Below are 57,671 nucleotides of genomic sequence, written 5' to 3'. Positions count from 1 at the left end.
CCGGTGGCCAAGACAGATGCCCTCGCCGACGCCCTGAGCGGCAACACCGACGACCCGAGCACGACCCTGAACGACGTGCCGCCGGGTCGGTACTACGTCTCCGTGCTGCCCTACGCCGGCTACAGCATCGGCGGTGCGCCGGTGGACCTGACGGCGGGGGATGCCACCGTCGAGGTGGCCGTCCAGGCCAACCCGATCCCGACGGCGCAGATCGCGGTGTTCCTGTTCCAGGACAACTGGCCCGTGAACGGCGCGCCGGACCTGCCGGAAGAGGACAACCCGGGCGCCGACGGCGAAATGATCGACTGGAGCCGCTTCAACATCAAGCTGGAGGAGCCGGCGGGCCGCTACGGCATCGCCGGCGGTCAGGTGATCGCAGACGCCTTCAACAACCCCGTCGGCACCACCTACATCGACGGCTGCGAGGATCCCTACGACCCGTCCTGTATCGATACCCTCGGCGACGGCACCATCACGGCGGACGCGGACACGGGCACCGTGCTCATCAAGAACCTGGCGCCCGGCAAGTACGGCATCGTCGTGGACCCGCCTGCGGACGAGGGCTGGCAGCAGACCTCCACCATCGAGGGCACCAAGACCATCGACGCCTGGGTCAAGGCCAACGAGCCGCCCTTCTTCGTCGAGTTCGGCTTCCCGGGGCCGCACGTGTTCATGGGCTTCACCAAGCCCATCGACAACCTGCCCGAAGGCGGCACCGCCACCATCTCGGGCCTGATCACGGACATGCACATGTCCCGGCCGCCCACTTTCCAGTTCTTCAGCGGCCGGCCCTTCCCGAGCTGCTGGGTGGCGCTGAACGAGGGGGGTGCGGTGCTGGGCGAGGCCTACTACGCGGCCCCGTGCGCCCCGGACAGCACCTTCGAGATCGCAGGCGTCCCGGACGGCTCCTACAGCCTGACCATCTGGGATTCCAACCTGGACGTGGTCATCGCCCAGCAGCCCATCACGGTGGCGGGCGGCGCCTGCAACGGCGGGGACTGCGATCTGGGCGAGGTGGCCGTGTTCAACTGGTTCACGCGCCTCAACACGGCGATGTTCCTGGACACCAATCAGAACGGCTTCCGGGACGACAACGAGCTGCCGGCGCCGTCCGAGAGGGGTCCGATCCAGCTCCGCTGGCGCGATGGCACCATCTACCAGGCCTTCGGCACCGACACGGAGGGCCTTGCGCCCTTCGACGAGGTCTTCCCGTTCTTCCACTGGCTGGTGGCAGAGGTGGGCTTCACCCGCGACAAGATCACCGGTGCGACCTTCGTCGTCGATGCCGGCGGTGAGGTGGACACGTCCACCGATGAGTTCCCCGGCTTCGGCGAGCTGACCCCGCAGCCGCAGCTCTGCACCGAGGCGCAGTCCACGGACCCGGATGATCCGGACTTCGGCTGCACTCTGGGCGAGCCCCTCATCAACCCCAACACCGGTGACAACCTGTCACGCACCGTCACCGGCCCGGTGCTCACCCAGGCCTTCCAGGGCTTCCTCGGGCAGACCAGCGTGATGCAGTTCGGCACGGCGCCCTACCTGCAATTCCTGCCGGGCTTCCCACCGGCCTTGGTCGGTGAGAACGGCGGCATCTCCGGCATGGTGCTCTACGCCACCACCCGCGCCGAGGACGACCCGGAGCTGGCCGTGGCCGAGGAATGGGAGCCCGGTGTGCCGCGGGTGCAGGTGGCCCTGTACGCCGACGGCGATATCGACAACCTCGACTTCCCTTTCGTGGCCTTCCCGGGCGGCGAGATCGACATCGACTGGGACGGCGACGGCCTTTATGACCCGAACGACGGCGTCATCGACGACGTGAACATGAACGGCGAGATCGACCTTGCCGATGTGGACAACTATCCCCTGGGCAACTTCCCGGGCGCCGAGGACATCGACCGTAACGGCAACGGCAGCTTCGACTACGGCGATGCCATCAACGTCACCTGGACCGATAGCTGGGACGACAGCCTGCCCACCGGCTGCCAGGGCCTGAACAGTGTCCCGGACGTGTCCGTCATCGACCCGCCGGTGACCGACGACCGCTGCTTCGACGGCCTGCGCAACTTCAATCAGGTGCGTCCCGGCGTGTTCGACGGCGGCTGGGCCTTCGACCGCTACGACCTTGCCGCCCTGGACCTGGCAGGCCGCTCCGCGCTGGCGGACAAGCTGGAAGCCTTCTACGCAGACCGCATCGTGTCCGCCGCCACGCTGCCCGATGCCTGGATGATCCCCGGCGAGTACATCGTCGAGGCGGCAACGCCCCCCGGCTACAAGGCCCTGCGCGAGCACCACAAGAACGTGGACTTCGGGGATGAGTACACCACCTCGCTCCAGGCGCCTCCGCCGGTGTGCGTGGGCGACGCGGAGGTGGTTCCGCCGTACCTGGCCATAGCCACTAAGGACGGCAGCGGCGCCGAGGACCAGCTCATCGCCGGCATCGACCCGGCCGAGGTAGAGGCACCCTTCGCCGGCGAGGCGCGCGACATGTGCGATCGCAAGCTGGTGCAGCTGTCCAACGGCCAGAACGCCGCCGCGGACTTCTTCGTCATGACGGACGTGCCCATCGCGGGCAACGTGTCCGGCATGATCCTCAATGACCTCGCCAACGAGTTCAATCCGAACTCCCCGGCCTTCGGCGAGAAGTATGCGCCGCCCTTCGTGCCCGTCGGCTTCTACGACTGGAACGGCGACGAAGTGAATCGGATCTACGCGGACCAGTACGGCCGATTCAACGCCCTGCTGCCCTCCACCTGGACGGCCAATCTGCCGCAGCCCTCGGGCATGTCGCCGAACATGATCGTCTCCTGCATGAACGATGCGGGGCCGATCCCGAACCCCGAGTTCGCGACCAACCCGGATGCGCCGGAGTTCATCCTGGACCCCTTCTACGATCCGCGCTTCAGCCAGTTCTGCTACACCTTCCAGTACATGCCAGGGGCGATTACCTATCTGGATACCCCGGTGGAGTCCATCGCCGCTTTCGCCAACCCGGCGGAGTTCCCGGTGGATTGCGAGCGGCCTGACCGCACGCCCATGGTGAGCCAGGTGGAGCGCGCCAACGTCAGCGGCGGCGGCGGACCCTTCGTGGTGGGCGCTGGCACCGTGAGCGAGCCGCAGCAGATCGTCATCCGGTCCCTCGGCCGGGAGTATCTGGTGCCGAATCCGGAATGGGACGGTGTCACCCAGTCCGAGCGTTTCATCACGCGCAACTACAACTTCGGCGGTCGCGGCAATCCCGGCACCGTCGAGCTGGAGGATGCCGACGGCAACCGCACCGCGCTCAACATCCTCGATTGGCGGCCGACGCGGATTCGCGCCGAGGTCCCCGTGGAGCAGACGCCCGGCGACTATCAGGTGGTGGTCACCCGTGTGGGTGGCGTGCCCGAGCCCGTGGAATCGCCCATCGGTGTCACCCTCACCGTCGGCATCTGCCTGTCGGGCGGCGACGTCGAAGATCTGCCGGCCACCTGTGAGGGGACCGAGTACGGCGTGCGGCCGAATGCCGATTTCCTGGATGAGTACGCAGAGGAGCTCGGCGACTTCCTGGAAGAGCTGGCGAGTGAGCTCGACGAGGACGAGATCGACTGGGGAGACATCCAGGAGCTTTATGAAGACCTCTTCGAAGAGGTGGCCGGGATCATCGAAGAGGATCTCGACCTGGACGACCTCTACGCCATCCACAGCGTGGGTGAAGGCGGCGACTTCACGCTGATCCAGGATGCCATCGATGCCGCGGGCCTCGGTGACCTGATTCTGGTGGCCCCCGGCATCTACGAAGAGCTGGTCATCATGTGGAAGCCGGTCAAGCTCCAGGGTTGGGGTGCCGGGGCGGTGACGCTGAACGCCCGCCAGTCGCCGACGGAGACGCTCGCCGAATGGCGCGAGAAGATCGAGGGCCTGGTGCTCGGCGGTCTGGTGGACCTGCTGCCGGGTCAGGAGCTGCCGCTGGCGGGCTTCCCGGCGCTGGGTGCGCCCATTTTCGCCACGGAGGAGGGCGCCGGCATCTTCGTCGTCGGTCGTGACAGCTGGCCGCAGGGCTTCCGCGGCGCACCCAACCGGGGCTCGCGCATCGACGGCTTCACCATCGTCGGCGCCAGCCAGGGCGGCGCCATCACCGCCAACGGCTACACCGGTGATCTCAACATCGGCAACAACCGGCTGACGGGCAACGCCGGCTTCTTCGGCGGTGGCATCCGCATCGGGCATCCGACGCTGGTGGCCGAGATCGACAACGACCTGGTGTACCCGGATGCCTGGAACGACCGCATCCGCATCCACCACAACCACATCGCCCAGAACGGCAATACCTTCGGTGGCGCCGGCGCCGGCATCTCCCTCCACACGGGCGCAGACCGCTACCGGGTGCAGGAGAACTGGGTGTGCGGCAACTTCAGCCAGGGTGACGGTGCGGGCATCGCCCACTTCGGTCTGTCGGACCGCGGCCTGATCGAGGACAACCTGGTGCTGTTCAACGAGTCCTTCCAGCAGGCGGGTCCGGTGAACGGCTCCGGCATCTTCGTCGGCGGCAAGCCGGCCCTGCAGCCCGCGCCCAATACGGGCCTGCTGCTGAGCCCCGGCTCCGGACGGGTCACCATCGATGCCAACATCATCCGCGGCAACCTCGCGGGCGCGGGCGACGGCGGCGGCATCCACATCTCGCAGCCGAATGGCCTGGACATCGATGCGAGCCTGGACAACACCGGCCCCTGGTACGACGTGCTGGTGTACAACAACATGATCACCAACAACGTCGCGGGGCTCGCCGGCGGCGGCATCTCGGCCCAGGATGCGGTGTCGGTGACCATCCGCCACAACACCGTGGCCAACAACGACTCCACGGCCACCACGGCGCTGGCGTTCGACCCGACCCTGGACCTGAACCAGGGCGGCAACAACGTCACCACGCCGCAGCCGGCGGGTATCGCGGGTCGGTATCACAGCCTGGAGTTTGCGGCGGTGATGCAGGAAGTGACGGATGCGGTGGATCCGGAGCTGCTGATCTACTCGCTGGACGGCCCGTCCACCCTGGTCTCGAACATCGTCTACCAGAACCGCTCGTTCTACTGGACGAACTTCGATGATCCGGAGACGGCCGTTATCGAGACCGGGCTGGTGCCGGCCTCCTGCCAGGACCCCACCGACCCGCTGAATGATCCCACCTGTGACATCACCATCGTCCCGGTGGAGGAGTACACCAATGACCTCGGCGTGCTGAACGGCATCACCGAGACGCTGGACCTGTTGGATCCGCGGCGCACGCTGCTGACGGATACCTTCGACAACCAGTCGTACATCGGCAGCTTCTCCAACATCACCGGTGACCCGGCGTTCGTGAATCCGTACTTCAACGGCAGCCGCGATTCGCTGACCATCGCCGAGTTCAAGACGCTCCAGACGGCTGGTGCATTCGATGAGGGCGGCAACTTTATTCAGGTGACCTTCGGCCCGCTCAGCATCGTGGACTACACGGCGGGCGGTCGCGACCTGGCCAACCTGTTCGACTACCACATCACCAGCGCATCCGACGCCATCGACGAGGCAGGGCCGGTTTCACCGAGCCTGGCCCTCCTGCGTGTGGACTTCGACGACGAGCCCAGGCCGCAGGGTGAAGAGGCCGACATGGGCGCTGACGAGCTGCAGTAACCCGACGCGGAAAGCGCCCAACCGGTGGCCGCAATGGCCACCGGACGGGCGCACTCACCCACCAGAAAAGGGCCAGTTTCCAATGAACAGTGACTTCAAGAAGCGTGCGCTCCCGGCGGGCGTGCTCGCCGTGCTGCTCGGCGGCAGTGGTGCGGCGTCGGCCGTGGTGAATGTCCAATGCCCCGGCGATCTCAACGGCGATGCGGATTGGGACGACGTGGTGGACGGCGTCGCCGAGGTGCGGCCCGCGGACAACATCAAGTGCATGCACCTCATCGCCGGCGACAGCTTTGCGGTCATGTCCGACGGCAATCCGCTCTACACCTTCGGCTTCAAGGACATCACCGGCACACCGCCGGAGGAGGCCATTGCGGACGGCATTCTGGCGTCCGAGTGGCCGGGGAGCCTCATCGAGCTGGACGAGGGGGACGAGTTCTACTTATCACTCACCAATGTGGGCACCGTCATCCGCCCGGACCTGTTCGATCCGCACACGGTGCATTGGCATGGCTTCCCGAACGCGGCGACGGTGTTCGATGGGGTTCCGGAGGTCTCCATCGCCATCAACATGGGCGCGACGCTCACGTACTACTACAAGGTGATGGAGCCCGGTGACTACATGTACCACTGCCACGTGGAGGCCACCGAGCACATGGAGATGGGCATGCTCGCCAACCTCTATGTGCATCCGCGGCAGGACGCGACCGGCTGCACAGGCAGCATCCCCTGCCCAGTGGCCACCCGCAAGGGCGGCACCGACCCGGCCGCACCGACGGGCTATGTCTACAACGACGACGACGGCACCACGGCCTGGGACGTGGAGAAGGCGATTCAGATCTCGAGCTTCGACTCCCGCTTCCATGACGCGAGCCTGTTCGTGCAGCCGCTGCCCTTCGCGCTGCTGGACGCGGACTATCCCATGCTGAACGGCCGCGGCTATCCGGACACCGTGGTGGAAGGCGCACTGCCGGCACCGGTGGACAGCGAGGACGGCAAGGTGACGGGCACCGCGGGCACCGAGCTCACCAATGGCAAGCCGACCCAGGTGGAGGACGCGGTGGTGGAGCTCGCCCAGGGCGAGCGCCTGCTGCTGCGGCTCAATAACGTGAGCGTGGACCGCTTCTACACCCTCACCGCCCAGGGGCTGACCATGCAGGTGGTGGGCACGGGTGCCCGGCATGCCCGCGGCGTCGATGGGAAGAACATCTACCGGGAGACCGCGTCGGTCAACTTCGGCGGCGGCGAGACCAAGGACATCCTCATCGACACCGACGGTGTCGCGCCGGGGACCTATTTCCTATACGCCACGGAGCTGCACCAGTTGAGCAATCGGACCGAGCTCGACGGCGGCATGATCACCGAGATCGTCATCAACTAGGCCAACGCGCGAGACAGGGGAGACACGACATGATCAAGCATCCTGCATGGTCCGGGCGCCTGCTGGGCGTCCTGGCCGCGGGTCTCGCGCTGGTGCTGCCATGGCAGCCGGCGCAGGCCCAGCACGACATCCGCGGCATTACGGGGCCGAGCTTCAACCTCTACACCTACCCGGCCAATATCCCGCTGCCGGAGGGCACGAGCCTGTACATGTGGCTCTTCGGCGACGCCCTGGGCGGAGCCAATGCCACACACCCCGAGGGCGTCGGTTACGCCCTGCCGCAGTATCCGGGGCCGACACTGGTGGTGGACGAGGGTGATGAGGTCACGATCACGGTGACCAATTACGGCATTCCGCACCCGGTGTCGCTGCTGGTGACCGGCCATGAGGTCACCGCGCTCGGAGGCTCAGAGGGGGTCTTCACCCGGCAGGCGGGCCTCTATGAGACCGTCACCTACAGCTTCACCGCCGAGCAGCCCGGCACCTACGTCTACCACAGCGCGGGTGCCCCGAATCCGGGCCTGCACGTGGAGATGGGCCTGCTCGGCGTGCTCATCGTCCGGCCGGACGATTTCGACACGAGCCGCACGGCGTACGGCGCCGGCACCGAGACGGACTACGACCAGGAATTCTTGTACCTGCTGACCGAAGTGGATCCGGACATCCACTTCGAGATGGAGCGCGGGCATTACACCCATTTCACCAATGCGGACCGCTTCGCGAAGATCTGGTTCGTCAACGGCCGTGTGTTCCCGGACCTGTTTGAGGACGACTACAGCCCGATCTATCCGTTTCAGCCGTACTCCGCACTCGCCAAAGCGCATCCGCGCGACCGGGTGCTGGTGCGCAATGTCAACCCGGGCCAGGACAGCCATCCCTTCCACTACCACGGCGAGAATCTGACCTACATCGCCCGCGACGGCCGCATGCTGTCCTCGGACGGCACGACGGCCAACCTCGGTCGCTCGGACAACACCATCAACTCGCCGCCGAAGCAGGCCATCGATGCCATCTGGACCTGGACCGGTAAGGACCTCGGCTGGGACATCTATGGCCACGACACTGAGCACACCTGCAAGGACGATGACAATGACGGCTGGGCGGACGACGACGCGGACTATCCCGGCGAGTGGTGCGCGGACCATGGCAAGCCCTTCCCGGTGTCCCTGCCGGGCCCGGGCGAGCTCGCCTTCGGTGCCTGGTACAGCGGCAGTCCTTTCCTGGGTGATGCCGGTGACCTGCCCCCGGGCGAGGGCGGTCTGAACCCCTTCGCCGGCTATTTCTTCGTCTGGCACTCCCACGCCGAGAAGGAGCTGACCACCTTCGACATTTTCCCTGGCGGCACCCTCAGCGCAGTGGTCGTGCTGCCTCCCGACGTCGACATCGAGTAGCGGGAGGGCACACCCATGCAAAGGACCAAGATCATGACACCGAACCTGAAGTGCGCACTCGCCGCCCTGGTGCTCGGCACGGCGGCGGGCCCCGCCGCCGCGGTGGACTACTACCTGTGCGCGGAGCAGACCAGCAAGACCCTGCCCGACGGCAGCAGCGTGCCCATGTGGGCCTACGCGCTGGACGACAACGCCGATCTGAGCGACGGCTGCGGCAACGCTCCCACAGTGCCCGGTCCACGGCTCGTTGTGCCCGCAGGCGACACGACCTTGACCGTCTATGTGCAGAACAATCTGCCGCAGCCGACCTCGCTGGTGATTCCAGGGCTGCCCATGCCCGTCTCCGGCGGTGACGGCCCCACCTGGAACGACGGCAGCACCGGCCCGCGCACCGCGGCGGAGCAGCGGGTGCGCTCCTTCGGCGCCGAGGCCGCGGCCGGCGGCAGCGAGTCCTACAGCTTCGACGTCAACCGCCCCGGCAGCTTCGTCTACCACAGCGGCACCCACCCACAGAAGCAGGTCTACATGGGCCTCTACGGCCCCGCGACGCAGGACGCTGCGGCGGGTGAGGTGTATCCGGGCGTCGGCTACGACAACGAGGTGGTGCTGTTCTACAGCGACATCGATCCGGCGCACAACGCGGCGGTGGCGGCAGGCGAGACCGACTACACGCCGATCCACTACGACGGCCGCTGGTTCCTGGTGAACGGCGAGCCCTACGTGGAGGGCGAAACGCCGGACATCGACGCCGGTGCGGTGGGCGAGCGCACGCTCCTGCGCTTCTTCAGCGCCACCAGCGAGACCCATGTGCCTGTGCTTCAGGGCCTGTACATGCAGGTGCATGCCGAGGACGCGCTGCAGTACGGCTGGGAGGACACCACCGCGGGCACCTCGGGCACGGCGCCGCGGGAGCAGTACTCGGTGATGCTGCCGCCGCTGAAGACCAAGGACGCCATCATCGTGCCCGCGTCCGAGGGTCGGTTCGCCGTCTATGACGGCAACGGCTACATGACCAATCCGAGCGACCCGGACGACACCAGCGTCGGCGATACCCTGGGCGGCATGCTGCGCTTTTTGAGCGTTGCCGATGCGCCGGTGATCTTGGACACCGACGGTGACGGCGTGGCGGATGACCTGGACAACTGCCCGCTGACGCCCAACGCGGATCAGGCGGACGGTGACGAGGACGGCGTGGGTGATGTCTGCGACAACTGCCCGGAGACGGCCAATGCCGACCAGGCGGATGCGGACGGTGACGGCGTCGGTGATGTCTGCGACAACTGCCCGAATACCCCGAACCCGGACCAGGCGGATGCAGACAGCGACGGCGTTGGCGATGCCTGCGACAACTGCATGAGCACCGCGAACCCAGGCCAGGAGGACACGGACAGCGACGGCGTCGGCGATGCCTGCGACAACTGCCCGACCACGGCCAACGCCGACCAGGCGGATGCAGACAGTGACGGCGTCGGTGATGTCTGTGACAACTGCCCGACCACGGCCAATGCCGACCAGGCGGATGCCGACGGTGACGGTGTCGGTGATGTCTGCGACAACTGCCCGAGCGTGGCCAATCCCGGACAGGAAGATGCGGACGGCGACGGCATCGGCGATGCCTGCGAGGTGGCCACACAGCTCAACGTCACCATCGGCGATCTGACCACGGCCTACGATGTGCTGTCCTATGGCGGTACCCAGGACAACGCCGGCGTGGTGCCGGTGATCACTGACGGCGGCGACACCCTGAGCCTCACCGGCAACGCCTGGAAGCAGGTGCAGCTCGCCACACCCTACCAGGTCACCTCGCAAACGGTGCTGGAGCTCACCTTCGCAAGCCCGGTGGAGGGGGAGATCCAAGGCATCGGCTTCGACACGGACAGCATCATCAGCGCCAACCGGACCTTCCAGGTCTATGGCACCCAGAACTGGGGCATCCTGCCGGATGCGAACTTTGCCGAGTATCCGGGCAGCGGCACCGTCACCTACCAGATCCCGGTGGGTGAGTACTACACCGGCAGCTTCGGGCGGCTGTTCTTCGCCAACGACGACGACGGCGACGGCACCGGCGTGAGCGTGTTCGGCAGCATCCGGATCTTCGAGGCGCCGCCTGAGACGCTCAGCGTCACCGTGGACGGCGAGCAGCTGGACCTGATCGTCGAGCCCTATGACCTGCAACAGGACCTGGGTCCGGCGACTGTGACGGTGGACGGCGCGACCCTCACCATGGTGGGGAATGCCTGGAAGAAGGTCGATCTCGCGTGCACGGTGGGCGACGGCACGACGCTGTCCTTCGACTTCGCGAGCGGCACCCAGGGGGAGATCCACGGCATCGGCCTGGACACGGACGACGCCATCACCAGCAACCGGACCTTCCAGGTCTATGGCACCCAGGTCTGGGGGATCCTGCCGGACGCGAACTTCACGGTCTACAGCGGCTCCGGGACCGTGAGCTACACGATCCCGTTGGACGACTATCCGGGCTTGAGCGGAGGGTCGTTCACCCGCCTGTTCTTCGCCATGGACGACGACCAGGTGCCGCAGAACGGGGAGAGCGTGTTCAGCAACATCGTTCTTGAGGACTGTGCGCCTTAGGGAAACGGCGACCGGGGCAGGGAAGCCTTACGGCCCGAAGGGATCGGGCCGGCTGCTGCGACGGCCATGGGGCCGTCGCTTGGGGACCGGAACTGCTGAGCGCTCAAGGAGCCTCTTCCATGATTGTGTATGCCATCAACTCGCGGGCCGCCGTCGGCGGCCTGCTGCTCATGACCCTGGCCGCGGCAGGCGGCATCCATGCGGCGGAAGCCGGGGGTGCCGCGCCCCTTGCCGAACCGGTCGCCGACCCGGCCGCAGCGCAGCCGCTGACCCGGGAACAGATCCAGTCCGCCATGGCCGCCGCCCAGGCGCAGCGGGAAACGCACCTGAAGCCCGACCCGGCGGCGCCCAACGCCGCGCTGGCCGAGCGCTGGGGTGTGGGGGTCATCGGTCTCTCGCGCACCGCCGGCGGCTACATGCTGGACTTCCGCTTCCGCGTAGTGGATGCCGAGAAGGCGCTGCCGCTCTTCGACCATCGCATCAAGCCCTACGTCGTCGCCGAGAAGAGCGGCATCAATCTGCCCGTGCCAGTGGGCAACAAGGTGGGCGCGCTGCGTCCCACCAACCGCGGGCGCAACATCACCGCGGACCGCATCTACTACATGGTCTTCGCCAACCCCGACACGCACCTCGAGTACGGCGACAAGGTGTCGGTGGTCATCGGAGACTTCCGGGTCGACCATCTGACGGTGCACTGAGGCACGGATCATGGCCCGCAGCAGCAGTATGCGCACCCTGACCCTGCTGGGTGCCCTGGTTTGTGCCCTGGCCCTCGCGACGCTGGCCACGGCCTGGGCGGCGCCGCCGGCGACATCCGGCAAGGCGGCCGCGGTCATGACCTCGGACCTGGAGGCGAGGCTTCAGAGCGTCGACGCTGCGGCCACCGTGCCCGTGATCGTGGAGCTCGCCGACGGCGTGGACCTCAAGCAGTTCTCGCGCGATCTGAACCGCCTGCTGAAGCAGCGGTACCCGGACCCAAAGGCGCGCAAGGCGGCACGCAAGGCGCTGAAGCGCAGCGAGCTGCGCAAGGCGTTGCGTGACGCAGCCCGGGAGAACCGTCTCACTGTCGCGGATTACCTCGCCGACAATGACGTCGATGCCGAGGTCAAGGACCTGTGGATCATCAACGCCGTCGCGACGAGCCTGCCGGCGGATCTGGTGCCGGGGCTTGCCCGGCTGCCCGGCATCCAATCCGTCAAGCTGGACGCCGTCATCCAGGGCCCGGGCGACGGCATAGCACCCACGGCCCCCAACTTCTGGAATCTGGACAACATCGGTGCCTCCGCGCTCTGGGCGCAGGGCCACACCGGGCTCGGCCAGGTGGTCGCCACCATGGACACGGGCGCGGATGCCACGCATCCGGACCTGGGTCCGCGCTGGCGCGGCGGCGACAACAGCTGGTTCGACAGCAGCGGCGCCTACACCAGCCCGGGCGATGCGCACGGGCACGGCACCCAGGTGTTGGGACTCATGGTGGGCGGTGCCGCCGGCGGCTACCAGGTGGGTGTGGCCCCGGATGCGCAGTGGATCGCCGCCCGCATCTTCGACAATGCCAACCAGGCCACCCTGAGCGGCATCCATGCGGCCTTCCAATGGCTGCTGGACCCGGACGGCGACCCCGCCACGGACGACGCGCCGGACGTGGTTAACGGCTCCTGGGCCCTCGGCAGCAACGTGGGCGAGTGCGTGCAGGAGTTCGCGCAGGACATCGCGGTGCTGAAGGCCGCCGAGATTGCCTTGGTTTTTGCGGGCGGCAACTATGGCCCGGACAGCGGGACCAGCGTGAGTCCCGGCAATGATCCGGCCACGGTGGCCGTGGGCTCCTTGGACGCGTATGACAACATCGATCTGCTCAGCAGCCGCGGACCCGGCGCCTGCGGCGGCGGGATCTATCCGCGCCTGGTGGCCCCCGGCGAGTCGGTGCTCACCACCGACCGGATGCCGGGCTTCTACACCATCGTCTCCGGCACCTCCTTCGCCGCGCCCCATGTGGCCGGCGGTATGGCCCTGCTGATGGGGGCCTTCCCGGACGCCACGATCTCGCAGATCGAGGAGGCCCTGGTGGCCACCGCCGTGGATCTGGAGTCGCCCGGGCCGGACAACACGGCCGGCCACGGGCGCATCGATCTGGTGGCCGCCCACGACTACCTGGAGGCGGCCCTCGGCGGCGGTGGCGGCGGCGGCGAGCCTGGGGCGCTTGCGTTGGAGAGCGATGCCTACAGCATCGCGGAGTCCGTGGCGGAGGTGACCCTGACCGTCCTGCGCAACGGTGGCAGCAGCGGCGAGCTGACGGTGGACTACACCACCGTCCCCGGCACCGCGGTTGCCGGCGACCCGGATCAGGGCATCACCGGCGACTATGAGACTGTCAGCGGCATGCTGATCTTCGCGGACGGGGAAGTGAGCCGGACGCTCGCCGTGCCGATCCTGGACGACGACCTGTTCGAGGGCGACGAAGCCTTCGAGCTCCAGCTGCTGGATGCACAGGGCGACGGACCCACCAGCGCCACCATCACCATCCTGGACGACGACCCGCCGGATGCGGACGGCGATGGTGTCGGCGACGACCTCGATGCCTGTCCCGACACGCCTGACGGCGAGGCGGTCGATGCCGACGGCTGTGCCGCGAGCCAGCTCGACGGCGACGGTGACGGCGTCAGCGATGCGCTCGATCAGTGTCCGTCTACGCCTGTGGGAGAGACTGTCGATGCCGACGGCTGTGCGGCGAGCCAGCTCGATGCCGACGGTGACGGCGTGGCCGACGCACTCGATGGCTGTCAGGGAACCCCGGCGGGTGCGGTCGTCGATGCCGACGGCTGTGCGGCGAGCCAACTCGACAGCGATGCTGACGGTGTCAGCGACGCGCTCGATCAGTGTCCGAATACGCCAACAGGTGAGGCTGTCGATGCCGACGGCTGTTCGGTGAGCCAGCTCGATGCCGACGGTGACGGCGTGACCGACGCACTCGATGCCTGTCAGGGTACCCCGGCGGGTGCAGTCGTCGATGCTGACGGCTGTTCGGCGAGCCAGCTCGACAGCGACGGGGACGGTGTCATGGACGACCTCGACGCCTGCGCAGGTACGCCGGACGACGAGATGCCCGATGCGAACGGGTGCTCCCCGAGCCAGCTGGATACCGACGGTGACGGCGTGAGCGATGCAGCGGACCTGTGCCCGTTCACGGCGGATCCCGATCAGGCGGATGCGGACGGCGATGGCATCGGGGACCGCTGCGACAACTGCCCGGCAACGGCCAATGCCTCACAGGCGGATGCCGATGGTGACGGCGTCGGCGATGCCTGCGCCGTGGCGACGCAGCTCGGGGTCACCCTGAACGGCGTGCTGCGGCACTACGACGTCCTGAGTCATGGCGGCTCCCAGGACCGGGACGCAACCGCCACCATCATCGATGGGGGGACGGGGCTCAGCATCGTCGGCAACGGCTGGAAGAAGGTCCAGCTGGACGCCGCGTACAGGGTGGCGGCCGATACGGTGCTCGAAGTGACCTTCAGCAGCAGCGCCGAGGGCGAGATCCACGGCATCGGCTTCGACCAGGACGACGGCATCAGCTCCAGCACCACCTTCCAGTTCTTCGGCACGCAGCGCTGGGGTCAACAGGCCTTCAACGACTATGCCAACGGCGCGGTCACCTACCGGATTCCGGTGGGCGCCTATTTCACCGGGAGCTTCGACCGGATCGTCTTCGCCATGGATCACGACGTACGCGATCCAAGCGGCGAATCGGTGTTCTGGGACATCAGCGTCAACACGCCGTCCCAGGCGACGCTCGACGTGACGGTGGAGGGCGTGACGGTGACGCTGGACGTGCTGAGCTACGGCGGCAGCCAGGACGGGGTCGGGGACCTCGAGGTGCGCGACGGCGGCAGCGGGCTCGCCATCGCCGGCAACGTCTGGAAGCAGGTGCTGCTGGATTGCCGGGTGGGGCCGGAAACCACGCTCAGGCTCGACTTCGCGAGCGCCAGCCAGGGTGAGATCCACGGCATCGGCTTCGACGTCGATGACGGCCTGAGCGCCGATACCACGTTCAAGCTCTACGGCACGCAGGCCTGGGGGATTGAGCAGTTCGATACCTACCCGGCCGGCGCGGATGGCGCGGGCGTCGTGACCTACACCATTCCGGTGGGGGACTTCATTGCCGGCGATTTCAGCCGGCTGGTCTTCGTCGCCGACCACGACGTGTCCAACCCCTCGGCCGAGAGCGTCTTCAGCAACATCAGGCTCACGGGCTGCGGGCCTTGAGGGGCGACCCTGCCAAGCAAGCAGCAGTGGACGCCGGTGCTGCATCCCGCGCCCACGCGGGCCGGGTGCACCCGACCCAAGGCTTGCAGCTCCGCCCCCAGCACCGGCCCCAGCACGGCCCGCATCGCCAGAGCCTGACCAACTTCGGAGTCACGACAATGCCTTGCACCTTCCCTGTCCTGGCGGCCCCCTGCCGTTGCCTGCTCCCGGCCACCGTTGCCTGTCTTGCGGCCGCAGCCGTGGTCGCTGCGCCGTCGGTGATGGCGGCGGGCGGGCACCAGACGCCGGTCCCTGCGGCCTGGCACGGCGCGCCGGCTGGGGTACAGCTTGCCGAGGCCGACCCGCATGCCCATCACGCCGGGACGCACGACGTCCACGCCGGGCATGCCGATGCTCAGGATGCGCATGCGGGCGATGGACACCACGCCCATGGCCACCACGGCGAGGGCCATGATGCGCATGCCAAACATCAGGCGATGCTGGCGAACCGCAAGTATGAGCGTTCCGAGCATCAGTACCGGCTGACCGACCATGCATTGGTGTCCATGGACGGCAGCCCCACCACGCTGGTGGAGGAATTGGCGGTGCCCAAGCCCGTGCTGATCAATTTCATCTTCACCACCTGCTCCACCATCTGCCCCGTAATGAGCGCCACCTTCGCGAAAGTGCAGGATGAACTGGGCCCGGAGGCATCCGAGGTGCGCATGCTGTCGTTCTCCATCGATCCGGAATACGACACCCCGGCACGTCTGCGCGCCTATGCAGCGCAATTCGGCGCCGGCGACCAGTGGCAATTTCTCACCGGCGACATGGACGAGCTCATCGCCGTGCAGAAGGCCTTCGACGTCTACCGCGGCAACAAGATGAATCACGAGCCGACGACGCTGATGCGCCGCTCGCCGGACGATCCCTGGGTGCGTCTCGACGGCATTGCCAGCGCCGCGGACATCGTCGCCGAGTACCGGCGCCTGGTGGCCCGCTGATTCCGGCGATTGCATCACAAGGCCCGTCTGACTGTCGGGCCGACTGGGGGAAGCGCTGATTGCCGGTTGTCTCCGGACGGGCTATGAAAGCGGTCCTATTTCCACACGAGAGGTGAGTCCAGGTGCAACAGCGCAGCAAGCTCTTTATTCCGGCCGGGGCGGTCGTCGCCATGGCCTTGGCCGGCGGGCCCCTGTCTGCGGCCTGTACGGGCGGCCCGGACGTGTTCGTCTGTACCACCGAGGCGGCCTATCTGGACCAGATCGACGCACTCGGCTACGTGACATTCTCCGAGGGGTTCGAGGACGACGCCGTGTGGGGTGGGGCGCGCGACCCGGACACCGCACCGAGCGTCACCAGTCAGGGCATCATCTGGACCACCAATCACGACGAGAATGAGATCACCACCGGCCTGGGCGCTGCACGCACGGGCGGCTGGGGGGTGTATGACCCGGAGCACGGCTTCGCCTCCGGCACCATCTCCCTGTGCGACGTGGACAATCCACCGGAGCAGTGCTGGCTCCGCGACGGCGTTGCGGGCACCCTGGCGGACCCGAGCTGGCCGCTGTACGCGGCGGGCGGCTGGATCAGGACCTCCACTGTCCCGGCCAGCCTGGTGATGGTCATCGACGGCACCGTCGTCGAGCTCGGGCCACTCAATGACAACAGCTTCCATTTCTTCGGCGTCATCGATACCCGCGGTTTCACCAGGTTTCAGGTGATGGAAACCGAGGCCAAAATCGGCGATGCCAAGCTCATTTTCAGCGATGACTTCAGGCTCGCCCAGGCCAGTATCGACACCGACACCGATGGGGACAGAATTGCGGATATCGACGACAACTGCCCGCTGCTGCCCAATCCCGCACAGGAAGACAGCGACGGCGATGGCATAGGCGATGCCTGTGATTCGGCGGCGGGCATCGTCAACGGGGATCTGATGCCGCCGGTTCCGGCATTGACCGGCCTCGCTTACGACCCGGACAGCGACACTTTCTATTTCACCGCCACCGTCTGTAACGGGAATAACCTGAGTGCCGGAGCCGTGGGAGCCGGTATCGAATCCCGCACCGTCGAGCTCACCAGCGGCGAAGTCCTGAATGCAGATCCCTTGAGTCCGTCCGGCGGCGTCGGCTCCATCGTGCGCTTTCCCTACACGGGGGATTACAGCGATCTGAGCCTGGCGGAGGGCGAATGCGTGGACGTGCCCTATGAGATCGGACCGGTGACAGACGCCTTCACTTTTTTTGTGGACTTCTGGCGGTCCAACGCCGTGTGCAGCGTCTGCATGGACCCCAACTGTACCGCGGCCAATGTGCAGTTGTGCGCCGACAACAGGAACGTGTGCACCACGACGGTCCTCGATTTCAACGAGGGCGCCCGCATGACCAATCGTGCCTGCAGCGTACGCGACCAGGCACTGGCGGCGGCCGCCAACAACGACCCGCGCTGCGTCGAAGTGGAGGACGTCAACCTGTCGGCCACCTACGAAGGCGATTTCACCTGTGTCTTCGTCTGCGACGGCGTGGGCTATCCGGACTGCAATCAGCCGCCGGCGCTGATTCCTGACCCAGCGGCGGAGCTGACGCCATAAGCATGCCGCCAAGCATCGGCGATGCTGCGCAGTGGCTCGGGCCGGCGCCCCGATCAGCATGCGAGCCCCTGTCAGTGTTCCGATGCACCACTGCGGTTGTCGCGAGACCGCCCGGGTACGCCGACTTCAGTCGGCATCCCGGGGCGGTCAGCCTTCAGCCGAAAAGGAGCAGGTCACCAGAAAGGACACGAAGATCACGAAGCAGCGCGCGACGAACGAGCACGACTTGAAGTACGGCTTCGTTGCGGCTTCGCACCCCCTTTGGCTGGCTGCCTGGACTTGTCTATCCTGCGGATGCCCTTCGTATTTTTTGTGATCTTCGTGGTTCAGATACCGGCTCTGTGTTCAGTCCACCGATGGCGCATGATCGCCTGGCCTCAGATTGTCCGCAGCGCTCCACTGGTCCTGTTGCTCGCCTGCGCCGACGCCTGGGCATCCGGCTGGCCTGCGGCGGGCGAGGTGCCGGGGGCAGCGACGACAGCCGCGGCCGGGGGTGAGGCCGCGGCTGCGGGTGCGCGCATCTACCACGACGGCGTCCTGCCGTCCGGTGCGCCCATGCGCGGGCTGGTACAGGGCGATATCGCCCTCAGCGGGCAGCAGGTCACCTGCGGCTGGTGCCACCGGCGCAGCGGCCTCGGGGCCACCGAGGGGCAGGAGGTGGTGCCGGCGGTGACCGGCGACATCCTCTACGCGCCCCTGCGCACGCCCACCAGCAAGCCGCCGCTGGCGCCGGTGCTGCGCCCGCCGTACACGGACGCCACGCTGAAGCGTGCGATCCGCGACGGCATCGGCGCCGACGGCGAGCCCTTCGATCCGCTGATGCCGCGTTATCCCCTGGATGACCGGCAGCTGGACCTGCTGGTCGCCTACCTGAAGACGCTGAACACGGCACCGGATCCAGGCGTCGACGACAAAACCATCCACTTCGCGACCATCGTCTCGGACGGCGTCGAGCCCGCCCGGCGCAAGGCCTTTCTGGACGTGCTCGAGGCCTTCTTTGCGCAGAAGAATGTCGAGACCCGCAACGAGAGCCGCCGCGCGGCCCATGCGCCGCGCCACAAGGCCTGGGCCTATGAGCCCTACCGCAAATGGGACTTGCACGTCTGGACGCTCGCGGGTGCGCCGGAATCCTGGCCCGCGCAGCTCGCGGCAGAGCAAGCCGAGCGGCCCGTGTTCGCCGTTATCAGCGGGCTCGTGGACGGCCCCTGGCAGCCGGTCCACGACTTCTGTGAGGCCCAGGCGCTGCCCTGTCTCTTCCCGTCCACAGACCTGCCGGCGACGGCTGCGCCGGGCTTCTACACCGTGTATCTCAGCCGCGGTCTGGGTCTGGAGGCGGACGTGGCGACCCGGCACCTGGCAGACGAGGGTCTGCTCGATGGGCCCCTGGTGCAGGTCTATCGTGCCAACGCGCCCCGCAGCCAAGCCCCGGCGGAGCGCTTCGCCGCGCAGGTGCGGGCGCGTGGCGGCGATGTGACGGAGATCGCCATACCCGCGGGCGCGGCCCCAGACGCCGACCGCTGGCAGGCCATCGCCGGGCAGGCGGCGGGCGGGGTGCTGGTGGCCTGGCTCGACGGCGCGGATTTGCAGGGCCTCTGGGCGTCGGGCGCGGCCGCGGGGCTGCGCCGCCTGTACCTGTCCACGGCCCTGTATGGAGAGACGCCCGGGGCCATGCCCGCTGCGGTGCGCGAGCGGGCACGCCTGGTACACGCACATGCATTGCCGGCGGAGCGATCGCGGCTCCTGGTGCGCTCCACGGGCTGGTTGCGCGCCAAAGGTATCTATGCTCCGCAGGCGCTGCGCGAGCAGGCGAACGCCTTCTTTGCGCTCAGTCTCACCGGCGGTGCGCTGCGCGTGATGCGCGGCTTCTTCGTGCGGGATTACCTGATCGAGAAGCTGGAGCACATGACGGAGAACGCGACTTATACCTCCATCTACGAGCGCACCGCCATTGCCCCCGGGCAGCGCTTCGCCTCGCACGGCGCCTACATCACCCGCTTCGACCCGGCCGCCGATGACGCGCTCATCGCGGTCACGGACTGGATCGTGCCGCAAGCTGACTGAGCCGTTGTCCACGCCCAGGCCGTCGGCCGCCGCGTGCCGACGGTGCATGACGGCAAGGCCCTTCCTCTGCTGACCATCGCCCCGGTGCGCCGTCCGGCGCAGACGCGGCTCGCGTCCCGCCCCTGACTGCCGATGCTGCCGCCCCGCCCGAGCCGGAGCTGCCGCAGCATGTACCGCTCATCGTTCTGATTCTGCCGCCTGCCCATCCGCCGGGACGGTCCTCAGGCCTCCCGCAAGCGCATTGAAACCCGCCCGTTGCGCCCTTTGCCGCGCTTGCGCACCCCGAGCGCATGCCGGGGTACTTAAGGATTTCTTAATCAAGGCCCGCCTAGGCTGTACCCGTCCGCGCCCCGGCAAGGTGTCTGACCCGCCTGCGCCCGGCGCCCGCCGTTCCTTCCCCCCCGGTTCGGCAGCGCCGGGCGCCGTGCCCCCGAAGCGGCGGGCCGGGCGCCACAGCCGGAGCGCGGGCGACAACGCCGGGTTGACGCCGAATGCGCGCGAGGTGGGCAGCGCATGCCGGATGCAGCCGCCGGCGAACAGTGAGCACGACAGGAGGACGCGGCAGCCGTTGCCCGCACAGCGGCACGACGACCCACCCGATAACGCCCAAAGAGGTCCCAGATGGTTCCAAAACGACAAGCGGGTCGAGCGCTCGCGTCGGTCTTCACGACCGCGTGGCTCGTCCTGATGCTGACGACGGGCAATGCCCTTGCCTCCAGAGACGAGCACGATCACGACGACGAGGACGACGAGTACAGACATCACACCGAGCTGCGGATCGAAACCGCGCGCTGGGATGCTGACGACAGCAGACTGCAGATCCGCGGCAGCGGCGCCGAAGACGAGGCCATCCTGACGCTGTTCGACGCCGGCGGCGGCTTTGCCATCGGCGAGGGCCGCGCCCGGGATGACGGCGAGTTTCGCTTTTCCCTGTCCTCGCCGACCGCCGTGCCCTGCCGCGTGCGGGTGGAGACCGACTCCGCCACGGCCGAGCGGGATGTCCACGACGCACCCGACAATTGCTCCGGTGCGAACGACGGTGCCAACAACGGGGGCACCGGCGACGGGGGCACCGGCGCAGACCTGCAGGGCGGCGGCGACCCGCAGAATGTGTCCATCAACTCCACGAGCCAGAGCTGTGGCGAGCTCGTCGGTGGCGGGGTGCAGCCGTTCTGTGCTGATCTGTCCGTTCCGGAGCAGCCCATCGGCGGCACCGGCGGCCATCGCGTGGTGGCCGTGAACGACCTCGGCATGCACTGCGGCGATCTGGACACCCGGGTCGCGAGCATCCTGCCGCCGTTCCAGGTGCTGCTGGCGCAGGTCATTGCGCGCGGCAGCGCCGGCGAGGCGCCGCGCATCGTGCCGCCGGCGGACGTGGACCTGTACTACTCCGCGGCCTCCAATCCCATCGACCCGATCCTGCTCGATCCGGCCGCCTTCACCGGTGTCACCGACAACGGCGTCTACAAGACCAATTTCTGGGACGTCATCAGCGCTTACGACGCCTTCTACCCGCCCGTGGTGACGCCACTCGCCGTGCCGCCGGGGCTGGGCCTGCCCGTGCCCAATGTGGAAGAGCTTTACATCGGACACGACGGTGTCGTCGGCAGCGGCGACGAGGGGCTTGTCGCCGTGCAGCACGCCATGCCCGGCATCGGCAACCCCTATGTCGAGAACCTGCCGCAGCAGGTGCTGGAGCACTACGAGCACAAGCCCTTCTTCATCGATTTCCCGTTCGGGTACATTGCGGAGGACGTGAACTGGCTCGAAGGCGCCGGCATCCCCCTGGCGGCCTTCGACGACTTCGGGCGTGAGAACCCCTATCCGCTGGTGCGGGTGCAGGCGGTGCCCGAGGGCGCAACGCCGCCCTTCGACGGGGCGGGCGAGGCCCCCTACGCGTCCGTCGATACCGTGCTGCCCATTTCCGGCGAGGCCAGCTGCAAGAACTGCCACGGCAGCCCGCTGGACGTGCCGGACAGCCCCTATGCCGGCGCCGCCAACCAGCCCCTGGTGGACGCCGAGCTGCCCGTGGAGGACAGCACCCTGGACGAGCTCGCCGGCAGCGTGCCGCCGAGCGTGAGTGTCGAGTACGCCGCCGACGTGAACATCCTGCGCCTGCACGACGTCAAGCACGGCACGCAGTACCGAGACAGCGCCGGCAACGCAACGCCCTGCGAGGGCATCACACCGCAGACCCCTAACGGCGACGCCGACTGCCTGGCGAACAAGGCGCTCGAGCAGGGCGAGCCCACCGTCTGCCAGACCTGCCACTACACGCCGGCGCTGGACCTGGCCCAGCTCGGGCCCCTCGGCGGGGATGCCGACAATCCGGACCCGGCGGCCAACGGGCGCGTGCAGCGCATCCACGCCTCCAACTCCCGCGTCATGCACTACAGTCACGGCCAGACCGGCGTCTTTCCCACCATGCCGGCGCCCATGGCCCAGGAGGACCCCCGCACCGGGCTGCCCCTGAACCACCAGGAGCGCATCGGACTGCTGGAGGAGACCTGCTACCAATGCCACCCCGGCAGCCGCACCAAGTGCCTGCGTGGCGCCATGGCCGACGGTGGCATGGTCTGCCAGGACTGTCACGGCGGGCTGATGCAGGTGGGTGACGACTTCAGCGCTGGCCTGTCAGCCGCCACGCCCTTCCCGGCGGGTGCGGACCTCAGCAAGCGCGTGCCCTGGGCCAACGAGCCGGGCTGCGGCTCCTGCCACACCGGCGACGCCGCCGACAACCTGGCCGGCACCAACGGCACCCGGACCAATGGCTTCGACTCGGCCGGCAACGCCGACGGCATCCGCCTCATCCAGGCCTACCGCAGTGGCGAGGCGATGCCCATCGTGCCCAGCAACGGTCGCTTCGCCGAGCCGCGAGTGCCCGCGGCTTTCGAGAACGCGGACGGCACCACCTTCGCCAACCCGGGCGCCGGCAACCCCCAGCTCTATCGCGTCAGCACCGGACACGGCGGCGTCTTCTGCGAGGGCTGTCACGGCGCGACCCATGCGGAATGGGATATCGATGGGCCGGCCATGCTGAACGACAACGTGGCCGCCAACCAGCTTCAGGGCCACAGCGGCACCCTGAGCGACTGCGCCACCTGCCATGGCGACGGCTGGGAGCCCAACCCCGGCGATGCCCTCGGTGGTCCGCACGGCATGCACGTCGTCGGCGACACCGACTTCTCCGACGGCGGCCATGAAAACATCGCCGAGAACAACGCCGAAGCCTGCTTCGCGTGCCACGGCGGCACCGGTCGGGGCAACTCGCAGGGCACCGTCCTCTCCCGGGCGGCCACACACCGCACCCTGAGCAACGAGGGTGAGCTGGTGCAGGTGGCGCGCGGGGAGCCCGTGGGCTGTGTCCTCTGCCACGGCGGCTCCGGGGACTGATCCCGGCGACTGATCATTGAGTGGGAGTGAGGGATCACGGCGGCAGGGATGCCGCTTTTTCTTTGCCCGTTCGACGCAGCGGCTGGGCAGGAAGCTGCCGGGACAGGACAGGGCGGTACGCGCCAAAACCGCAATTCGCCGCGCAGGCAAAGCAGCAACAGCTTGCCCCGGCAGCCCATCGATCCCGAACGCTGCGTCGTGCGTCCATCTGCCAAACCCCTGGGGGCCACGCAAGGGGGGCAAGCCAACAAGCAGTGCACCGCTGCGGCGATCGCGAGAGCGTCCCCGGGTATGCAGACGTCAGTCGGCCCCCTGGGTACGGCGGACTTCAGTCCGCCGACCGCGCATGATTACCCGGCCTCGGATCTTCCCTTCCGCAGCGCTGCACTCGATGCCGCCGCAGCGCATTGCCGAAACAAAAAGGGGTTGCAGCCACGGCTGCAACCCCTTTGTCAATATGGCGCGCCCGGAAGGATTCGAACCTCCGACCACCTGGTTCGTAGCCAGAGAGTCGAGCCTACATCCGTTTTCTCTGGATTACTACAGAACCATACGGAACAGTAACTTAACAATTTGCCTTGTGCTATGCTTTGCGACGTGTCACCACGTGTCACCACCCCGCGTGGTGACATACTGGTGACACGAAACCGGCCCCAGCAAAGCGAGGTGATACAGGGTGAAGCTGACCAAGCGAGCAATCGACGCGGCACGCTACGAAGGCGACGGCAAGAGCCGGCACGTGCTGTGGGATGACGAGGTGCCCGGCTTCGGCCTGCGTCTGCTGCCGAGCGGCAAGCGGTCGTTCGTGCTGTCCTACCGCGTCAACGGCCGAAAGCGGATGATGACCCTTGGCGCGTATGGTGCCCTCAGCCTGGCGGAAGCCCGCAAGACGGCCCGCGCGGAACTGGCGAAGATCGAGACCGGCAGCGCGGACCCCCTCGAAGAGCGGCAGAAATCCGCGCGCGGCGAGACCGTCGCGGACCTGTGCGCGGCCTACCTCGAACGCTACGCGAAGCCGCACAAAAAGAGCTGGCAAGAGGACGAGCGGCGCATCAACTCCCGCGTCTTGCCCGCATGGCGCGCCCTGAAGGTGAAGGCGGTTCGACGCGCGGACGTGGCGGCGCTGCATTCCCGCATCGGCACCAAGGAAGGCAAGCCCTACGAAGCGAACCGAGTTCGCGAGCTTGTCGCGCGGATGTTCGAGCTTGCCCGGAAGTGGGGATTCGTCGAAGACGGCCACCCGAACCCGGCCCAAGGCATTGACGACTACAAGGAAGAGAAGCGCGACCGATGGGTAACGCCCGAGGAACTGCCGCACCTGGCGGCGGCCATCAATGCCGAGCCAAACGAGAGCGCCCGCCACGCCCTGTGGCTGTATCTGTTGGTGGGCGCGCGGAAGTCGGAACTACTCAAGGCCCGATGGGATGACGTGGACGAGGCCCGCGGCACCCTGCGGCTTCCCGAGACCAAGGCCGGGCGCACCCATTACCTACCCTTGAGCGGCCCCGCCCTGGCGCTGCTGCGCGACATTCCGCGGACCCCCGGCAATCCCTACCTCCTGCCCGGCGCCAAGGCCGGCGCCCATCTGGTGAATATCTCGAAGCCCTGGAACCGCGTCCGCACCGCGGCGACCTTGGCCCGTTGGCGCGAAGTGCCCGAGGTGTCGGCCCTGATCGACCGATTGACCGAGGCCCGCGCGGCGGCGAAAAGCAAGCACGCTGCGAAGGACTGGACCCCGACCCCCAGCCTTGCCGAGATTCGCCAAGCGGCGGCGGCGGAAGCCCTCGACCTGCCGCCGGCAATCGATGACGTGAGACTGCACGACCTACGGCGGACCGTTGGAAGCTGGCTCGCGCAAGCCGGTAACAGCCTGCACCTTATCGGCCGGGTTCTGAAGCACTCCAACGCTTCGACGACTCAGGTATACGCCCGCTTCGGCGAGGACAACGTGAGGACCGCCCTAGAGCAGCACGGCGCCCGCATCATGGGCGCGGCTGGCCTGACCCCCACGGCGAAGGTCGCCAAGCTGCCGGCCCCGTCTGCCTGCTGTGGAACCTGCGTGTTCTTCGCCGAGGACTTCCGCAACGCACCGGCCGGCGGCTGTATCAGCCCGCGCAGCCCGCACCACCACAAGACCCGCGCGGCAACCGCTGAAGCCTGCCCGCGGTACATCCTCGACGACGAGGCCCCGCCCATGCTCGCACGGCAACCAGCCGCCGCGAACGGCTGACCAGACCCCGAGGCATTGCGCCGATGCACCAATTGGTCCACCATATCAAAAACGAGATAGGCGATGGCCTGGACGGTTGACCTGGACCCTGCCGCGGAAGCGGAGCTGCTGGCCATGCCGCCCGACATCCGCGCCCGCTTCCTGCACGTTGCCGAGTTGCTGGAGGCATTCGGCCCGCGGCAAGTCGGTATGCCGCACGTGCGCCACCTGGAAGGCAAACTGTGGGAAATGCGCCTGACCGGTCGCGACGGCATCGCCCGCGCCGTCTATGTCGCGCGCACCGGGCAACGGCTGACCGTGCTGCATGTGTTCATCAAGAAGACGCAGAAGACCCCGCGCAAGGCCCTTGAGACCGCCCGTAACCGTCTGCGGAGACTGACCGATGACTGAGCTTGCCGAATTGAAGGCGCGCCTGCTGGACGACCCGCAGACCCGCGCGGAGTACGACGCCCTGGCGCCCGAGTTCGCCCTCGCCCGCGAGCTGATCGCCGCACGCACCCGCGCCGGGTTGAGCCAGACCGAGGTTGCCGAGCGCATGGGAACCTCGCAATCCGCCGTCGCCCGGCTGGAGAGCGGGCGCAGCCTGCCGAGCCTGCGCACGCTGGAGCGCTACGCCAGCGCCACCGGCTCCCGCGCCGTGGTGAAGCTGGAGACCCAGCACTGACCGAGGTATGACCCGCTCAACCTCGATCCGCTTCTCAACGGCACGGGCGCGCGCCTTGGCCCACAACAGCGCCCGTAACCAGCAGAGGATTGAGCGAAGACGGGAGACAGAAGCCGATGCAGACCTTCACGGCAGTTACGGACCAAGCCCTGGCGGACACCATCGCGGGCGCACGCTCGCGCGTCGTTCTGGTGGCGCCCGGCTTGGCCGGGGTTGTCGCCGAAGCAAGCAGCACCCTGACCGACCCGCAACCGGGGCCGCAAATCACCCTGATCCTCGACCCGGACGAAGACGCCTACCGGGTCGGCTACGGCGATCCCAAGGGCGCCGCGCTGCTCGCCGAACTGGTGCAGCGCCCGAACGTCACCGTGCGCTCCGAGCCAGGCGTGCGGCTCGGGCTCCTGATCGCCGACGACACCATCCTGATGTGGGCACCCACCCCCAAGTCGGTCGAGAACGGCCCGGCACCGAGCAAGGCTGACAGCATCCCGCCCAGCGAGCCCAATGGCATCCGGCTCGACAGCGTAACCAACCTGTCCGAACACATCGACGCTGCCGTGGGGTCGGGCGCCTCCAACACCGTTCTCACGGACATGGAGATCGGGCGCGAGCCCCTCAGCGCCGAACGCGCCAAAGAGACGATGGAAGCGCTGGCCGCAAACCCGCCGGCCCCAGTCAACCTGTCCCGCATGGCCCGCGTGTTCTCCACCAAGGTGCAGTTCGTCGAATGCACGCTACGCGGCGCGCAATGGACCGAGCGCGAAACCAAGGTGTCCAGCCTGCTGTTGAACGCGGATGTCTCGGACGACCTCGCGGAACTCTTCGACACCAAGATTCGGCCGTTCTCGAAACAGGCGGACGTGCCAATCCCGGTTCAAGCCATGATTCAGGGGCAACTCGCATTCGACAAGCGAGGCAAACCCCTGCTGACACCCATGACCCAGGCCGAGATCAAGCAGGTTTGGAACGACATCCTGAAGCGCTACCTGCACCGGATGCGCGGCTTCGGGCTGCTGATCCGACGCGCGGACAAGCCGCAGTTCCAGGCAGAGATCGACGCCTTTGAAAAGGTACTCAAGGCATGGGTCGCCGGGTTCCGCGAAGCAGTCCACAAGGACGAAGACAACCTGGTGAAGCAAATCACGGACCTAGTGCTACGCCGCCAGTCGGCCGCTCCTGCACGAGCCGGCACGCAAACGAAGCCCGATGAGATCAAGGCCAAGATTCGCGATGGCGTCAAAGGCATGCGCGTCATTGAGCCGGCGGTGAAGCTCGTCTTCAAAGATGTGTCCTGGGAGTCCACCGGCGACGCTGAGTTCGTCCGAGCCTTGCGCGAGACGTTGCCCGCAGAGGACTTGGACGGCTGGTTCAAGGTCTACTCCGCCGCGCCCGCGCGCGGAAGCGCGGACCTTGTCGTGGGGAAATGATGCCAATCACCGTCACCCAGTCCAGTGATGGCCTGTTTTTGGGTAGGCCCCGAACGGGCGGCCCCTTCACCGCCCTGGCTTGCCCCCTCAAAGGCCCGCGCCTGAAGGTACGCGACCATGCCGACGTTCGACTCTGAACTTAGCTGCGAAGAGCTGCGCAGCCTCCTGCGCGCCTTCGAGGGCAGCAACAAGCCCAAGATTGTCCAAGACGTATTCATCAAACTGTGCAAATTCTTTGAATCAGCGGAACACCGAGGCATTGATGCGGTGCCGTGTCGCGATAGGTCCGAGGCGGTCCCGCTAGACGAGTTCTCCGCGTGGCTCAACCGCATCCTCGCCGGCCCTGAACTGAGCTGCGAAGCGCTGCGCGCCCTGCTGTTCGTCTTCGAGGGCAGCGACGAGCCCGAAGTCATCAAGACCGTATTCAGCCGACTCTGTGAGTTCTTCGCATCGGCGGAACACCGAGGTATTGATGCGGCGCCGTGTCGTGACAGGGACAAGCCGGTTCCGCTGCATGAGTTCTCCGTATGGTTTGCTCGCGTGGTCGCATTGCGAATGACCGGGCAGAAAAGCGACTATCAGATTGTTCGTCGCCAAAGCGACTATCAGATTGTTCGTCCGGACGTGGCGTTCGGATGGGCGAAGCCGCGCGGCGGCTCCGCTGAGCCGGCTTCCGCTCGAACTGCCCGAAACATCGAAATATCAATGTGCGTTGCCCTGCATGAGCGGACGGATACCGGTGACGGGCATCGGGAGCGCGCAAAGAAACGCGTCGCTCAGTTATTCCGTTGCGGTATACGTCGCGTTGAACAAGCATTGAGTGAGTGCCCGACGAGTTACTGGGTTGGAACCGCAACCGAAGACCTGCAATCCACCCGCAGAAACATCACGCCCTTCCCTATCCGCAGCTAGATGTCCGTGTTTTAAGTGCGGAGAGCCCGCGCAAGACTTAGCCCTGCAATCGCAACTGATAGCAGGACCAAGCGCTATGACAAACCACAGCACGACCCCCGCCCCCGCGTTGATGAACGAGCGCGAAGCGGCGGCCTACCTGAACCTTTCCCATCGCACTCTTCAAGCCTGGCGCGTCCGCGGCGGCGGCCCTCAGTTCATCAAGCTAGGCTCGAACGTCCGCTATCGCCCGGCGGACCTGGGCGCCTGGCTCGCCGAGAACACCCGCGCGAATACCGCGACTTGAGGTGGGGGCCATGAACAACGTAACGGAATACGCCCGCCCCGACTGCATATCGGGAGCGGGCGCAAAGGTGACATCGGCGAGCGACCGACCCGGCAATAATACCGCAGAGCCCCGCGCCCGGCGCCTGGCGGAAGCCGACCCGCAACGCATCCGCGCTGCCCTGGCGCACGTCCCAGCGGACGACCGCGATCTGTGGCTTCGGCTCGGCATGGCAATTAAGTCCGAGCTTGGCGATGCCGGTTTCGAGCCTTGGGACGACTGGTCCCAGGGCGCCGACAACTACAGCGAGAGGGACGCCCGCGCCGTTTGGAAGTCGATCAGGCTCGACGGTGGCGTCGGCATCGGAACCTTGTTCCACGAGGCCAAGGCCCACGGCTGGAGTCCAACCAATGGGCATGACCGAGGCCCCGCGCCGATGCGCCCACGACCGCCGCGAGGACCAAGCGTCGCTGATGACGCGGAGGTCGAGCGCGAGCGCGCGGGAACCGCCGACAAAGCCCAACGCATCTGGAAGGCCGCGAGCCAAGCCCAACCCGACCACCCGTATCTGCGGCGCAAGTCCGTTCACCCGACGGAGACCATGAGGGAGCTTCCGGCGGATCAGGTTGAAACACTGATCGGCTACACGCCCAAGGCTCGCGGTGAGCGCTTCGCCGGTCGGCTGCTGGTGGTGCCCGTCATGCGCGACGGGCGGCTATCCACCCTTGAGCTGATCGACGAAGCGGGCCGCAAGACGGCGCTGGCTGGACGCGGCACCAAGAAGGGCGGCTATTGGGCCGCGCAGCGACTACCGGAGAACGACGGCGGCGGGTTGACGCTGTTGGTCGGCGAAGGCGTTGCAACCGTCCTGAGCGCCCGCGAGGCGGCCGGACACCCGGTTGTCGCCGCGCTGGCGTCGGGCAACCTCACCGACGTTGCTCAGACGATGCGCGCACGCTACCCGGCGGCTGAGCTGATCGTCCTGGCTGACCTGGCCAAGGACAGCGGAGAGCCCGATCCTCACGCCATTGAGGCCGCGCGGGAGGTCGGCGGCTTGCTGGCGGTGCCGGACTTTGGGGCCGAGCCACCGCAGGGGGCGACCGACTTCAACGACATGGCCTGCCTAGTAGGGTCCGAGGCGGTACGGGAAGCGGTCAACGACGCCAAGGCGCCCGCCAATGCAGCGGCGGACTTCCGCGACGTGGACGCCTGGCCCGAGCCCGAGGACCTGCCCGAAGGACTGCCGCCCGTCGAAGCCTTCGACCCGAAGCTACTGCCGGCGGCGCTGCGGCCTTGGATCGTTGACATTGCCGAGCGCATGCAATGCCCCCCGGACTACCCGGCGGCGGCGGCCGTTGTCTGCCTGGCGGCCGTGGTCGGACGGCAAGTCGGTATTCGCCCCAAGGCCCGCGACGATTGGACCGTTGTCCCGAACCTGTGGGGCGGCATCATCGGGCGGCCGTCGCTGCTGAAGAGCCCGGCGCTTGCCGAGCCGATGAAGGCTGTTGATGCCCTCGAAGCGAAGGCCCGCGACGCGCACGCGGAAGCTGAGAAGGAGCACAAGGCGGCGCTGGCGCTTAGCGCGGCCTATGCCAAAGAGGCAACCACGAAGCTACAGAAAGCCGTCAAGGCCAACGATAAGACCATGGCTGAAGCCCTGGCGCGCGAGTCTGTCGAAGAGCCCGAGCCACCGGCCCGGCGGCGCTACAAGACCAGCGACGCCACCGTTGAGAAGCTAGGCGAACTGCTGCGCGACAACCCCCGCGGCGTGCTGGTGTTCCGTGACGAGCTTGTGGGCTTCCTGCGAAGCCTCGACCGCGAAGGCAGGGAAGGCACCCGCGCGTTCTATCTGGAAGCCTGGAACGGCACGGGCGGCTTCGTGTTCGACCGCATAGGCCGCGGCACCGTCGAGATTGAAGCGGCCTGTGTATCGATCCTAGGCGGCATCCAGCCCGGCCCCCTGGCGGACTACCTGACCGAGACCCTACGCGGCGGCGCTGGCGACGATGGCCTGTTGCAACGCTTCCAGGTCGCGGTTTGGCCCGATCCGCCCGCCGCATGGGTCAACGTGGACCGCTGGCCAGACTCGAACGCGCGGCAAGCCGCACGGCAGGTATTTGACCGACTGGACACCCTCGACCCGGCGGCCATTGGCGCGACCGAGGACGAAGGCGACCGCCTGCCCTGGCTTCGGTTCGATCCGGCGGCCCAAGCCCTGTTCGACGATTGGCGCGCGGACCTTGAGCGGCGCTTGCGGACCGAGGACCTGCCGCCCGCCTTGGAATCGCACCTGGCGAAATATCGAAGCCTTGCCCCGTCCCTGGCGCTGCTGTTCCACCTGACGGACGTTGAGCGCGGCCCCGTTGGTGAGCCGTCGCTACTGCGCGCCCTGGCGTGGTGCGACTACCTGGAATCGCACGCCCGGCGCATCTATGCCCCCGCCCTGGCGCCCGACTTTTTTTCGGCCCGCGAGCTGGACCGGCGTTTGCTGCGCCTGCCCGAGCCGTTCACGGCAAAGGACGTTTACCGCAACCACTGGCGCGGCCTCGACCGCGAAGGCACGGCGGCGGCACTGGCGACCCTTGAGGACTTCGGCAGGGTCCGCGGCGAGAAGGCCCAAGGCCCCGGACGCCCGACGGTTCGATACACCGTCAACCCGGCGCTGCGAGGTGCCCGGCAATGAGGTTTCTGGACCGACTGCGGACCCTCGACGATGCGGCGAATTTTTCGGAAATGCCCGGTTCGCCTAGTGCCAAAAGTGTCGAAACCCCCTCAAAGCCGAGTATCGACACTTTCGACACTGCCCCAACCGGCCCTTTTCAGAAAATTCACGGCTTCGACCTGCCCGAACTCAAGGCGGCGGCCGGCGACGATTGGCCCGAACTCGAAGCGAACCCCGAGGCCCTCGACGCTTTCGCCCTGGCGCTATCAATCCGCTGGCAACGCGAGGGCGGGGAACGCCCCGAGAGCTACACCCAAACGGCAATCTGCGACGGCTGCGGCCCGGTCTGGCTTTGGCCCGGCGCCCCGGCGCGCGTCATCGCCTGCCCGTGGTGCTTCAACGTCGCCGCCGGCAAGCCCGTTCCCAGGCCCCCGCAGCCAGCACAAACGGCACCGGCTGCGCCCGTCACCTGTGCGAACTGCGGGCACTTCGAGCCCAACACCGTCGGCAGCAGCGCCGGCATCGGTCGCTGCCGCATCGGCGCTCCCGCGAGCCGCCGAACGCCGGCGCTGTGGCCGAATGCTGAGCATCCTTGTCGCGACTGGAGGCCGAGCCAATGAGCCGACGCGGACCCAAGTCCCCGACCCGCGCACGGATTGCCGCCGAGTTGGATTTCCTCGTCCCGACCGAGCAAGCGACCGCGTTGGATGGGGAGGCGCTTGAGGTCGCCGACCTGTTCAGCCGCCTACCCAGTCGTCAACGCCGCTTCATTCTGGCGGCATTGCGCCTACCCGCGAGCGAGCGCGATGCAGTTCTTCGCAACATCGAGAGGCCAACGCATGGCACGCCAACCCAACCCCCCGAGCGGCGACAGCGTGGCCGCTGAGGTGGACTTCTACGCCCGACCAAACCCGCCCAAAACGGCGAGGCTGCCAACAATGCAACAACAACCCGACCAGACGCGCGCCGCAACAGCAATGCCCGCGCGCGAGCGCCAACGGCGTTATCGTGATGCCCGGCTGGCGCGCGGCGACGTGCGGCTGACGATCATCATCGACATGAAAACGCGGCGCACCCTGGGGCGCCTGGCGCGCTGGCACGGGGTGACGCTTCAGCAAGCCCTGGCGTTGGCCGTGGAGCGCACCGACGCGGCGTTGACCGATTCGCTGCCCGCCCCGCAGAGACTCGCCTATCGAGGCGGTGCCCGTGATGTTACCGGGTAACGCGGCGCCGAGCCCAAGCCGCGCCCCGCGTGCTTTCGGGAGCGGTACGCGCGCGCGAGGAGTCTCAGCCCGCTCAACAGCGGCGCGGCTGACGCCGATCTGGGCGGCTTTGGCGGCTGCGGACTTGCGCTCTGCCTCGGCTTGATAGTCGCGCGCAGATGGCGATGGTTCTGGTGTCGCCTCAAGTTGAGGCGGGACCATAACAGGCTTTGTCCAGCTCGCGGATTGCTGACTTCGTGCTGTTCCCTCGCCGCCTCAGCCCGCTTCCGGTTCGCCTCGTCGCGGATGCGCGCATAAATCCCCAAGGAGTGCTATGGGTGACCTGGGAGTCTGCGCGCAGATTCCCGTATCCGGGAAGAACCCAAACCCGCCGGACGCTGCGAAGACCTCGATTCGCCGGTCCAGCCCAGCCATACGGTCAGATCCTCTGCAAAACCAAGAAGTGAACCGTTTGGCCGCGCGTGGTGACTAGCGCATGCATGACGTAAGTATTCGTGAAAGCTCTGCGTGCGGATCTTGCTTGATCGTAGTCAGCATGGTTCGCGTCTAATTCAGGCTCAGGTAGTTGGCATACATTACTGTCGATCCACTCGCGAACTCTTAAGTAGTCGGGCCAGAGGTCTTCCGCCGTCTTTCCGACAAACAAGGGTGAGATGGTTATCCTTATAAGAATCGGGGCAGTATCGTCACGCGGTTCAAACTGATAATTCACTGCGACATCGAGGCCCGCGATTTTTCGAGCTTCACGATACTGGTGGGGCACGATGGGATGGGGTTCGCAAAGCGTGCAGATGTCTAATAATTCGTCGGGAGACATAAGCCAGTACCGAAGAGTCCAGTAGGCTCTCTTCGCGTCTCCGAATCCTTTTTGATGTCTTCTGCGGCTAGTTTCGAGCCGTTTCCCTTGTGTCTAGGAAATCGAAGAAACCGCCGTAGGCTGGGCCTGCGAGTAGCAGAATCGTCAATCCCACCAGTCGAATCATCAGGCTTTCCTCAAGTTTGGGATGATATCGTTGCGACGCTTTGCTCGACGCGCTCTGCGGGTTGCCCTCGACCCTAGGCAGGGCCTCCAGGAGGCTCTGGGCGCCGAGGCAGTGACAGGGCGCTACCGGGTAACGTGTCGTCGAAGCCCAAGCCGCTCCCTGAGTAATTTCGCGCCCAGTACACGCGCGCGCACGCGCGTGGACACCCCTCAAGGTTAGCGTCCCAGGTTAGCGCCCCAGGGCGCGAACCGGAGATTGAGCCGGCGAAGAATCAGCACGAGGCCATGGGACGGTGCCGCCGCGCCCGCCACCGGCCCGCCGCGCCGACCCAGCACGACTCGTGACCGATAGATTCTGATCGATGGACCGGAAATTGCTGAGACGCCTTTCCGTCTATGGGTTGCAATACGTGTATCCGGAATCGGCCGCCGCGCCTGCTGGCGAGCTGTGGCTGACGACCGGACAGGGTCTGCGCCGTTCGCCGCCCCCGCAGCGGCGACCCAAGTCCGAGAAATCGCCCCGCGTGGTGACTCTATGGTGACTCAACGAAAAAGGGCGTAGGTGGAAGCCCCCTAAGCCCTTGATTTTATGGCGCGCCCGGAAGGATTCGAACCTCCGACCACCTGGTTCGTAGCCAGGTGCTCTATCCAGCTGAGCTACGGGCGCGTGAAGCCGCACAGTATGCGTTCTCGGCTTGGCGTCGTCAAGCCCAGATGCGCTGTTGCCCATCTTGGCATCGAGGCCATTCCCCAGCATCGAGACCAGTCCGGCCGGCGGTTGGCGCATACTTGTCCGGTCTCTCCGACGGTGGCACCAGCCGGAGCCAAGCTTGCACTTGCACCAGAGCCGACGCCGCGCAAAGCTGGTGCTGCCATGACCAGTAACGTTTCTCAAGCCCCGCCGCCAGCTTCGCAGCCGGCCCCGCCACTGGCCCCCCCACTGGCCGAGCGCATGCGCCCGCGCAGCCTCGCCGAGGTCATCGGCCAGCGCCACCTGCTGGGCGAAGGCCGGCCCCTGCAACGGGCGCTCAGCAGCGAGCGGCCCCACTCGATGATCCTTTGGGGCCCGCCCGGCAGCGGCAAGACCACGTTGGCGCGGCTGCTGGCGGGGGCGTCCGGCTGGCAGTTTCTGAAGCTCTCGGCGGTGTTGGCGGGTGTGAAGGACATCCGCGCGTCCGTGGCGGAGGCCAAGGCCGCCCGGGAGCAGGCGGGGCAGGGCAGCATCCTGTTCATCGACGAGGTGCACCGCTTCAACAAGTCCCAGCAGGACGCACTGCTGCCGCACGTGGAGGACGGCACGGTCGTCTTCATCGGCGCCACTACGGAGAACCCGTCCTTTGAGCTGAACAACGCGCTGCTGTCCCGCGCTCGGGTTTATGTCCTGAAGGTGCTGGAGCCCGAGGATCTGGAGGGCCTCATCGACCGGGCCCTCGCGGACGCCGAGCGCGGCTTGGGCGCGCTGGACCTGGGCATCGAGCCCAAGGCGCGGGCGCTCATCGCCGCCGCGGCGGACGGCGACGCCCGCCGGGCGCTGAACCTGCTGGAGCTGGCGGCGGACTTCGGGCTGGAGTCGGGGCCTGATGGCACAGCGGCCGGGGGCGGGGGGCAGATCGGCGTCGAGGCCGCCCGGCTCGTCATCGAAGGCGGTGTGCGCCGCTTCGACAAGGGCGGGGATGCCTTCTATGACCAGATCTCGGCCCTGCACAAGTCCGTGCGCGGCTCGGCGCCGGATGCGGCGCTGTACTGGCTCGCGCGCATGATCGACGGCGGCTGCGACCCGCTGTACCTGGCCCGGCGCATCGTGCGCATGGCGAGCGAGGACATCGGCAACGCGGACCCGCGCGGGCTGACGCTTGCCATGAACGCCTGGGACGCCCAGCAGCGCCTGGGCAGCCCCGAGGGCGAGCTGGCCCTGGCGCAGGCGGTGGTGTATCTGGCCTGCGCGCCGAAGAGCAACGCGGTGTACCTGGCCTGGAACGCGGCGCTGGAGGACGCCCGCAGCCACGGCTCGCTGGCGGTGCCGGCACACCTGCGCAACGCGCCCACCAAGCTTATGCAGCAGCTCGGCCACGGCGCCGCCTACCGCTACGCCCACGACGAGCCGGATGCCTACGCCGCCGGCGAGCGCTACTTCCCGGACGGCATGGACCAGCGGCGCTATTACCAGCCCGTGGCCCGGGGGCTTGAGATCAAGATCCGCGAGAAGCTGGCGCGGCTCAGGGCGCTGGACCGGGCCGCCGGCAAAGGGAGCGGCGGCGAGGCTTAGCGCGGCCTTGGTCCCGCCGCTGGTGACACCGCTCTGGCGGTGTCACCCATCCGCCGGTGCTGTGCGTCGATGTTGGCAGCAGCGAGAGCCTTGGAGCGCCGATTGCGCCTTGGCGAGACGCCAGTGCCCGTTGCTCCGATCGCCCCATCTCTTCCAGCTCCTCGGCCAGGTGCTCGCGGTCGATGCGGCCCAGATCCCCGGCGCGCACCGCCGCGGCCTGCTCCTGGGTCCAGGAGACAAAGTCCTGCTCATACGAGCTGCTCATTGGCTCGGCCTGCGATTGTCGACGTTGGGACGATGATAGCCGAAGGGACTGCGGTGTCAGTCCTGAGGGCTTCACTGCTTGCGCCGCGCAAGCGTCTCGACGTGATCAGGCGTTGGGGGCGCCGCCGGCCGTCGGCCGAGCCGGCGTGCGGCCTCAGCGCAGCAGCCCCAGCAGCGCATCGCGGCCCTGCGCCGCCGCCTCGAACAGCGGCAGCAGGCTGTCGCGGTGCGGCGCGAAGGCCGGGTCCGTGGACAGGTAGTGCAGGGCGCCCTGGAAGCTCCAGCCGATGGCAAAGTCGTCCGGCTGGACTGCCAGCAGCCCGGCCAGCGCGTCGCGCCGGTCGGCGAGCCTGGCGGGGGCCTCGGCGCCGGCATCTGCATCGCTGTCCGCCGCGAGCCGGGTCAGCGCGGCGATCTCCAGCAGCCGCAGCGCCGCCTCCACGTGCAGCGGCAGCGGCGGCGTCGCCGCCGGCGCATAGGCGGCCGGGGCGTTCGCGTCGATCAGTGCGGCCAGCGCCTCGCGAGCCTCGGCCGTGCGGCCGGTGGTGAGCAGGGTCTCGGCGAGGTTGGCGCGGGCGGCCAGGTCGTCCGGGTTGTGCTTGAGCCAGGTCCGGTTCACCCGCTGGGCGGCGTCGAAGTCGAAGACGGCCTCGTGGTAGAGGGTCTGGGCGTCGTGGTAGAAGTTTGCGTTGTGCGGATCGGCCCGCAGCAGATCCTCCAGCACCGCGGCCATGCCGGCGGCGTCCGCCAGCTCCGCAAGGGCGCGGAGCAAATTCATCTGCGTTTCAGTCCAGTACCTGCCGGTCTCTTCCATGGAGAACACGGTCAGCGCGGCGCGATAGGCGTCGACGGCCTCGGCGAGGAGCCGGGCTCCGTCCTCGCCGCCGGTGCGGATGCCCTGATTCGCCAACGCGCTGGCGAGGTTGTTCTGGGTCATGGCCCAGTCCTGCGGCAGGCTGTCGCGGGTGCGGACGGTGAGCGCGGCGCGATAGGCGTCGACGGCCTCGGCCAGGAGCCGGGCGCCGTCCTCGCCGCCGGTGCGGCTGCCCTGATTCGCCAACGCGTTGGCGAGGTTGTTCTGGGCCGTGGCCCACTGCTGCGGCAGGGTGTCGCGGGTGTAGACGGTGAGCGCGGCGCGATAGGCGTCGACGGCCTCGGCGAGGAGCCGGGCGCCGTCCTCGCCGCCGGTGCGGCTGCCCTGCTCCTGCAACGCGTTGGCGAGGTTGTTCTGGGTCGTGGCCCACTGCTGCTGCAGGCTATCGCGGGTGTAGACGGTGAGCGCGGCCCGATAGGCGTCGACGGCCTCGGCGAGGAGCCGGGCGCCGTCCTTGCCGCCGGTGCGGCTGCCCTGCTCCTGCAACGCGTTGGCGAGGTTGTTCTGGGTCATGGCCCAGTCCTGCGGCAGGCTGTCGCGGGTGTAGACGGTGAGCGCGGCGCGATAGGCGTCGACGGCCTCGGCCAGGAGCCGGGCGCCGTCCTTGCCGCCGGTGCGGATGCCCTGCTCCTGCAATGCGAGGCCGAGGTTGTTCTGGGTCCCGGCCCACTGCTGCTGCAGGCTGTCGCGAGTGAAGACAGTGAGCGCGGCGCGATAGGCGTCGACGGCCTCGGCGAGGTGCCGCTGTGCCGCCGCGCCGCCGACGCGGATGCCGAGCGCCTGGCGGGTGTCGGCGACCTCCACCTGCGCCCGCGCCCAGGCCTCGGGCTCGGCGTCACGCCCGATGCGCGCCAGGGCGTCCTGATAGAGTTTCAGCGCCGCCGCGAAGTCGTAGGCCAGCGTCGCGGCCTCGGCCTCGGCGCGCAGGTCGCGGATGACGAGCCGGCGCTGGGCGTCGAGCCTGGCCTCGAGGTCCGCCAGGCGCTGCTCGGCGTCGGTCAGCGCCTGCTGGTTGGCGAGCCGGGACTGGCGGAACAGCCGGCGGGCGTCGTCGAAGCGCTTTTCGGACAGGGCCACCAGGCCGCGCTCGTGCAGGTCCGCGTCCGGGTCGTCGCGCTTGCGGTCCTGCCAGTCCGCCACCGCGCGCTCGATGTCGGTGAGCGAGAAGCCGAGCCTTCGCCCCAGGTCCTCCAGGTAGCGGGTGAAGTCGATCTCGTCCGGGCTGCCGTCCGGGCGGAGCTGGTCCTGGGCCTCGCGGGCGATACGCTCGAAGGCCTGGCGGATGCTGTAGTCGTCCAGCAGACGGTGGTCGCCCTCCGGCAGCAGCTGGATGCGGACCACCCTGGGCGGGGCGCCGTCCGCCGGCGGGCGCGGCAGCCGCAGCTCGCCGCGGTGGGGGCGGTAGATGACGTGGCCGTCGTGGGCGACCTCGAGGGTCACCGTGGCGCCGGCGGCGAAGGGGAGGCCGAGCTTGAAGGTGCCGGACGCGGTGGTGACGGCACTGGCGGCGCCGGCGACGGTGACGCTGGCGTTGGCCACGGGGGCCGGCGCATCGCTGGCGCGCTCGCCGAGGACGACGACCTTGCCGAGCAGGTCCAGCGCGGCGGCGGGGGCGGCGGCCAGCAGGAGCGCGGTTGCCGCCAGCGCGGCGGCTCGCCGGGGGCGTAGGCGGGAATCCGGCGTTCCGGGACGCAGGCGCCGGGTAGCCTCATGGCCAGCGGCTTGGGATGAGCTGGGCTTCCGGCAGTGCGCCGTTCCGCCGGCGACCCCGGCCTTGGGGACCTCTGGGGCGGATGCGGTCGGGGTGGTCATCTGCGGCTCCGTTCCATGATGATGCCGATGCCGGTGGTACCCGCGGCCACGTAGTCCCGCCAGCCGCGGTGGCCGGGGGAGCTTGCCACCAGCTCCACCATGGTGCCAGGGTCGGTGGGCACCTGGAAGCGGAAGCGCCCGAGGTGGTCCGTGGTGGCGGTGAGGTCGTACTCGGTGAGGGTCACCGCCACACCGGCGATGGGCTCACCGTCGGCGTCGCGGATGCTGCCGGCGAGGGGCTCGGTTGTCTCGGAAAGCAGCCGCCAGCCGATGCCTGCGGCGGCCAGCGTCACCAGGGCGACGACCAGCTTGCGGCGGCGGGGCGGGCGCGCCGTCGGCAGCTCCGCCAGCAGCTCCGGCGCCGCGGCCAGGGGCACGATGAGCCCCTCGTTGCGGTCCTGGTGACGGGCCGCGCAGATGCCGGCGAGGCGGGGCTTGGCAAGCCATGGCCACAGCCGCGCGAGCGCGCCGGCCCAGCCCGTGCCGCCGGCACCGAGCAGCGCCGGCCCGCCGCTGAAGCCCTTGCCCGGATAGCCCTGGACGATGCCGAGCTGGAAGCCGCCGTCGCGCGCGATGAGCCGATGGCGGGCCGTGCGCAGGCCGCTGTCCGGGTCCGGGAAGCCGCACAGGGTCAGCTCGGCGCCGTCCGGCAGCGGGCGCGGGTCCAGGCGCAGCGGGCGGACGGGCTGCGGGGCGCCGATGCGCAGCCAGGCCAGGTCCAGCGTCGGGTGGCAGCGGGTCTCCACGACCCGTTCCACGGCGTCGGCGGGCAGGCCACGGAGGTAGACCTGCTCCGGCGCGAGGTCGCGGACCAGATGCGCGGCGGTGAGCAGCCGGTCCGGCGTGACGAAGCAGGCGCTGCCCTGGGCGCTGCCGCCGCGGCTCGGATGGCCGTGGTAGAGGCGGCAGACAGCGGTTTGCCAGGCGCGCATGGGTGGTGATGTCGGCGCGGCGGTGGCGGTCCCGGTGGGGCCGTCGCGGAGCGGTCAGCGGCCCGGGCGGCGGGCGTCAGTCCTCGCGCTTCCATTTGGCGGTGACCTTGACCGAGCCGGTGGCGGAGCCGGTGACGATGACCGGGATGGGCTGGGTCTCGCCCTTGAAGCCGATGCTGACCTCCATGGCCCATTCGTGGGGCGACTGCTCGGCGAGGCTCGCGTGCACGTTGCGTGCCATGGCGCCGATGCTGTTGCGCAGCATGGCCATGGCGTCGTCGAGCTTCTCGCCCATGCCGGTGGGCTCGGCGCCGGCGGGCAGGTTGGCCTGGTAGCCGGGAGTGGCGATGTCGGCCTGCTCGACCTCCACGAGGATCTGGCTGCCGTCGTCGAGGGTGAGGGGTTTGATGCGGATCATGCTGGCGCTCCGTTCAGTAAGGTTGCCTCTCTTCGGACGCTGCGGAGCATAGTCGAAGGGGTGCGTAGTGCGTAGTGCGTAATGCGTCGTGCGTAGTGCGTCGTGCGGGGCACGGACCGCGGCTGCCCAGGCACCGCGCACTTTCCTTCACCCCCGTCTCCGCGATAGGCTACCCGGCTTCGCATCCGCCGCCGAGATCGCCCCGATGCCAACCCCCCGCACCCTCTACGACAAGATCTGGGACGAGCATGTCGTCCGCACCGACGAGCACGGCACATCGCTGTTGTACATCGACCGGCAGCTGGTGCACGAGGTGACCTCGCCGCAGGCGTTCGAGGGCCTGCGGCTCGCCGGGCGCAGGCCGCGGCGGCCGGAGACACACCTGGCGGTGCCGGATCACAACGTGCCGACCACGGACCGGCATCTTGGCATCACGGACCCGATCTCGCGCATCCAGGTGGAAGCGCTTGAGGCCAATTGCCGGGAATTCGGCATCCAGCTCTTCGACATGGCGGACAAGCGCCAGGGCATCGTGCACGTCATCGGCCCGGAGGAGGGCTTCACGCTGCCGGGCATCACCATGGTCTGCGGCGACAGCCACACCTCCACCCACGGCGCCTTCGGGGCGCTGGCCTTCGGCGTCGGCACCTCCGAGGTCGAGCATGTGCTGGCGACCCAGTGCCTGTTGCAGAAGAAATCCAAGTCCATGCTGGTGAGCGTGGACGGCGCGCTGGGCCGCGGCGTCACGGCCAAGGACATCGTGCTCGCCATCATCGGCGAGATCGGCACCGCCGGCGGCACCGGCCATGTCATCGAGTATGGTGGGGAGGCCATCCGCGCGCTCAGCATGGAAGGGCGCATGACCGTCTGCAACATGTCCATCGAGGCCGGCGCGCGGGCCGGGCTCATCGGCATCGACGAGACCACCATCGACTACGTCCGCGGCCGGCCCATGGCACCGCAGGGCGAGCTGTTCGAGCAAGCGGCGCAGCACTGGCGCAGCCTCAACTCCGACCCCGGCGCCGAGTACGACCGCGTCGTGCACATCGACGCCGCCAGCATCCGTCCGCAGGTCACCTGGGGCACCTCGCCGGAGATGGTGCTGCCGGTGGACGGCAGCGTGCCGGACCCGGCGGATATCGCCGACCCGGTGAAGGCGGGCAGCTATCGGCATGCGCTGGCCTACATGGGTCTCACGCCCGGGACACCGCTCGCCGAGATCGCGCTGGATAAGGTCTTCATCGGCTCCTGCACCAACGGGCGCATCGAGGACCTGCGCGCCGCCGCCGAGGTGGCCAAGGGGGGGAAGGTCGCCGACTCCATCAAGCTCGCCATGGTCGTGCCCGGCTCGGGGCTCGTGAAGGAACAGGCGGAGGCCGAGGGCCTGGACCGGATCTTCACCGAGGCCGGCTTCGAGTGGCGCGAGCCCGGCTGCTCCATGTGCCTGGCCATGAACGCGGATCGCCTGGAGCCCGGCGAGCGCTGCGCCTCCACCAGCAATCGGAACTTCGAGGGCCGCCAGGGGCAGGGCGGTCGCACCCATCTGGTGAGCCCGGCCATGGCCGCGGCCGCCGCCATCCACGGCCGCTTCGTCGACGTCCGGGAGGTTTGAGCCATGCCCATGAAGCCCTTCGAGAACTTTCGCGGGACAGTGCTGCCGCTTGACCGCGCCAATGTGGACACGGATGCCATCATCCCGAAGCAGTTCCTGAAGTCCATCGCGCGCACCGGCTTCGGCCCGAACCTGTTCGACGAGTGGCGCTACCTGGACCGAGGCGAGCCGGGCCAGGACTGCTCCGGCCGGCCCGTGAACCCGGACTTCGTGCTCAACGATCCGAAGTACGCGGATGCGACCATCCTGCTCGCCCGGCACAACTTCGGCTGCGGGTCGTCCCGGGAGCACGCGCCCTGGGCGCTGGCCGACTATGGCTTCAGGGTGCTGATCGCCCCGAGCTTTGCCGACATCTTCCACCAGAACGCCGTCAAGAACGGGCTCCTGCCCATCGTGCTGGACGAGGCCATCGTCGACCGGCTGTTCGAGCTCGCCACCGACAGCGACGAGCCTTTGACCATCGATGTGGACCTGCACAACCTGAAGCTCGACGCGGACGGCCACGGCACCATCGAGATCGACATCGACCCCTTCCACCACCACTGCCTGATCCACGGGCTCGACGACATCGGGCTCACGCTGACCCACGCCGACGAGATCGCGGCCTATGAGTCACGCCGGCGGGGCGAGGCGCCCTGGTTGTTCGGCTGACGGCGCGCGATCGCTCCGGGGGCGGAAGCGGGGCATGCGAACGCGTGGGGGAAGACGCGAAGGGAAGGCGCGGCAAAGAGAGGCACGCGAAGACGCGAAGACGCGAAAGAAAGGCGCGAAGGGGTTGGGTCTCGTGACACCGCTTGGAGGCTGGTGGGCAAGGATTGGCCGTGGGGCGGATGAGGCAAGCGCATCCGCCGCCCGGCGGGTCATGACGCACTGATCTCTGGTTGGTCCGCGATGTGCCGAACGGCGTCCAGGGGGCAGACTCCGATGCCACTGACGAATGCTTGCCCAGTCTCCCGGCGGTGTCGCGCGTCCAGCAGCGCTCCGCGCCGCCCGGGTGTCCACCGGCACTGACGGGACGCAGAGCGCGCGGCGCGCCGTGACAGCGCAGAGCCGTTGCGATCCTGACCTGCCCGCCGTCGCCTGAAACACCGCATCTGAAACAAAGAGAAAACCTTGTGAGCAAGAAGATTCTGATTCTGGCCGGTGACGGCATCGGCCCGGAGATCGTCGCCGAGGCGGTGAAGGTGCTGGACTGTCTGCGCAAGGACTTCGGACTGGCCATCGAGACCGAAGACGCCTTGGTGGGCGGGTCGGCCTACGATGCCGAGGGCCATCCCCTGCCGGAGGCCACGCTCACGGCCGCGAAGACCGCGGATGCCGTGCTGCTCGGCGCCGTCGGCGGGCCCAAGTGGGAGCCGCTGGATATCTCGGTGCGCCCGGAGAAGGGGCTGCTGGGCCTGCGGGCCGAGCTCGGGCTCTTCGCGAACCTGCGCCCCGCCATCCTCTACCCGCAGCTGGCGGATGCCTCGACGCTGAAGCCGGAAGTCGTCTCCGGGCTGGACATCCTCATCGTCCGCGAGCTCACGGGTGGCATCTACTTCGGCCGGCCCCGCGGCGTCGAGACGCTGGCGTCCGGCGAGCGCAAGGGCATCAACACGCTCGTCTACACCGAGTCCGAAATCGAGCGCATCTGCCGCGTCGCTTTCGATCTCGCCGGCAAGCGCGGCAAGCGCGTGTGCTCGGTGGACAAGGCCAATGTGCTGGAGTGCACCGAGCTGTGGCGGGAGGTGGCTACCCGGGTGGGCGGCGAGTATCCGGATATCGAGCTGTCGCACATGTATGTCGACAACGCGGCCATGCAGCTGGTGCGGGCGCCGAAGCAGTTCGACGTCATGGTCACCACCAACATGTTCGGCGATATCCTGTCGGACTGCGCGGCCCAGCTGACGGGCTCCATCGGCATGCTGCCCTCGGCGTCCCTGAATGCCGACGGCCAGGGCATGTACGAGCCCATCCACGGCTCCGCGCCGGACATCGCGGGCAAGGGTGTTGCCAACCCGCTCGCCACCATCCTCTCCGTGGCCATGATGCTGCGCTATTCGCTGGACGCGCCGGCCCACGCCGAGCGCATCGAGCAGGCCGTCGCCGCCGTGCTGGACCAGGGCCTGCGCACCGCGGACATCGCCGCCGCAGGTACCCAGACCGTCGGCACCGCGCAGATGGGGGATGCGGTCGTCACGGCGTTGCGGGCGAGTACCGAGTGACGAGGCGCCGGAGACGACAGGGTGACGACGGCCACCCTGAGCGTGACGAGCCCTCAGCCCTTCCCCTTGCTCTGCCTCACCCACCAACCCCGCGAGTCCCGTTAAGCTTGATGCCTGACTGACTTCAGGGGGCTTCAAGCATGAACAGAATCGGTTTTGTGGGCTGGCGCGGCATGGTGGGCTCTGTGCTCATGGAGCGCATGCGCGCGGAGGGAGACTTCGCGCAGATCGCCGAGCCCGTCTTCTTTTCCACATCCCAACAGGGTGAGCCCGGACCGGACGTGGGCTACGGCGCACAGCCGCTGCGCGACGCCCGGGACCTGGACGCGCTCGCCGAGATGGATGCCATCGTCACCTGCCAGGGCGGCGACTATACGGCCGAGGTCTTCGGCCCGCTGCGCGCGACGGGCTGGCGGGGCTACTGGATCGACGCCGCCTCGACCCTGCGCATGCAGCCTGACAGCACCATCGTGCTGGACCCGGTGAACCTGGATGTCATCGAGCAGGCGCTCGCCGCCGGCAAGCGCGACTTCATCGGCGGCAACTGCACCGTGAGCCTCATGCTTATGGCGGTGGGCGATCTGCTGCGGCGCGATCTCGTCGACTGGGTCAGCGCCATGACCTACCAGGCCGCCTCCGGCGCCGGTGCCCGCAACATGCGCGAGCTGCTGCTGCAGATGGGTGCGCTGCGCGATGCCGTCGCGGACGAGCTGGCCGACCCGCACAGCGCCATCCTCGACATCGACCGCAAGGTCATCGACGCCATGCGCGGTGACGCCTTCCCGGACCAGCTCTTCACGGTCCCCTTGGCAGGGAGCCTGATCCCCTGGATCGACAAGGCGCTCGACAACGGCCAGAGCCGCGAGGAATGGAAGGGCAGCGTCGAGAGCAACAAGATCTTGGGGCGCGAGGGCAATCCCATCCCCATCGACGGCACCTGCGTGCGCATCGGTTCCATGCGCTGTCACAGCCAGGGGCTCACCATCAAGCTGAAGCAGGATATGCCCGTGGATGAGATCGCGGACATGCTGGCCACCGCCAACGAGTGGGTGCGGGTGGTGCCCAACGAGCGCGAGCGCAGCATCGCCGAGCTCTCGCCCACCGCCGTCACCGGCAGGCTCGATATCGCCGTGGGCCGGTTGCGCAAGATGAACCTCGGGCCCGAGTACCTGTCGGCATTCACCGTCGGCGACCAACTCCTGTGGGGGGCTGCCGAGCCGTTGCGGCGCATGCTTGCACTGTTGCTGAAACGGTAAAATTCCCTATCTGATCTTGGTCGTTTCCCCGCCTTTCCGCTATAGTCCGGGGTTGTGCCGCACCCGCGCCGCGTCTCTGCCGCGGCGCGGCTGAGGGCGCCGCCCGCGGCCCGGGCGCCCACCGCCGGGCCGCTCCGGAGAGGACGGAGGATGTTGCCGAACCCCCCCCTGGTCATCGCCTCGGCCCTGCTGCTCGCGTGCCTCGCGGGCACCGCTGCAGCGCTGGGTCTCGGCGCAATGCAGACCCAATCCGCGCTGAACCAGCCCTTCTATGCCGAGATCGAGCTCACCGACGTCAATCCGGATGAGCTCGATGCAGTCAAGGCACGGCTCGCAAGCCGCGAAGAGTTCACCAAGGCCGGCGCCGAGCGCCCGCATTTCCTGACCCGCCTGCGCTTCACCCCCGCCATCGGCACCGACGGCCGACCGTACATCCAGGTCTCCAGTCGCGAGCCCGTGCGCGAGCCCTACATCGACTTCCTCATGGAGGTGATCTGGCCCCAGGGGCGCCTGGTGAAGGAGTACACCGTGCTGCTGGACCCGCCGGCACGGGGCACCTCGGCACCGCCGCGCCTGGTGCCGCCGCGGGCAGCTGCACGGCGGCGGCCGCCGCCCGAGCCGGAGTCCGCGCCACCGCCCCTGCGCAGCGCCGCTCGCGAGCCCCAGCAGGCCCAGCGCCAGGCCCAGCAGCAGGCGCCGCCGCCGCGTCCGGCCCCCGCTCCAGTGCCGCCCCAGACCCGCGGCACCCGCTTTCCGCTGTACTACGGGCCGGTGCAGCCGGGTGCCAACCTGACCGGCATCGCGCGGGAGATGACGCCGCCCGGCGCCACCGTCGAGCAGACGGCGATGGCGATCTTCCGCAACAACCAGGACGCCTTCATGCGCAGCAATATCAACATGCTGCGCGTCGGTGTGGATCTGGTGGTGCCGACCGCGGAGGAGCTCTTCGCGCTGGATGCCGCGGCGGCCCGCCGCCAGTTCGAGGACGCGCTGGCAGGGCGCAGCGTCAACACGAGTCCCATCACCGACATCCCGAACGACGCGCGCCTGCGCATCGCCGCCGGCGGCGAGCCCCAACCGGCTGCGCCGGCCGCACCGGTTTCGCCCGCGGCAGCGCCGCCGCCGATGGCCGCCGACCCGGCCCTGCGCCAGGATCTGCTCACCGTGCAGGCGACGACGGAAAGCAACCGGCAGGAAACCACAGAGCTGCGCAGCCGCATCAGCGAGCTTGAGCAGCAGCTTGCCGACATCCAGCGGCTGCTGGAGCTGCGCAACGAGCAGCTGGCACAACTGCGGCAGACCGCAGGCGCCGACACCCCGACCTCATCCGCGGCGCTGCCGGTGCCGCCGCCGCCGGACTCCCCCGGCGTTGCCGGCGCCGGTCTGCCACCTGATGCGGGGGATCGACCACCGCCTGAGCCCATCGTCGAGCCCGGCATCGGGGTCGTGGAGTCCGACGGCAGCGTTCGCGAGGAACCTGCGCCCGCCGCAACGGCAGCCGTCGATTCGGCTGTGTCCGCCGCAGAGTCAGGGGCGGATTCCGCAGCGGCTTCCGGGGACGACCCGACGTCAGTGACGGCCGCCCCCGGCGCTGAGGAAGCAAGCGCAGAACCGGCGTCAACGGCGCCTGATATGACGCCCGAGGTGGCTGCCGCCACAAGCGGGCAACCGGTCTGGGCCGTCGCACTCGACACCGTCGGTGGCGTTACATCGGCGGCGCCGCCCTGGGCACTGGCCGCCGGTGCGGGTGGTGTGCTGTTGGGGGGGCTTGGCCTGCTCGCCTACCGCCGCCGCCGCCAGCTCACCGCCGATGCGCTGGTTCAGGACGACAGCACCGAGGCCATGGTCGCCGCTGACACCGAGCCCACCGAAGCGCATGATCAGGAGCCGGGCTTCGAGGTGGCATCCACAACCGCGGGCGAGCTCGACATCGATACACTGCCGGACCTCGACTCCGACGCTCCGCTCCAGTCGCTGCACACCGCGGCCGGCGCGAGCGCGCCCGCCATCGACGTGCAGACAGGGCTGCCGGTCAGTGTCGTCTCCAACCTGCCGCCGAGCCAGCAGGAGACGCAGGAGGCAGACGTCATAGCCGAGGCGGACATCTACATCCTCTACGGCCGTTACCGCGAGGCGGAAGCCCTGCTGCGCGAGGAGCTGGGGCGCTCACCCGACCGCCCGGAGCTCCGGTACAAGCTGGGCGAGGCGCTGCTCGGCAGCGGCAATCGGAGTGCGCTCGCGGCGCTCCTGGAGGACATGCGCACCGCCGGCGACGACGCGCACGATGCGGCCAAATGGGCGAGCCTGCAAAGCGGCCTCGCGGGGCTCGGCGCCGGCGGTGACGAGCCGGATGTGCCGCCGGTCCCCACCGGACCGCGGATCAAGCCGCTGGACGACATGCCCACACGCGTCGGCTCCAAGGAAGCGCTGAGTGACGGCGGCGCCGCCAGCACTGACGTGCTCGGCGACAGCGAGGACACGGGCCTCGGCTTTTCGGTGCGGGAGGTGACGCCGTCCAGCGCCGACCGGCTGCGCGAGCAAATGGCGGACCTGGAGCTGGATCTGCGCGAGCTGGACGACTTCGACGGCAACCTGGAGTCCACACGGGCGCCGGACGACGGCTCGACGCCCCCCGTCTACACGGAGGACGTCTCCGGCGTGGAGCCGACGGAGCCGCCGCTGAGTCTGGATGCGGCCGAGTCCGCGCCGCCATCGCCGCCGGAGCTTGGGACCGAGCCGACGCCGGCCGCTGGCGCGGGGACCGCTGCGGGCGGTGATCGCCTGGATCTGGACCTGAGCGACCTGGAGCAGCTGACGCGTCCGCCTGCGGATTCAGAGCCCGCCGATCTCACCCTGCCGCTGCCGGACGACATGCCGGCGCTGGGCGGGGAAGGGCGGCCTGCCCAGGAGCCGGCGGACGAGCTCTCGGCCCTGCCGGATCCGCTGGAAGCGGCGGAGAGCCAGACGGCGGGTCAGGCGCAGGCGCAGACACAGATCCTGCGCGGTGCGCCGTCGGAGCCCGACGCGGCGACGGCGGCGGGCGCTCCCTTCGAGGACAGCATCTCCAGCGACGTGCTCTCGTCTCAATGGCGCATGGATTCCGGGCTGTGGGACGAGGCGGCCACGAAGATGGATCTGGCGCGCGCCTACATCGAAATGGAAGATCCGGACGCTGCCCGCGCTATCCTGGAAGAAGTGTTGCATGAGGGCAGCGAGCAGCAGCGCGCGGACGCACAGGCACTGCTCTCGCAGATGGCTTGAGCGGCGGCCGCGGGACTGGTAAGACAGGGTTTTGCGGCGCACCGATGCTCGCCGCTGTCCTGATCTGCTCTCACCCGACCGCATTGAGCCAGCCGCCGACCCAGCACATTGACGCCGCGACGTCCCACTGTCGCCGGTATCGGCCGAGTCATGCGCGTCGCCGGCGGGCGGGGCTCGCCGCGCAGGCCGGCTGCCAGGCACGGCGGGCGTGCGTGCCATGACTGTGGCCGATGCCGGCACGCAGGCCCAGGCGCCCACCAGTCGTATCGCCCTGGGCGTCGAATACGACGGCGGCGCCTACAGCGGCTGGCAGCTTCAGCACCACGCGGACACGGTGCAGGCGCGGCTTGAGGCGGCCATTGCCCGGGTCGCCGCCGAGCCGGTGCGCGTGCACTGCGCCGGGCGCACCGATGCGGGGGTGCATGCGCTGGGGCAGGTGGTGCATTTCGATACCACCGCGCGGCGCAGCCGACGCAGCTGGGTGCTCGGCACCAACAGCAATCTGCCGGACGACATCGCGGTGCGCTGGGCAGAGCCCGTCCCGCCGGACTTTCACGCGCGCTTCAGCGCCACCGGCCGCCACTACCGGTATTGGATTCTGTCCCGGCCGACGCGCTCGGCGCTGTGGCGCGGGCGGGCCGTCTGGACCCACAAGCCGCTGGACCCGGCCCGCATGCGCACGGCGGGTGCGCTGCTGGTGGGGCGGCACGACTTCACCAGCTTCCGCGCGCTCGCCTGCCAGGCCAAGAGCCCCGTGCGCACACTGCGCTACCTGCACATCCAGCGTCGCGGCGAGCTCGTCACACTTGCGCTCGGCGCCGACGGCTTTCTGCACCATATGGTGCGCAACATCGCCGGCGTGCTCATGGCCATCGGCAGCAGTGAGGCGCCGGTGGACTGGACCGCGGAACTGCTGGCGGTGCGCGACCGCGCCCTCGGCGGCGTGACGGCGCCGCCGCAGGGGCTCTATCTCGCCGGCGTGGACTATCCCGACCGCTTCGCGCTGCCGGTGGCCGGCGACGCCGACGGCTCGTCTGTGCTGTAATTGCGGGTTTACTCGCCGTCGTCTCCGGCCCATGCGAACACGCGTCAAGATCTGCGGTCTGACCCGCGAGCAGGATATCGATGCCGCCGTGGCCGCCGGCGTGGACGCGCTCGGCTTTGTCTTCCATCCGGCGAGCCCGCGGGCGGTGGGCCTGGATACCGCGGCCCGGCTGGTGGCGCGCGTACCGGCTTTCGTCACCAGCGTCGGGCTGTTCGTGGATGCCGAGCCCGGGCACATCGCTGAGATTCTGCGCCGGGTGCGGCTGGACCTGCTGCAGTTCCACGGCCGGGAGCCGCCCGCCGCCTGTGCGGGATTCGGCCGGCCCTGGATCAAGGCGCTCGCCATGCGCGACGGGCTGGACGTGGAGGCGGCGGCAGCGGATTATCAGGGCGCCGCGGCGCTGCTGCTCGACACCTATGACCCGGTGCTCGCGGGCGGCACGGGCCGGCGCTTCGACTGGGACCGGGTGCCGCCGGCACTGGCGCCGCGGGTCATCCTCGCGGGCGGGCTCGATGCCGGCAATGTCGCCGCGGCCATCGCCCGCGTCCGGCCCTATGCGGTGGACGTGAGCGGCGGGGTGGAGGCCGACAAGGGCATCAAGGATCACCGCAAGATCAACGACTTTATGCAGGGGGTATGCGATGGCGACCGTCGCCGATGACATCCAGCACCGCAGCGCCGCCGAGGGTGCACCGAGCGGTTATCAGTATCCGGATACGAGCGGCCATTTCGGGCGCTACGGCGGGCGCTTCGTGCCGGAGACCCTGATGCACCCGCTCGCCGAGCTGACGGACGCCTACGAGCGCTACCTGAAAGACCCGGCCTTCCTCGCCGAGCTGGACAACGACCTGCGCGACTATGTCGGCCGCCCCTCACCGCTGTACCACGCCGAGCGCTGGAGCCGCGAGCTGGGCGGCGCGCAGATCTTCTTAAAGCGCGAGGATCTCAATCACACCGGCGCGCACAAAGTGAACAACACCGTCGGCCAGGCCCTGCTCGCCAAGCGCATGGGCAAGACCCGGATCATCGCCGAGACCGGCGCCGGGCAGCACGGTGTTGCGTCGGCGACGGTGGCCGCGCGCATGGGGCTTGAGTGCGTGGTCTACATGGGCGAGGTGGACGTGGCCCGCCAGCAGGCCAATGTCTATCGCATGCGCCTGCTGGGCGCCGAGGTAGTCTCGGTCAAGTCCGGCTCGCGCACCCTCAAAGACGCGCTGAACGAGGCCATGCGCGACTGGGTGACGAACGTGGACAACACCTTCTACATCATCGGCACCGTTGCCGGGCCGCACCCCTATCCGGCCATGGTGCGTGACTTCCAGGCGGTGATCGGCCGCGAGGCGCGGGCGCAGATGCTGGAGCGCGCCGGCCGGCTGCCGGACGTGGTGATGGCCTGTGTCGGCGGCGGCTCCAATGCCATCGGACTCTTCTACCCGTTCATCGAGGATGCCGATGTGCGCATGATCGGCGTCGAGGCCGGCGGCGAGGGTATCCTCACCGGCCACCACGCCGCGCCGCTCTGCGCCGGCAAGCCCGGCGTGCTGCACGGCAACCGTACCTACCTGATGGAAGACGAGAACGGGCAGATCGCGGAGACGCACTCCATCTCCGCCGGGCTCGACTACCCCGGGGTCGGCCCGGAGCACGCCTGGCTCAAGGACACCGGGCGTGCCGAGTACGTCGCCGTGAACGACGACGAGGCGCTCGCCGCCTTTCATGGGCTGACCCGCACCGAAGGGATCATTCCGGCGCTGGAAACAAGCCATGCGCTGGCCTACGCCGCCAAGCTCGCGCCCACCATGCGGCGGGACCAGACCATCGTCATCAACCTGTCGGGGCGCGGCGACAAGGACATGGACACCGTCGCCCGGCTGGACGGCATCGAGCTGTGAGCGAAACGATGCAAAGCCGCATTACGGCCATGTTCGGGCGTCTGCGCAGCGAAGGCCGCACGGCGCTGATCCCCTTCGTCACGGCGGGCGACCCGAGCCCCGACGTGACCCTGCCCCTGATGCACCGGATGGTGGCCGCCGGCGCCGATCTCATCGAGCTTGGCGTGCCCTTCTCGGACCCCATCGCCGACGGACCCGTGATCCAGCGTGCCACCGAGCGCGCCCTGCACGCGGGTGTGCGCCTGCGCGACGTGCTGGACATGGTACGCGCCTTCCGTGCCGAGGACAGCACTACGCCGGTGGTGCTGATGGGCTATCTCAACCCCATCGAGATCATGGGCGCGGAGACCTTCGCCGCCGAGGCCGCCGCGGCCGGTGTGGACGGCGCCTTGGTGGTGGACGTGCCGCCGGAGGAGGCCGCGGAGCTCGCCGGGCTGCTGCGCCCCCAGGGGCTGGACCTGGTGTATCTGCTGGCGCCCACGTCGGACGCCGGGCGCATCGCGCGCATCGGCGGTGTCGCCTCGGGCTTCGTCTACTATGTCGCCGTCAAGGGTGTCACCGGCGCCGGCAATCTGGACATCGACGCCGTGGCGGCCAAGCTCGCGGAGATCCGCGCCCGGATCCCGCTGCCGGTGGGGGTCGGCTTCGGCATCAAGGACGGCCCCAGCGCCGCCCGCGTGGCCCGGGTGGCGGATGCCGTCATCGTCGGCAGCGCCATCGTCCAGCGCGTGGAGGATCTGATGGACCAGCCGGCGCGTATCCCGGAGGCGGTGGCGGACTTCCTGGGCGAGCTGCGGGCGGCCATCGATGGTGCGGACACCGGCGGGTCGGGCGCATGAGCCGGGCCAAGGGGGATGCCGTGAGCTGGTTCGAGAAGCTCATCCCGAGCCGCATCCGCACGGAGGCCAACAACAAGCGCGCCGTGCCCGAGGGGCTCTGGGACAAGTGCCCGGGCTGCAATGCCGTGCTCTACCGGGCGGAGCTGGAGCGCAACCTGGACGTCTGCCCCAAGTGCAGCCACCACAACCGCATCGGCGCACGCCGGCGGCTCAACCTGTTCCTGGACGAGCCGCCGGAGGACGCGCCCATCGAAGAGATCGGCGCGGAGCTGGAATCCGTCGATCCGCTCAAGTTCAAGGACCTGAAGAAATACCGCGAGCGCCTCGCCCAGGCGCAGAAGCAGACCAGCGAGCGCGAGGCCCTGGTGGTGCTGCGCGGCCAGCTGAAGGGCATGGGCGTCGTTGCCGCCGCCTTCGAGTTCAGCTTCATGGGCGGCTCCATGGGCTCGGTGGTGGGCGAGCGCTTCGTGCGCGGCGTGGAAGTGGCGCTGCGCGATCACCTGCCGCTGGTGTGCTTCGCGGCGAGCGGCGGCGCGCGCATGCAGGAGTCCCTGTTCTCGCTGCTGCAGATGGCCAAGACCAGCGCGGCCCTGGGGCAGCTGCGGGAGAAGGGCCTGCCGTTCGTCTCCGTGATGACGGACCCGACCATGGGCGGCGTGTCGGCGAGCCTCGCCATGCTCGGCGACATCAACATCGCCGAGCCCGGCGCGCTCATCGGCTTCGCCGGCCCCCGGGTCATCGAGCAGACCGTCCGCGAGACCCTGCCTGACGGCTTCCAGCGCAGCGAGTTCCTGCTGGAGCACGGCGCCCTGGACCAGATCTGCGACCGCCGCGACCTCCGCGAGCGCATCGCCGAGCTGCTGTCGATGCTGATGCGCCGCCCGAAGGACGCATAAGGCCGCCCCGCGAAACGCGTCGCGCCTCGCCTGGCGTTCCGCGCAGCGGCGTTGCGCTCCCGCGACGGCCTCGCGCCGTCCGACGAGTGGATGCGGGTGTGCGCATCAGGCGGCGTCCCCTTCGCACTGCAAGGCTCAAACTTTCCCGCATGCGCTTCAAGACCCTCCCCGAATGGCTCGCCTGGCAGGAGACTCTGCATCCGAGCCGCATCGATCTGCGCCTGGAGCGCGTGGGCCGGGTCTGGGAGGCCCTCGGCCTCGGTCCCTTCCGCTGCCCGGTGATCACCGTCGGCGGCACCAACGGCAAGGGCTCGGTGGTAGCCTACCTGGACGCCATCGGTCGCGCCGCCGGGTACCGCACATGTGCTTACACCTCGCCGCACGTGCTGCGCTACAACGAGCGCATCCGCATCGACGGTGCCGATGCCACGGACGCCGCCCTCTGCGATGCCTTCGACCGCATCGATGCGGTGCGCGGCGAGGCGCAGCTGACCTATTTCGAGTTCGGCACCCTGGCGGCGCTCCTGCTCTTCGCCGAGGCCGAGCCGGATCTGGTGCTGCTGGAGGTGGGGCTCGGCGGGCGCCTGGACGCGGTGAACATCATCGCTGCGGACGTGGCCGTGGTCACCAGCATTGGGCGCGACCACATGGCCTGGCTCGGCGACACGCCGGAGCAGATCGCGGTGGAGAAGGCCGGCATCTTCCGCGCCGGGCGCCCCGCCGTCATCGGCCAGGCCGACGCCCCGCCGCGGCTGCGCGAGCGCGCGCTGGAGATCGGTGCCGAGCCCTTGCAGCTGGGGCGGGAGCTCCGCGCTCGCATCGACGCCGGGCAGTGGCAGTGGCAGGGGCCGGATGGCCGCTGCCGGGATGCGCTGCCGGCACCGGCGCTGCGCGGGCGCATCCAGTACGACAACGCGGCGACGGCCATCTGTGCGCTGGAGTGCCTGCGCGAGCGCCTGCCCGTGGGCAATGCGGCGCTGCGCCAGGGGCTGCAGCGGGCGCGGCTGCCGGGGCGCTTCACGGTATTGCCGGGGCAGCCCACCTGGGTGCTGGACGTGGCGCACAACCGCGAGGCGGCGCTGGTCCTGGCGCAGAATCTGGCGGCGCTCGGCTGTACCGGGCCGCGCCATGCTGTGGTCGGCCTGTCCTCTGACAAGGAGGCGGACGCGGTCACCGCCGCGCTGGCGGATTGGGTGGAGCAGTGGCACGTGGTGCGCGCACCCGGGCCCCGGGGCATGCCCGCAGAGCAGCTCGCCGCCGCCGTCGAGAATGCGGCGCCCGGCGCCCGGGTGCGCCAGCAGCCGGGCCTGGACGCCGCCATTGCCGCCATCGACGCAACCCTCACCGAGACGGGCTGCGTGCTGGTGTTCGGCTCCTTCACCATGGTGGAGGCGGCCCTGCGCAACCCCGCCGTCGCTCCTGTATAATCCCGGCGCATTGCGCGGGCGCTCGCCTGCGCCCAGGCGGATCAACACAATCGGACGAAACTGGGGCTTGCCGATGGATGAAGGTGCGAAAAGACGGCTTGTCGGCGCGGCGGTGGTCGTGGCGCTGATGGTCATCTTCGTGCCCATGTTGGTGGAGCAGCGGGAGTCGGATGGCCTCGGCGAGCCCATCGTCATCCCGGACGAGCCCGAGGTGGAGACTGCGGCTGAGCCTGGCGAAGCAGGCGAGTCGGGTGAGTCCATGCAGCCGCTCACCGCCGATGACCTGACTCCGCCCTTGCCGGTACCCGAGCCGCCGGCGGGCGCGGTGCCGCAGCCGCCGGTCACCGCCGCGGAGCCCGAGCCTGTGCCCGAGCCTGTGTCCGAACAGGCGCAGACGCCGCGGGCGGAGCCGGCGCCGACGGCACCGGCCGCCCCGGCGGGGCCGAAGCCCGTGCCGGCGGGCACCGCCTCCTGGGTGGTGCAGGTGGCGTCACTGGGCTCGCCCGAGGCTGCCAAGGGCCTGCAGGACAGGCTGCGGGCCAAGGGCTACACCGCTTTCGTGGAGCAGGCCACGGTGAACGGCAAGCGCTACTACCGGGTGCGGGTGGGGCCGGAGGTGGAGCGCGCCCGGGCCGACAGCCTGGCGGCGGAGCTGCGGAGCGAGACGGGCAACAAACCGCTGGTGCAGCGCTACCCCTAGCGCCCGCCGCGATGTCCCTGCAAAGCCAAGCTGTGCCGGATGGGGCCCCCAACCAGAGCACCCATCAGCGCAACCGTCAGGATCCATCCCAAACCGGCACCCGGCCTGATTCCGGCGGGATCGACTCCTTAGACTTTCCGAACGCGACCGCGCCCGCGCACTCCGGCATCGCCTCTCGCGCGCCGGGGCGCGACCTGACAATCCCGTCACGCGCCGCCGCCCATCTGAGCGCCGCCCACCTGGGCCGCGCCCATTCGAGACAGAGCATCGCAGCCGCATCATGATCTGGGTCGACTACGCCATCATCGGCATCATCGCGCTGTCGGCCATCATCGGCCTCGCCCGGGGGCTGATCCGCGAGGTGCTGGCCCTGGGGGTCTGGATCGCGGCGCTGCTCGCCGCCTGGTTCTTCTACCGGCCGGTGGCGGAGCAGCTGACACCCTGGCTGGAGACCCCGTCGCTGCGCATGGGCTTGGCCGTGGTGCTCATTGTGCTCGGCGTGCTCATCGCCGGCGCCATCGTCGGCTGGGTGTTGTCCTTGCTGGTGGAGAAGACCGGCCTCACCGGCACCGACCGGCTGCTCGGCATGGTGTTCGGCGCCGGTCGCGGTGCCGTGGTGGTGGCGCTGCTGGTGTTCCTGGCATCCCTGACGCCGGTGGTGGAGGACCCCTGGTGGTCGCAGTCGGAGCTGCTGCCCAGGTTCCAGCTGCTCGCCGATGCCATGCTGGACCTGATCCCGCCTGAGGTCACGCAAAGGATCAAATCCATTTGACGGCGGCGGGGGCTGCAATGGCGGTGGCAGGGGCTTTGGGCGCTGGCTCCGGCCATCGCGAGGGCGCCGTCCTGTTTGGTCTTCGGGCGGTGATGGGCTAGGCTATAGGGCTGCCATCGCCGGTCTCGTCACCCCGGCGCGTGACTCCCGCAGCGCCGGGTGCCGGCGGCTCGACGACCGCCCCGGCAGTGGCCGCAGGGCGTATCCGGAGTAAATCATGTGCGGTATTGTCGGCATCGTCGGTAAACAGCCGGTCAACCAATCCCTGTACGACGCCCTGCTGGTGCTCCAGCACCGCGGTCAGGACGCCGCGGGCATCGTCACCAGCGACGGTGACAAGCTCCACATGCGCAAGGACGCGGGCCTCACCCGGGATGTGTTCGGCAACCGCCACATGCTGCACCTGAAGGGGCGCATGGGGGTCGGCCATGTGCGTTACCCAACCGCCGGGGTGTCCAGCTCCGCCGAGGCGCAGCCCTTCTACGTCAACTCGCCCTACGGCATCGTTCTGGCCCACAACGGCAACCTCACCAATGCGGAGGAGCTGAAGCAGGACGTCTTTGTGCAGGACCTGCGGCACATCAACACCGAGTCCGACAGCGAGATCCTGCTCAACGTCTTTGCCCACGAGCTCCAGGCGCAGGACCGGCTGCGCATCGACGCGCAGGACATCTTCCGCGCCGTGGAGGGGGTGCACCGGCGCTGCCGCGGCGGCTATGCGGCGGTGGCCATGATCCCGGGCTTCGGCCTGTTCGGCTTCCGCGATCCCTACGGTATCCGCCCGGTGGTCTACGGGAAGCGTGAGACCGACCGCGGCACCGAGTACATGATCGCCTCGGAGAGCGTGGCCCTCGACACCAATGGCTTTGAGCTCATCGATGACATCGCCCCCGGCGAATGCGTGCTCATCGATGTGCGCGGCGAGCTGCACCGGCACCAGTGCGCGCAGCAGCCGGTGCTCTCGCCCTGTATTTTCGAGTTCGTCTACTTCGCGCGGCCGGATTCCATCATCGACAACATCTCGGTGCACAAATCCCGCTCGCGTATGGGCAAGAAGCTTGCGGCCAAGATCAAGCGCGTCTGGCCGGAGCACGACATCGACGTGGTCATCCCGGTGCCGGACACGAGCCGCACCGCGGCACTTCAGCTCGCCAACCACCTCGGCATCCCCTATGCCGAGGGCTTTATCAAGAACCGCTATATCGGCCGTACCTTCATCATGCCGGGGCAGCAGGTGCGCAGGAAGTCGGTGCGTCAGAAGCTGAACGCCATTGACCTTGAGTTCCGCAAGAAGAACGTGCTCCTGGTGGACGACTCCATCGTCCGCGGCACCACGTCACAGCAGATCATCCAGATGGCCCGGGATGCCGGCGCCAAACGGGTGTATTTCGCCTCCGCCGCGCCGCCGGTGCGCTATCCGAACGTCTACGGCATCGACATGCCGGCGGCGAGCGAGCTCATCGCCCATGATCGCACCGAGGCGGACGTGGAAGCGGCGCTCGGCTGCGACCGGCTGATCTTTCAGGACCTGGAGGACCTCATCGAG

At 68.6% G+C, this 57,671-nt stretch carries 37 protein-coding genes, 1 tRNA gene and 3 pseudogenes (1 of these 41 running past the window's edge); 35 read left to right on the top strand and 6 right to left on the bottom strand.

Features of this window, described 5'->3' with window-relative positions:
- From QZ607_RS18130 to QZ607_RS18035, 20 genes and pseudogenes are all read left to right on the top strand, one after another.
- Window positions 1–5,643, top strand: partial view of a right-handed parallel beta-helix repeat-containing protein gene (locus QZ607_RS18130; protein WP_295885559.1) — the 3' portion only. The gene continues 252 nt to the left of window position 1, outside the view; the window shows 5,643 of its 5,895 coding nt (coding positions 253–5,895); its start codon lies off the left edge, out of view; the stop codon is at window positions 5,641–5,643.
- A gap of 82 nt (window positions 5,644–5,725) precedes the next feature.
- Window positions 5,726–7,021 (top strand): multicopper oxidase domain-containing protein, encoded by a 1,296-nt coding sequence (locus QZ607_RS18125; RefSeq protein ID WP_295885556.1) that lies wholly within the window; start codon window positions 5,726–5,728, stop codon window positions 7,019–7,021.
- A 29-nt stretch (window positions 7,022–7,050) separates the two neighbouring features.
- Window positions 7,051–8,412 carry a multicopper oxidase domain-containing protein gene (locus QZ607_RS18120; RefSeq protein ID WP_295885554.1) on the top strand — a complete coding sequence of 454 codons (1,362 nt, stop codon included), beginning with the start codon at window positions 7,051–7,053 and terminating at the stop codon, window positions 8,410–8,412.
- Between the two features lie 15 nt (window positions 8,413–8,427).
- Window positions 8,428–11,004, top strand: a complete 2,577-nt coding sequence (locus QZ607_RS18115) for a thrombospondin type 3 repeat-containing protein (protein ID WP_295885551.1) — start codon at window positions 8,428–8,430, stop codon at window positions 11,002–11,004.
- Between the two features lie 119 nt (window positions 11,005–11,123).
- A complete protein-coding gene (locus QZ607_RS18110) occupies window positions 11,124–11,702 on the top strand; it encodes a hypothetical protein (protein WP_295885548.1) in 579 nt (192 codons plus the stop codon).
- Between the two features lie 10 nt (window positions 11,703–11,712).
- Window positions 11,713–13,986 (top strand): annotated as a pseudogene (locus QZ607_RS18105) (S8 family serine peptidase); the annotation flags it as partial.
- A gap of 72 nt (window positions 13,987–14,058) precedes the next feature.
- Window positions 14,059–14,307 (top strand): annotated as a pseudogene (locus QZ607_RS25935) (thrombospondin type 3 repeat-containing protein); the annotation flags it as partial.
- 1,115 nt (window positions 14,308–15,422) lie between these two features.
- The gene (locus QZ607_RS18095; RefSeq protein ID WP_295885547.1) at window positions 15,423–16,247 is read left to right on the top strand and encodes an SCO family protein; all 825 of its coding nucleotides are present in this window, start codon (window positions 15,423–15,425) and stop codon (window positions 16,245–16,247) included.
- Window positions 16,248–17,035: 788 nt separating this feature from the next.
- Window positions 17,036–17,152 (top strand): annotated as a pseudogene (locus tag QZ607_RS25930) (thrombospondin type 3 repeat-containing protein); the annotation flags it as partial.
- Between the two features lie 1,047 nt (window positions 17,153–18,199).
- A complete protein-coding gene (locus QZ607_RS18085) occupies window positions 18,200–19,897 on the top strand; it encodes a hypothetical protein (RefSeq protein WP_295885543.1) in 1,698 nt (565 codons plus the stop codon).
- Window positions 19,898–20,518: 621 nt separating this feature from the next.
- Complete coding sequence (locus QZ607_RS18080) at window positions 20,519–23,290, top strand: hypothetical protein (RefSeq protein WP_295885541.1); 2,772 nt, start codon at window positions 20,519–20,521, stop codon at window positions 23,288–23,290.
- Window positions 23,291–23,966: 676 nt separating this feature from the next.
- Entirely contained in the window at window positions 23,967–25,520 is a 1,554-nt protein-coding gene (locus QZ607_RS18075; protein ID WP_295885538.1) for a site-specific integrase, read from the top strand.
- A gap of 63 nt (window positions 25,521–25,583) precedes the next feature.
- Window positions 25,584–25,910 (top strand): type II toxin-antitoxin system RelE/ParE family toxin, encoded by a 327-nt coding sequence (locus QZ607_RS18070; protein WP_295885536.1) that lies wholly within the window; start codon window positions 25,584–25,586, stop codon window positions 25,908–25,910.
- Complete coding sequence (locus tag QZ607_RS18065; protein ID WP_295885534.1) at window positions 25,903–26,184, top strand: helix-turn-helix transcriptional regulator; 282 nt, start codon at window positions 25,903–25,905, stop codon at window positions 26,182–26,184. The genes QZ607_RS18070 and QZ607_RS18065 overlap by 8 nt, the downstream gene beginning before the upstream one ends.
- Window positions 26,185–26,300: 116 nt before the next feature.
- A complete protein-coding gene (locus QZ607_RS18060; RefSeq protein WP_295885532.1) occupies window positions 26,301–27,611 on the top strand; it encodes a hypothetical protein in 1,311 nt (436 codons plus the stop codon).
- A gap of 117 nt (window positions 27,612–27,728) precedes the next feature.
- Window positions 27,729–28,523 (top strand): hypothetical protein, encoded by a 795-nt coding sequence (locus QZ607_RS18055; protein WP_295885529.1) that lies wholly within the window; start codon window positions 27,729–27,731, stop codon window positions 28,521–28,523.
- A gap of 76 nt (window positions 28,524–28,599) precedes the next feature.
- Complete coding sequence (locus QZ607_RS18050) at window positions 28,600–28,809, top strand: helix-turn-helix domain-containing protein (protein WP_295885527.1); 210 nt, start codon at window positions 28,600–28,602, stop codon at window positions 28,807–28,809.
- Window positions 28,810–28,819: 10 nt separating this feature from the next.
- Complete coding sequence (locus QZ607_RS18045) at window positions 28,820–31,471, top strand: DUF3987 domain-containing protein (RefSeq protein WP_295885524.1); 2,652 nt, start codon at window positions 28,820–28,822, stop codon at window positions 31,469–31,471.
- Window positions 31,468–32,070, top strand: coding sequence for a hypothetical protein (locus QZ607_RS18040; protein ID WP_295885522.1), 603 nt, complete (start codon window positions 31,468–31,470; stop codon window positions 32,068–32,070). Before QZ607_RS18045 ends, QZ607_RS18040 begins: the two co-directional genes overlap by 4 nt.
- Before the next feature lie 219 nt (window positions 32,071–32,289).
- Window positions 32,290–32,673 (top strand): hypothetical protein, encoded by a 384-nt coding sequence (locus tag QZ607_RS18035; protein WP_295885520.1) that lies wholly within the window; start codon window positions 32,290–32,292, stop codon window positions 32,671–32,673.
- A 418-nt stretch (window positions 32,674–33,091) separates the two neighbouring features.
- On the opposite strand, the gene QZ607_RS18030 is transcribed toward QZ607_RS18035, so the two are convergent.
- Entirely contained in the window at window positions 33,092–33,490 is a 399-nt protein-coding gene (locus QZ607_RS18030; protein ID WP_295885518.1) for a hypothetical protein, read from the bottom strand.
- A 755-nt stretch (window positions 33,491–34,245) separates the two neighbouring features.
- Window positions 34,246–34,322: transfer RNA gene (locus tag QZ607_RS18025), tRNA-Arg, on the bottom strand.
- 285 nt (window positions 34,323–34,607) lie between these two features.
- On the opposite strand from QZ607_RS18025, the gene QZ607_RS18020 reads away from it, so the two are divergent.
- Window positions 34,608–35,921, top strand: coding sequence for a replication-associated recombination protein A (locus QZ607_RS18020; RefSeq protein ID WP_295885516.1), 1,314 nt, complete (start codon window positions 34,608–34,610; stop codon window positions 35,919–35,921).
- Here QZ607_RS18020 and QZ607_RS25925 read toward each other — a convergent pair.
- The 4 genes from QZ607_RS25925 to QZ607_RS18005 form a co-directional block, all read right to left on the bottom strand.
- Window positions 35,872–36,186, bottom strand: a complete 315-nt coding sequence (locus QZ607_RS25925; protein WP_367268222.1) for a DUF29 domain-containing protein — start codon at window positions 36,184–36,186, stop codon at window positions 35,872–35,874. The two genes, QZ607_RS18020 and QZ607_RS25925, sit on opposite strands and share 50 nt — an antisense overlap.
- A 153-nt stretch (window positions 36,187–36,339) precedes the next feature.
- Window positions 36,340–38,871 carry a tetratricopeptide repeat protein gene (locus QZ607_RS18015; RefSeq protein WP_295885514.1) on the bottom strand — a complete coding sequence of 844 codons (2,532 nt, stop codon included), beginning with the start codon at window positions 38,869–38,871 and terminating at the stop codon, window positions 36,340–36,342.
- The gene (locus tag QZ607_RS18010; protein ID WP_295885511.1) at window positions 38,868–39,803 is read right to left on the bottom strand and encodes a carboxypeptidase regulatory-like domain-containing protein; all 936 of its coding nucleotides are present in this window, start codon (window positions 39,801–39,803) and stop codon (window positions 38,868–38,870) included. Before QZ607_RS18010 ends, QZ607_RS18015 begins: the two co-directional genes overlap by 4 nt.
- A gap of 76 nt (window positions 39,804–39,879) precedes the next feature.
- Complete coding sequence (locus QZ607_RS18005; protein WP_295885509.1) at window positions 39,880–40,221, bottom strand: CU044_2847 family protein; 342 nt, start codon at window positions 40,219–40,221, stop codon at window positions 39,880–39,882.
- Between the two features lie 205 nt (window positions 40,222–40,426).
- Here QZ607_RS18005 and leuC point away from each other — a divergent pair, with 205 nt between their 5' ends.
- The 14 genes from leuC to purF all read left to right on the top strand — a co-directional run.
- Window positions 40,427–41,833 (top strand): 3-isopropylmalate dehydratase large subunit, encoded by a 1,407-nt coding sequence (gene leuC, locus QZ607_RS18000; protein ID WP_295885507.1) that lies wholly within the window; start codon window positions 40,427–40,429, stop codon window positions 41,831–41,833.
- A gap of 9 nt (window positions 41,834–41,842) precedes the next feature.
- Window positions 41,843–42,484: a 3-isopropylmalate dehydratase small subunit gene (leuD, locus tag QZ607_RS17995; protein WP_295885570.1), complete on the top strand. Its 642-nt coding sequence runs from the start codon at window positions 41,843–41,845 to the stop codon at window positions 42,482–42,484.
- A 464-nt stretch (window positions 42,485–42,948) separates the two neighbouring features.
- Window positions 42,949–44,037, top strand: a complete 1,089-nt coding sequence (gene leuB / locus QZ607_RS17990; RefSeq protein WP_295885505.1) for a 3-isopropylmalate dehydrogenase — start codon at window positions 42,949–42,951, stop codon at window positions 44,035–44,037.
- A 140-nt stretch (window positions 44,038–44,177) separates the two neighbouring features.
- Entirely contained in the window at window positions 44,178–45,293 is a 1,116-nt protein-coding gene (gene asd / locus QZ607_RS17985) for an aspartate-semialdehyde dehydrogenase (RefSeq protein WP_295885503.1), read from the top strand.
- Window positions 45,294–45,443: 150 nt separating this feature from the next.
- The gene (locus QZ607_RS17980; RefSeq protein ID WP_295885502.1) at window positions 45,444–48,554 is read left to right on the top strand and encodes a FimV/HubP family polar landmark protein; all 3,111 of its coding nucleotides are present in this window, start codon (window positions 45,444–45,446) and stop codon (window positions 48,552–48,554) included.
- Between the two features lie 217 nt (window positions 48,555–48,771).
- The gene (gene truA, locus QZ607_RS17975; protein ID WP_295885501.1) at window positions 48,772–49,599 is read left to right on the top strand and encodes a tRNA pseudouridine(38-40) synthase TruA; all 828 of its coding nucleotides are present in this window, start codon (window positions 48,772–48,774) and stop codon (window positions 49,597–49,599) included.
- A gap of 31 nt (window positions 49,600–49,630) precedes the next feature.
- Window positions 49,631–50,260, top strand: a complete 630-nt coding sequence (locus tag QZ607_RS17970) for a phosphoribosylanthranilate isomerase (protein WP_295885500.1) — start codon at window positions 49,631–49,633, stop codon at window positions 50,258–50,260.
- Complete coding sequence (trpB, locus tag QZ607_RS17965) at window positions 50,241–51,491, top strand: tryptophan synthase subunit beta (RefSeq protein WP_295885498.1); 1,251 nt, start codon at window positions 50,241–50,243, stop codon at window positions 51,489–51,491. The genes QZ607_RS17970 and trpB overlap by 20 nt, the downstream gene beginning before the upstream one ends.
- A gap of 8 nt (window positions 51,492–51,499) precedes the next feature.
- Complete coding sequence (gene trpA, locus QZ607_RS17960; protein ID WP_295885495.1) at window positions 51,500–52,330, top strand: tryptophan synthase subunit alpha; 831 nt, start codon at window positions 51,500–51,502, stop codon at window positions 52,328–52,330.
- Window positions 52,327–53,226: an acetyl-CoA carboxylase, carboxyltransferase subunit beta gene (gene accD, locus QZ607_RS17955; protein ID WP_295885494.1), complete on the top strand. Its 900-nt coding sequence runs from the start codon at window positions 52,327–52,329 to the stop codon at window positions 53,224–53,226. Before trpA ends, accD begins: the two co-directional genes overlap by 4 nt.
- A gap of 149 nt (window positions 53,227–53,375) precedes the next feature.
- Window positions 53,376–54,653, top strand: a complete 1,278-nt coding sequence (gene folC, locus QZ607_RS17950) for a bifunctional tetrahydrofolate synthase/dihydrofolate synthase (RefSeq protein WP_295885491.1) — start codon at window positions 53,376–53,378, stop codon at window positions 54,651–54,653.
- Between the two features lie 73 nt (window positions 54,654–54,726).
- Window positions 54,727–55,353: an SPOR domain-containing protein gene (locus QZ607_RS17945; RefSeq protein WP_295885489.1), complete on the top strand. Its 627-nt coding sequence runs from the start codon at window positions 54,727–54,729 to the stop codon at window positions 55,351–55,353.
- 280 nt (window positions 55,354–55,633) lie between these two features.
- Entirely contained in the window at window positions 55,634–56,125 is a 492-nt protein-coding gene (locus tag QZ607_RS17940; RefSeq protein WP_295885484.1) for a CvpA family protein, read from the top strand.
- Between the two features lie 217 nt (window positions 56,126–56,342).
- Window positions 56,343–57,671: amidophosphoribosyltransferase (gene purF, locus QZ607_RS17935; RefSeq protein ID WP_295885481.1), on the top strand; the 1,329-nt coding region annotated here is incomplete at its 3' end.

It is taken from the genome of uncultured Thiohalocapsa sp. (assembly GCF_913063425.1).
Taxonomy (GTDB): Bacteria; Pseudomonadota; Gammaproteobacteria; order Chromatiales; family Chromatiaceae; genus Thiohalocapsa.
Note: the sequence above shows the minus strand (reverse complement) of the source record. Positions and strands in the feature narration are given on the sequence as shown.

Bases quoted from the DNA above. Each gene is read 5' to 3' on its own strand.
- QZ607_RS18065 (WP_295885534.1), top strand. From the start codon at position 25,903: ATGACTGAGCTTGCCGAATTGAAGGCGCGCCTGCTGGACGACCCGCAG.
- QZ607_RS17940 (WP_295885484.1), top strand. From the start codon at position 55,634: ATGATCTGGGTCGACTACGCCATCATCGGCATCATCGCGCTGTCGGCC.
- trpB (WP_295885498.1), top strand. From the start codon at position 50,241: ATGGCGACCGTCGCCGATGACATCCAGCACCGCAGCGCCGCCGAGGGT.
- QZ607_RS18020 (WP_295885516.1), top strand. From the start codon at position 34,608: ATGCGCCCGCGCAGCCTCGCCGAGGTCATCGGCCAGCGCCACCTGCTG.
- QZ607_RS18080 (WP_295885541.1), top strand. From the start codon at position 20,519: ATGGTTCCAAAACGACAAGCGGGTCGAGCGCTCGCGTCGGTCTTCACG.
- leuD (WP_295885570.1), top strand. From the start codon at position 41,843: ATGAAGCCCTTCGAGAACTTTCGCGGGACAGTGCTGCCGCTTGACCGC.
- QZ607_RS18045 (WP_295885524.1), top strand. From the start codon at position 28,820: ATGAACAACGTAACGGAATACGCCCGCCCCGACTGCATATCGGGAGCG.
- QZ607_RS18055 (WP_295885529.1), top strand. From the start codon at position 27,729: ATGCCGACGTTCGACTCTGAACTTAGCTGCGAAGAGCTGCGCAGCCTC.
- QZ607_RS25925 (WP_367268222.1), bottom strand. From the start codon at position 36,186: ATGAGCAGCTCGTATGAGCAGGACTTTGTCTCCTGGACCCAGGAGCAG.
- QZ607_RS18120 (WP_295885554.1), top strand. From the start codon at position 7,051: ATGATCAAGCATCCTGCATGGTCCGGGCGCCTGCTGGGCGTCCTGGCC.
- trpA (WP_295885495.1), top strand. From the start codon at position 51,500: ATGCAAAGCCGCATTACGGCCATGTTCGGGCGTCTGCGCAGCGAAGGC.
- QZ607_RS18035 (WP_295885520.1), top strand. From the start codon at position 32,290: ATGGCACGCCAACCCAACCCCCCGAGCGGCGACAGCGTGGCCGCTGAG.
- QZ607_RS18030 (WP_295885518.1), bottom strand. From the start codon at position 33,490: ATGTCTCCCGACGAATTATTAGACATCTGCACGCTTTGCGAACCCCAT.
- QZ607_RS18010 (WP_295885511.1), bottom strand. From the start codon at position 39,803: ATGCGCGCCTGGCAAACCGCTGTCTGCCGCCTCTACCACGGCCATCCG.
- QZ607_RS17970 (WP_295885500.1), top strand. From the start codon at position 49,631: ATGCGAACACGCGTCAAGATCTGCGGTCTGACCCGCGAGCAGGATATC.
- QZ607_RS18110 (WP_295885548.1), top strand. From the start codon at position 11,124: ATGATTGTGTATGCCATCAACTCGCGGGCCGCCGTCGGCGGCCTGCTG.
- QZ607_RS18095 (WP_295885547.1), top strand. From the start codon at position 15,423: ATGCCTTGCACCTTCCCTGTCCTGGCGGCCCCCTGCCGTTGCCTGCTC.
- QZ607_RS18125 (WP_295885556.1), top strand. From the start codon at position 5,726: ATGAACAGTGACTTCAAGAAGCGTGCGCTCCCGGCGGGCGTGCTCGCC.
- leuC (WP_295885507.1), top strand. From the start codon at position 40,427: ATGCCAACCCCCCGCACCCTCTACGACAAGATCTGGGACGAGCATGTC.
- QZ607_RS18070 (WP_295885536.1), top strand. From the start codon at position 25,584: ATGGCCTGGACGGTTGACCTGGACCCTGCCGCGGAAGCGGAGCTGCTG.
- QZ607_RS17945 (WP_295885489.1), top strand. From the start codon at position 54,727: ATGGATGAAGGTGCGAAAAGACGGCTTGTCGGCGCGGCGGTGGTCGTG.
- QZ607_RS18115 (WP_295885551.1), top strand. From the start codon at position 8,428: ATGCAAAGGACCAAGATCATGACACCGAACCTGAAGTGCGCACTCGCC.
- QZ607_RS18040 (WP_295885522.1), top strand. From the start codon at position 31,468: ATGAGGTTTCTGGACCGACTGCGGACCCTCGACGATGCGGCGAATTTT.
- folC (WP_295885491.1), top strand. From the start codon at position 53,376: ATGCGCTTCAAGACCCTCCCCGAATGGCTCGCCTGGCAGGAGACTCTG.
- QZ607_RS18050 (WP_295885527.1), top strand. From the start codon at position 28,600: ATGACAAACCACAGCACGACCCCCGCCCCCGCGTTGATGAACGAGCGC.
- QZ607_RS18060 (WP_295885532.1), top strand. From the start codon at position 26,301: ATGCAGACCTTCACGGCAGTTACGGACCAAGCCCTGGCGGACACCATC.
- asd (WP_295885503.1), top strand. From the start codon at position 44,178: ATGAACAGAATCGGTTTTGTGGGCTGGCGCGGCATGGTGGGCTCTGTG.
- QZ607_RS18085 (WP_295885543.1), top strand. From the start codon at position 18,200: ATGATCGCCTGGCCTCAGATTGTCCGCAGCGCTCCACTGGTCCTGTTG.
- QZ607_RS18005 (WP_295885509.1), bottom strand. From the start codon at position 40,221: ATGATCCGCATCAAACCCCTCACCCTCGACGACGGCAGCCAGATCCTC.
- accD (WP_295885494.1), top strand. From the start codon at position 52,327: ATGAGCCGGGCCAAGGGGGATGCCGTGAGCTGGTTCGAGAAGCTCATC.
- QZ607_RS17980 (WP_295885502.1), top strand. From the start codon at position 45,444: ATGTTGCCGAACCCCCCCCTGGTCATCGCCTCGGCCCTGCTGCTCGCG.
- QZ607_RS18015 (WP_295885514.1), bottom strand. From the start codon at position 38,871: ATGACCACCCCGACCGCATCCGCCCCAGAGGTCCCCAAGGCCGGGGTC.
- truA (WP_295885501.1), top strand. From the start codon at position 48,772: ATGACTGTGGCCGATGCCGGCACGCAGGCCCAGGCGCCCACCAGTCGT.